Source organism: Streptomyces sp. NPDC048337 (assembly GCF_043201175.1).
Classification (GTDB): domain Bacteria; phylum Actinomycetota; class Actinomycetes; order Streptomycetales; family Streptomycetaceae; genus Streptomyces.
Genome location: NZ_JBICYR010000022.1, coordinates 114971 through 156356 on the forward strand (window position 1 = coordinate 114971; position 41386 = coordinate 156356).

At 69.7% G+C, this 41386-nt stretch carries 27 protein-coding genes, 2 pseudogenes and 1 riboswitch (1 of these 30 only partly in view); of the genes and pseudogenes, 23 read left to right on the plus strand and 6 right to left on the minus strand.

Translation table 11 applies throughout. The features are described 5' to 3' along the window. From ACGFYU_RS29695 to ACGFYU_RS29705, 3 genes are all read left to right on the plus strand, one after another. Positions 1-457, plus strand: the 3' end of a protein-coding gene (locus tag ACGFYU_RS29695; RefSeq protein ID WP_393830381.1) for a citrate synthase/methylcitrate synthase. Its footprint begins 704 nt before the window's first position; the window shows 457 of its 1161 coding nt (coding positions 705-1161); its start codon lies off the left edge, out of view; its stop codon occupies positions 455-457. Positions 458-481: 24 nt separating this feature from the next. Then, positions 482-1561 carry a CobW family GTP-binding protein gene (locus ACGFYU_RS29700; protein WP_393830382.1) on the plus strand — a complete coding sequence of 360 codons (1080 nt, stop codon included), beginning with the start codon at positions 482-484 and terminating at the stop codon, positions 1559-1561. 120 nt (positions 1562-1681) lie between these two features. Next, a complete protein-coding gene (locus tag ACGFYU_RS29705; RefSeq protein ID WP_393830383.1) occupies positions 1682-2041 on the plus strand; it encodes a hypothetical protein in 360 nt (119 codons plus the stop codon). A 70-nt stretch (positions 2042-2111) separates the two neighbouring features. Here the strand turns inward: ACGFYU_RS29705 and ACGFYU_RS29710 are convergent, their stop codons facing one another. Both ACGFYU_RS29710 and ACGFYU_RS29715 read right to left on the minus strand, forming a co-directional pair. Beyond that, the gene (locus ACGFYU_RS29710) at positions 2112-4109 is read right to left on the minus strand and encodes a restriction endonuclease (protein WP_393830384.1); all 1998 of its coding nucleotides are present in this window, start codon (positions 4107-4109) and stop codon (positions 2112-2114) included. 91 nt (positions 4110-4200) lie between these two features. After that, positions 4201-6657, minus strand: a complete 2457-nt coding sequence (locus ACGFYU_RS29715; RefSeq protein ID WP_393830385.1) for a DNA topoisomerase (ATP-hydrolyzing) subunit A — start codon at positions 6655-6657, stop codon at positions 4201-4203. A gap of 215 nt (positions 6658-6872) precedes the next feature. Here ACGFYU_RS29715 and ACGFYU_RS29720 point away from each other — a divergent pair, with 215 nt between their 5' ends. The 4 genes from ACGFYU_RS29720 (at position 6873) to ACGFYU_RS29735 (ending at position 11701) form a co-directional block, all read left to right on the plus strand. Beyond that, positions 6873-8225, plus strand: a complete 1353-nt coding sequence (locus ACGFYU_RS29720) for a M16 family metallopeptidase (RefSeq protein WP_393830386.1) — start codon at positions 6873-6875, stop codon at positions 8223-8225. A gap of 20 nt (positions 8226-8245) precedes the next feature. Then, entirely contained in the window at positions 8246-9613 is a 1368-nt protein-coding gene (locus tag ACGFYU_RS29725) for a M16 family metallopeptidase (protein ID WP_393830410.1), read from the plus strand. Between the two features lie 229 nt (positions 9614-9842). After that, positions 9843-10002, plus strand: a riboswitch (cyclic di-AMP (ydaO/yuaA leader). A gap of 12 nt (positions 10003-10014) precedes the next feature. After that, positions 10015-10818 (plus strand): M23 family metallopeptidase, encoded by an 804-nt coding sequence (locus ACGFYU_RS29730; protein WP_393830387.1) that lies wholly within the window; start codon positions 10015-10017, stop codon positions 10816-10818. A 205-nt stretch (positions 10819-11023) separates the two neighbouring features. Beyond that, positions 11024-11701 (plus strand): GntR family transcriptional regulator, encoded by a 678-nt coding sequence (locus ACGFYU_RS29735; protein ID WP_393830388.1) that lies wholly within the window; start codon positions 11024-11026, stop codon positions 11699-11701. Between the two features lie 241 nt (positions 11702-11942). Here ACGFYU_RS29735 and ACGFYU_RS29740 read toward each other — a convergent pair whose 3' ends face one another. Then, the gene (locus ACGFYU_RS29740) at positions 11943-12224 is read right to left on the minus strand and encodes an HPr family phosphocarrier protein (RefSeq protein WP_382636137.1); all 282 of its coding nucleotides are present in this window, start codon (positions 12222-12224) and stop codon (positions 11943-11945) included. Between the two features lie 184 nt (positions 12225-12408). On the opposite strand from ACGFYU_RS29740, the gene ACGFYU_RS29745 reads away from it, so the two are divergent. The 5 genes from ACGFYU_RS29745 (at position 12409) to ACGFYU_RS29765 (ending at position 18488) form a co-directional block, all read left to right on the plus strand. Then, positions 12409-15153 carry a GNAT family N-acetyltransferase gene (locus ACGFYU_RS29745; protein ID WP_393830389.1) on the plus strand — a complete coding sequence of 915 codons (2745 nt, stop codon included), beginning with the start codon at positions 12409-12411 and terminating at the stop codon, positions 15151-15153. Between the two features lie 51 nt (positions 15154-15204). Further along, positions 15205-15804 carry a DUF5998 family protein gene (locus ACGFYU_RS29750; protein ID WP_393830390.1) on the plus strand — a complete coding sequence of 200 codons (600 nt, stop codon included), beginning with the start codon at positions 15205-15207 and terminating at the stop codon, positions 15802-15804. After that, positions 15804-17009, plus strand: coding sequence for an alkaline phosphatase family protein (locus ACGFYU_RS29755; protein ID WP_393830391.1), 1206 nt, complete (start codon positions 15804-15806; stop codon positions 17007-17009). The genes ACGFYU_RS29750 and ACGFYU_RS29755 overlap by 1 nt, the downstream gene beginning before the upstream one ends. Before the next feature lie 56 nt (positions 17010-17065). Then, on the plus strand, positions 17066-17713 hold the full coding sequence (locus tag ACGFYU_RS29760; protein WP_393830392.1) for a thymidine kinase: 648 nt from the start codon (positions 17066-17068) through the stop codon (positions 17711-17713). Positions 17714-17993: 280 nt separating this feature from the next. Then, a complete protein-coding gene (locus tag ACGFYU_RS29765) occupies positions 17994-18488 on the plus strand; it encodes a hypothetical protein (protein WP_393830393.1) in 495 nt (164 codons plus the stop codon). Positions 18489-18674: 186 nt separating this feature from the next. Here the strand turns inward: ACGFYU_RS29765 and ACGFYU_RS29770 are convergent. Both ACGFYU_RS29770 and ACGFYU_RS29775 read right to left on the minus strand, forming a co-directional pair. Continuing rightward, positions 18675-18809 (minus strand): annotated as a pseudogene (locus tag ACGFYU_RS29770) (hypothetical protein); the annotation flags it as partial. Positions 18810-18836: 27 nt separating this feature from the next. Then, on the minus strand, positions 18837-19241 hold the full coding sequence (locus ACGFYU_RS29775; RefSeq protein WP_393830394.1) for a hypothetical protein: 405 nt from the start codon (positions 19239-19241) through the stop codon (positions 18837-18839). Positions 19242-19948: 707 nt separating this feature from the next. Between ACGFYU_RS29775 and ACGFYU_RS29780 the strand changes: the two genes are divergently transcribed. The 9 genes from ACGFYU_RS29780 to ACGFYU_RS29820 all read left to right on the plus strand — a co-directional run bounded on the left by ACGFYU_RS29780 (position 19949) and on the right by ACGFYU_RS29820 (position 37816). Beyond that, a complete protein-coding gene (locus ACGFYU_RS29780) occupies positions 19949-21979 on the plus strand; it encodes a hypothetical protein (RefSeq protein ID WP_393830395.1) in 2031 nt (676 codons plus the stop codon). Then, positions 21979-22944 (plus strand): hypothetical protein, encoded by a 966-nt coding sequence (locus ACGFYU_RS29785; protein ID WP_393830396.1) that lies wholly within the window; start codon positions 21979-21981, stop codon positions 22942-22944. Before ACGFYU_RS29780 ends, ACGFYU_RS29785 begins: the two co-directional genes overlap by 1 nt. 77 nt (positions 22945-23021) lie before the next feature. Beyond that, positions 23022-28403: a DEAD/DEAH box helicase gene (locus tag ACGFYU_RS29790; RefSeq protein ID WP_393830397.1), complete on the plus strand. Its 5382-nt coding sequence runs from the start codon at positions 23022-23024 to the stop codon at positions 28401-28403. Positions 28404-28609: 206 nt separating this feature from the next. Next, entirely contained in the window at positions 28610-30184 is a 1575-nt protein-coding gene (locus ACGFYU_RS29795) for a hypothetical protein (protein WP_393830398.1), read from the plus strand. Then, complete coding sequence (locus ACGFYU_RS29800; RefSeq protein WP_393830399.1) at positions 30181-31452, plus strand: hypothetical protein; 1272 nt, start codon at positions 30181-30183, stop codon at positions 31450-31452. Before ACGFYU_RS29795 ends, ACGFYU_RS29800 begins: the two co-directional genes overlap by 4 nt. Next, positions 31449-33137 carry an Hsp70 family protein gene (locus tag ACGFYU_RS29805; RefSeq protein WP_393830400.1) on the plus strand — a complete coding sequence of 563 codons (1689 nt, stop codon included), beginning with the start codon at positions 31449-31451 and terminating at the stop codon, positions 33135-33137. The genes ACGFYU_RS29800 and ACGFYU_RS29805 overlap by 4 nt, the downstream gene beginning before the upstream one ends. Before the next feature lie 268 nt (positions 33138-33405). Beyond that, positions 33406-33747 (plus strand): hypothetical protein, encoded by a 342-nt coding sequence (locus tag ACGFYU_RS29810; RefSeq protein WP_393830401.1) that lies wholly within the window; start codon positions 33406-33408, stop codon positions 33745-33747. A 429-nt stretch (positions 33748-34176) separates the two neighbouring features. After that, positions 34177-34938: a hypothetical protein gene (locus tag ACGFYU_RS29815; protein WP_393830402.1), complete on the plus strand. Its 762-nt coding sequence runs from the start codon at positions 34177-34179 to the stop codon at positions 34936-34938. Between the two features lie 118 nt (positions 34939-35056). Continuing rightward, positions 35057-37816, plus strand: a complete 2760-nt coding sequence (locus ACGFYU_RS29820) for a phosphotransferase (RefSeq protein ID WP_393830403.1) — start codon at positions 35057-35059, stop codon at positions 37814-37816. On the opposite strand, the pseudogene ACGFYU_RS29825 reads toward ACGFYU_RS29820, so the two are convergent. After that, positions 37813-38027, minus strand: a pseudogene (locus ACGFYU_RS29825) (flavin reductase family protein); the annotation flags it as partial. The gene ACGFYU_RS29820 and the pseudogene ACGFYU_RS29825 sit on opposite strands and share 4 nt — an antisense overlap. A gap of 160 nt (positions 38028-38187) precedes the next feature. Between ACGFYU_RS29825 and ACGFYU_RS29830 the strand changes: the two are divergent. Together ACGFYU_RS29830 and ACGFYU_RS29835 are read left to right on the plus strand one after the other, a co-directional pair. Continuing rightward, complete coding sequence (locus ACGFYU_RS29830) at positions 38188-38787, plus strand: thymidine kinase (RefSeq protein ID WP_393830404.1); 600 nt, start codon at positions 38188-38190, stop codon at positions 38785-38787. Between the two features lie 276 nt (positions 38788-39063). Continuing rightward, positions 39064-41082, plus strand: coding sequence for a DUF6928 family protein (locus ACGFYU_RS29835; RefSeq protein WP_393830405.1), 2019 nt, complete (start codon positions 39064-39066; stop codon positions 41080-41082). Positions 41083-41386 lie beyond the last annotated feature (304 nt).

Genomic DNA, 41386 nt, shown 5'->3' on the forward strand with positions numbered 1-41386 from the left:
CCCGAGCCGGGCCCTGGACACGCTGGACGCCATCGGCACCGCGGACCGGATCGGGCCGTGGATCCGCGAGCGGGTCCTCGCGGGCGACCGGATCATGGGCTTCGGCCACCCCGTCTACCGCACCGAGGACCCCCGCTCCCGCATGCTGCGCGACATCGCCCGAAGCTTCGGCGGCCCCCTCGTGGATTTCGCCGTCGAGGTCGAGCACCAGGTCGAGGAGATCCTCGCCGAGCTCAAGCCGGGCCGTGAACTGCACACGAACGTGGAGTTCTACGCGGGCGTGGTCATGGAGCTGTGCGGGCTCCCGCGCGAGATGTTCACCCCGACCTTCTGCGCGGCCCGCGTCGTCGGCTGGAGCGCGAACATCCTCGAACAGGCCGCCGATTCGAAGATCATCCGTCCGGCCGCCCGCTACACCGGTCCGACCCCACCCCAGCCGGTGCCTCCGCTCGGCTGACCGGGCCTGGCTACGATCGACCGGGTGAACAGCAGGCAGCCCATCCCCGTCGTCGTCCTCGCCGGATTCCTCGGATCCGGCAAGACCACCGTGCTGAACCACCTCCTCGGCAACCGCGGAGGCACCCGGATCGGAGTCGTCGTCAACGACTTCGGCTCGATCGAGGTCGACGCCATGTCGGTGGCGGGCCAGGTCGGGGACTCCATGGTCTCCCTCGGCGGCGGCTGCCTGTGCTGTGCCGTCGACGGCAGCGAGCTCGACGCGTACCTGGAGAAGCTCTCCGCGCCCGTCCACCGGATCGACGTGATCGTCATCGAGGCGAGCGGGCTGGCCGAGCCCCAGGAGATGATCCGGATGCTGATGGCCAGCGAGAACCCCGACATCCGCTACGGGGGCATGGTCGAGGTCGTGGACGCTGCCGAGTTCGACGCGACCCGGGCCAAGCACCCCGAGACCGACCGCCACCTGGCCGTCGCCGACCTGGTGGTGCTCAACAAGACCGACCGGGTCGACACCGCCGAACGGGCCCGCATCGAGGGGGAGCTCGCCGTGCTCTGCGCTCCGGGCACCCCCGTGGTCGGCGCCGACCACGGACGGATCGACCCGGAGCTGCTCTTCGACCGCCGCCCCTGGACCGAGACCCGCGGCCAGCTGTCCTTCGAAGACCTGGTCGCGGAGGCCGAGGACCACGGGCACGGCCCCTGTGCCCACGCGCACGCGGCGTACGAGAGCACGGAGTTCGTCTCCGAGCAGGCGCTCTCCCCGCGCCGGTTCATCGACTTCCTCGACCGCCGGCCCGCCGGGCTCTACCGCGTCAAGGGCTTCGTCTACTTCGGCGTCCCCGGCTACCGGGAGCGGTACGAGGTCCACGCGGTCGGCCGCTTCCTCCGCTTCGCCCCGCAGCCCTGGGGGCGGGGCGAAGCGCGCCTGTCCCGGCTCGTCCTGATCGGCTCCGGCACCGACGGCCCCGGACTTCTGCGCGAGCTGGCGGAATGCCGCGAGGACGCCCCGCAGGACGCGCGTCCCGAGAGCATGTGGGGCATCCTCCGCTACGTCGCCCAGCCCGAGCCGCCCGCAGCCTCACCGGAGGCGGCGGAGGCCTGACCGCTCCCTTCGGGCGGGTCGGCGTGTTTCCCGAAAGCTGGACGGATTGTCACATACAGTGCGCAATCGTGCAATCCGGATAAATCGCGAAACATGCCAATAAGGCAGGAAGGGAATGCTATGCGCACGCTGCGCAAGGCTGCTCTCGTAGCCGCCATGATCGGGAGCCTCGGCATGGCCGGTGCGGGAGTCGCCTCCGCCGCCGGCTCCGACACGGACGGCCCCGCCAGGGAGTGCACTCAGGTAGCCGGTGCCGGCAACACGTCCATCGACACCGTCATCCCGGTGAACGTCGCAGTCGCCGTCTTCGGCACCGTGACGCAGACGAACGTGACGCAGTCGAACTCGGCGCAGTCGAACACGATCCAGGAGATCTGCGTCAACGGGGACAACAGCTCCCCCGTGAATGCCGCCAGCCTCGAGGTGGGGCAGTCGAACGCCTCGGCGACCGCCCTGGACGCGGCCATGGACAAGTTCTGACCAATGGGACCGGGACGGCTCCGGGATCCGAGGCATCGGATCCCGGAGCCGCCTCGCGTCACGACGGGTATCAGGCCACCTCGACCCCGTACTCCCGCAGCAGGTCCTCCAGGCCGCCCCGGTAGCCCTTGCCGCCGACGACGAAGTCCCAGTCGCCGTTCGCCCGGCGCCGGAAGGCGCCGAGCACCAGCGCGGTCTCGCCCGCCCGGCCGTCGGAGACCTCCAGCTGCCCGGCCTCAGTGCCCGCCGCGTCCAGGAGCCGGATCCGGGCGTCCGTGAAACCGGCCAGGTCGGCGTGCGGATCGACCTCCGGGTCGACGGCGGCCACCAGGACGAGCCGGTCGGCCTCCCGCGGCAGCGCGTCGAAGGCCACCTCCAGCGCGGCCTTGTCGGGCGCCGCGTGCGCGCTGGTCCGTACCGAACCGTCAGGGGTGCGCGGGTTGTTGAAGAAGACGAAGTGCTCCTCGCTCAGCACCCGGTTCCCGCTGCAGACGAGCGCGCACACGTCCAGCGCGACCCGGCCCGACCAGGACATGCCGAGCACGTTGTGGTCCGCCGACGGGGCGGGCTCGGGCGTTCGCTGAGCCGGGATGTCCGTGGCGGTGCCGCCGAGCCGGCCCCGCAGTCCGTACTGGTGCAGGAGCTCCACGAGCTTGTCCCCGGGAACCAACTCCAGCGGCTTGCCGTTGGCAAAGGTGTAGGAGCCCGGCCCGAAGGACGCGGTGGTGACCAGCACCCCCTTGTTCGCCCCCTTGTCCTGGACCGTGCCGTACAGATCCCGTACCGCCGTGGGCGGCACGGTGTTCCGGTAGCGCTTGACCTGCACCACGATCCGCCCGCCCCGGATCGGGGCCGGGTCCAGCGCCTCGACGTCCACCCCGCCGTCACCCGACCGCCGGGTGGTCACCGCCTCCATGCCCATCGCCCGGAAGAGCTCCGCCACCAGGTTCTCGAAGGCGATCGGGTCCATCTCGAAGAGGTCGGGCTCCTCCCCGTCGCCGGCCGTGTGCCCGCCGTGGCCGACGACCCCTCCGCCGACCTCGTCCGGCCTGCGTCCGGGGCGTACGACGGTCAGCTGGTCGGGCCGGGCCGACAGCTGCCCGCCCAAGCCCTCCACCAGGCAGTCCACCGCGCTGACCTGCTCCAGGCGCAGCCCCGCGAAAGTGGTGCGCGTCGCCGGCAGCGTGGCGAGTACGAACTGCGCCTCCTGCCCCGTCACCGGATCGTGGCAGTCCACGAACCCGTTGACCACGACCGAGTCCAGAACGTCGAACTCGTCCGCCGCGTACAGCTCGCGCACCACCAGCAGCATGCATTGCGCCAGCAGGTCCCGGTACAGGGCGCGCCGCTCCGCGACTCGGCGGGGCTTCTCGTTGAGCTGGTCCGTACTCGGCAGGTACTGCACCGACCTGGCCTCCGGCACCACCGCGTACCCGGGCAGCTCCCAGTCCAGCACCAACTGGCGCGCGGCCGGGTCGTACGCCGCGGCCACCTGCCTCGGGAGCGCCTCGGGCCAGGCCGCCGAGGAACCCACGGCGGCCGAGAAGTACTCCACCACCGCCGCCGGGTCGCCCGCGCGCAGCGCCCCGGCCAGCCGGTCGAGCCGACTGTTGTGTGCCCGTACCCCGGCCAGTTGCTCGGCCGCCCACCGGTCGTACTGCTGCCGGTACACCGCCAGTTGCTGTTGCCGCTGCGCCTCCGCGGCGTTGGCCGCCTGCCAGGCCTGGGTGTACCGGGCGTGCGCCTCCCGCTCCGCCTGTGCCCGGTTGCCCGAGCCGAGGGTCCAGCCGCTGCTCTGCCCCTGGAACTCGTCGATGCGCGGCATCGGCACGGGCTGTGCCAGAGGCCCCGGCGGATTAAACGGTTCCACCTGCTCGGGCCGGACCATGGCGTCCATCCTGAACGCCGGTGTCCGGCAGCCCGAGACCAACAGGTCGCGCAGAGCGGCGACCTCGGCATCGAGTTGCTCGGTCCGCCGTCGAGCCTCGGCCTCGCGGTACTGCCGGTGGCCCCGCGCCACGTCCCGTTCGTAGCTCCCGATCGGTCCGCTGCTCGATCGACGACTCATCAGCTGTGTTCTCCCCCCACCGCGTATACGGGGAAAACACTAGTCGGCACACGGGGTGTCCGGTCCCGGACCGGACACCCCCTACGCCGTCCTACAGTGCGGCCCCCGCCAGCGCCGCGACGGCCGCGGGCAGCGCGGCACCCGAGCCGTCCCGGCGCGGGTCCGCGGCCGGCAGCTCCGCCGGAGCGCCGTTCGCCGCCGCCGCGCGGACGGGGGAGCCGCCCGCCCAGGCGAGCACCAGGAGGTCCTCGCCCTTCAGGAACCGCTGGCAGCGCACGCCACCGGTGGCCCGGCCCTTGCGCGGGTACTGGTCGAAGGGGGTCAGCTTCCCGGACAGCACCGAGTCGTCCAGCGTCCCGTGCGAGCCCGCCACCGTGAACACCATCGCGTCCCGGGCCGGGTCCACGGCCGAGAAGTGGATCACCTTGGCGTTCCCGGCGAGCTTGATGCCCGCCATACCGCCCGCCGGGCGGCCCTGCGGGCGCACCTGGCCCGCCGGGTAGCGCAGCAGCTGGGCGTCGTCGGTGATGAAGACCAGGTCCTCCTCGCCCGTGCGCAGCTCGACCGCGCCGACGATCCGGTCGCCCTCCTTGAGGGTGATGACCTCCAGCTCGTCCTTGTTGGCCGGGTAGTCCGGCACGACGCGCTTGACGACGCCCTGCTCGGTGCCCAGCGCCAGACCCTGCGAGGACTCGTCCAGCGAGGTCAGGCAGACCACCCTCTCGTCCGCCTCCAGCCCGGAGAGGAACTCCGAGACCGGGGCGCCGCCCGCCAGGTTCGGCGCGGCGTGGGTGTCCGGCAGCTGCGGCAGGTCGATCACCGACAGCCGCAGGAGCCGGCCGTACGAGGTGACCACGCCGACGTCGGCGCGGGCGGTCGCCGCGACCTGCGAGACGATCAGGTCGTGCTTGGCGCGGGCGCCGCCCTCCTCCTCGGGGAGCGGCTCGCCGGTCGCCGTACGCGCCAGCAGGCCCGTGGAGGACAGCAGCACCCGGCAGGGGTCGTCCGCGACCTCCAGCGGAACCGCCGCCACCGCGGTGCCCGCCGACTCCAGCAGGACCGTACGGCGCTCGGTGCCGAACTTCTTCGCGACCGCCGCCAGTTCCGTGGAGACCAGCTTGCGCAGCTCGGTGTCGGACTCCAGGATCCCGGTCAGCTCGTCGATCTCGCCGGTCAGCCGGTCGCGCTCGGACTCCAGCTCGATCCGGTCGAACTTGGTGAGGCGGCGCAGCGGGGTGTCCAGGATGTACTGGGTCTGGATCTCGCTCAGCGAGAACCGCTCCATCAGCCGGGCCTTGGCCTGCGCGGAGTTCTCGCTGTCCCGGATGAGCCGGATGACCTCGTCGATGTCGATGAGCGCCACCAGCAGGCCCTCGACCAGGTGCAGGCGGTCGCGGCGCTTGCCGCGGCGGAACTCGCTGCGCCGCCGGACGACCTCGAAGCGGTGGTCGAGGTAGACCTCCAGCAGCTCCTTGAGGCCGAGGGTCAGGGGCTGCCCGTCGACCAGCGCCACGTTGTTGATGCCGAAGGACTCCTCCATCGGCGTCAGCTTGTAGAGCTGCTCCAGCACGGCCTCCGGGTGGAAGCCGTTCTTGATCTCGATGACCAGGCGCAGACCGTGCGAGCGGTCGGTGAGGTCCTTGACGTCGGCGATGCCCTGGAGCTTCTTCGAGCCGACCAGGTCCTTGATCTTCGCGATGACCTTCTCGGGGCCGACCGTGAAGGGCAGTTCGGTGACGACCAGGCCCTTGCGGCGCGCCGTCACGTTCTCCACGGACACCGTCGCGCGGATCTTGAAGGTGCCGCGGCCGTTCTCGTAGGCGTCCTTGATCCCCGAGAGGCCGACGATCCGGCCGCCCGTGGGCAGGTCGGGACCCGGCACGAAGCGCATCAGCGCCTCCAGGTCCGCGTGCGGGTAGCGGATCAGGTGGCGGGCGGCCGCGATGACCTCGCCGAGGTTGTGCGGGGGCATGTTCGTGGCCATGCCGACCGCGATCCCGGAAGCGCCGTTGACCAGCAGGTTCGGGTAGGCGGCGGGCAGCGCGACGGGCTCGCGCTCCTGGCCGTCGTAGTTGGCGGTGAAGTCGACGGTGTCCTCGTCGATCGACTCCGTCATCAGTGACGTGGCGTCGGCCATCCTGCATTCGGTGTAGCGCATCGCGGCCGGCGGGTCGTCGTTGCCGAGCGAACCGAAGTTGCCGTGGCCGTCGACCAGCGGCAGCCGCATCGAGAAGGGCTGGGCCATGCGCACGAGGGCGTCGTAGATCGACGCGTCACCGTGCGGGTGGAGCTTGCCCATGACCTCGCCGACGACGCGCGCGCACTTCACGTAGCCGCGGTCGGGGCGCAGACCCATCTCGTTCATCTGGTAGACGATGCGCCGGTGCACCGGCTTCATGCCGTCGCGGGCGTCGGGCAGGGCGCGGGAGTAGATCACCGAGTACGCGTACTCGAGGAAGGAGCCCTGCATTTCGTCGACGACGTCGATGTCGAGGATGTTCTCCTCGAAATCCTCCGGCGGCGGGGTCTTCGTGCTGCGGCGGGCCATCGCTGCGCGGCTCCTTAACCAAGAATGAGTGTGCTGGGGGGTCTGACGCGGACCATTGTGGCCCGAGGCACCGACAACGCCGACTCCGACCCCGGGGGTCCCCCCAGACGGAGCTGGGGGAGTGACCCGGGAACTTATCCGGCAACCGACGCGCTTGCATACAGTGGCAGGTCTGACAGGAATCTCTGCATCGCGATCGAAGGGACCACATGCCCATGGGTCACACGGCCACCGCCCAGGCCGGCTCCGGCGGCCTGACAGCGACCGAGCACCGGCTGGCCAACGGCCTGCGCGTGGTGCTCTCCGAGGACCACCTGACCCCGGTCGCCGCGGTCTGCCTCTGGTACGACGTCGGCTCGCGCCACGAAGTCAAGGGCCGTACCGGCCTTGCTCACCTTTTCGAGCACCTGATGTTCCAGGGCTCGGCGAGCGTGCCGGGCAACGGGCACTTCGAACTGGTCCAGGGCGCCGGCGGCTCCCTCAACGGCACGACCAGCTTCGAGCGCACCAATTACTTCGAGACGATGCCGACCCACCAGCTGGAGCTCGCGCTCTGGCTGGAGGCGGACCGCATGGGCTCACTCCTGGCCGCCCTGGACGACGAGTCCATGGAGAACCAGCGCGACGTCGTCAAGAACGAGCGCCGCCAGCGGTACGACAACGTCCCGTACGGCACGGCGTTCGAGAAGCTGACCGCGCTGGCGTACCCCGAGGGGCACCCGTACCACCACACCCCGATCGGCTCCATGGCCGACCTGGACGCGGCCTCGCTGGAGGACGCCCGCGCCTTCTTCCGTACGTACTACGCGCCGAACAACGCGGTGCTGTCCGTGGTCGGCGACATCGACCCGGAGAAGACCCTCGCCTGGGTCGAGAAGTACTTCGGCACCATCCCCGCGCACGACGGCAAGCAGCCGCCCCGCGACGGCACGCTCCCAGAGATCATCGGGCAGGAGCTGCGCGAGGAGATCGTCGAGGAGGTCCCGGCGCGTGCCCTGATGGCCGCCTACCGGCTCCCCCACGACGGGACCCGCGAGTGCGACGCGGCGGACGTGGCGCTGACCGTTCTCGGCGGCGGCGAGTCCTCCCGGCTCCACAACCGCCTGGTCCGCCGCGACCAGACGGCCGTCGCGGCGGGCTTCGGGATGCTGCGCCTGGCGGGCGCGCCCTCCCTGGGCTGGCTGGACGTGAAGACCTCCGGCGGGGTCGAGGTGCCCGACATCGAGGCGGCCGTGGACGAGGAGCTCGCGCGGTTCGCCGCCGAGGGCCCCACCGCCGAGGAGATGGAGCGCGCCCAGGCGCAGCTGGAGCGGGAGTGGCTGGACCGGCTGAGCACGGTCGCGGGCCGTGCCGACGAACTGTGCCGCTTCGCGGTCCTGTTCGGCGACCCGCAGCTGGCGCTCACCGCCGTACAGCGCGTCCTGGACATCACCGCCGAGGAGGTGCAGGCCGTGGCCGCGGCCCGGCTGCGCCCGGACAACCGTGCGGTGCTCGTCTACGAGCCGATCGCGGCCGACGAGACCGACCAGACCGACACGGCCGACGAGAACGAGGGGGCGGAGCAGTGAGCGACACCGCAGCCGTCACGATGACCTTCCACCCGCGGCCGCAGGCGGGCGAGCCGCAGCCGTGGGCCTTCCCGGCCCCGGACCGCGGGGTCCTGTCCAACGGACTCACCCTGCTGCGCTGCCACCGCCCCGGCCAGCAGGTCATCGCCGTCGAGATCAACCTCGCCGCCCCGCTCGACGCGGAGCCCGAGGGCCTGGACGGCGTCGCGACCATCATGGCCCGCGCGCTGTCCGAAGGCACCGACAAGCACTCCGCCGAGGAGTTCGCGGCCGAGTTGGAGCGCTGCGGGGCCACCCTCGACGCGCACGCCGACCACCCGGGCCTCCGGGTCTCCCTGGAGGTCCCCGCCTCCCGTCTGCACAAGGCGCTGGGCCTGCTCGCCGAGGCGCTGCGCGCCCCCGCCTTCGCCGACTCCGAGGTCGACCGGCTGGTGCGCAACCGGCTCGACGAGATCCCGCACGAGCTGGCCAACCCGCAGCGCCGCGCCGCCAAGCAGCTCTCCAAGGAGCTCTTCCCGGCCTCCCTGCGGATGTCCCGTCCGCGCCAGGGCACCGAGGAGACGGTCGCCCGGATCGACTCCGCCGCCGTGCGCGCCTTCTACGAGGCCCACGTGCGCCCCGCCACCGCCACCGCGGTGGTGGTCGGCGACCTGACCGGGATCGACCTGGACGCCGTACTGGCCGACACCCTGGGCACCTGGACGGGCAACTCCGCCGAGGCCCTGCCGGTGCCGCCGGTGACCGCCGACGACACCGGCCGCGTGGTCATCGTGGACCGCCCCGGCGCGGTCCAGACCCAGCTGCTGATCGGCCGGATCGGGCCCGACCGGCACGACCGGGTCTGGGCGGCCCAGGTGCTCGGCACCTACTGCCTGGGCGGCACCCTCACCTCCCGCCTGGACAAGGTGCTGCGCGAGGAGAAGGGCTACACCTACGGCGTACGCGCCTTCGGCCAGGTGCTGCGCTCGACCGCCGACGGCAAGGGCGCCTCGATGCTCGCCATCAGCGGCTCGGTGGACACCCCGAACACCGGCCCGGCGCTGGAGGACCTCTGGAAGGTGCTGCGCACCCTCGCGGAGGGCGGCCTGACCGATGCCGAACGGGACGTGGCGGTGCAGAACTTGGTGGGCGTGGCCCCGCTGAAGTTCGAGACGGCGGCCTCGGTCGCCGGCACCCTGGCCGACCAGGTCGAGCAGGAGCTGCCGGACGACTACCAGGCGCGGCTGTACGCGCAGCTCGCCGCGACCGGGACGGTGGAGGCCACTTCGGCCGTCGTGGCCGCCTTCCCGGCGGGCCGGCTGGTCACGATCCTCGTGGGCGACGCCTCGCAGATCGAGGCACCGGTGCGGGAGCTCGGGATCGGTGACGTGAGCGTCGTCACCAACTGACGCTGCGACGGGCGTCCAACTGGCGTCCGGCCGAAGGCCAATTGGCGTTCGGCGTGAGGGGCTCCGGCGGCCTGACCGCCGGGGCCCCTTTTGTCCGTTTCGTGGTGTGGTTGCTCGTATGCGGTGTGGCGTACGCAACAAAAGGGCGTGTCTGTTTGGCGATTGACTGATGATCCGCCTAGCGTCGGCCGTGCTGTCCGTCAGTTGTACCCGCCGCACCCGCGGCACCGGGCAGCGATCGCCGAGTCCCCGTCAGGCGCGAGCCTGGGGAGCCGGGGACCCACATCAGTCCCTGGGGTGAATCGGACCGCCTCGCAAGAGGAGGTCCGTAGGAGACCTTCCTGCTCCGAACCCGTCAGCTAACCCGGTAGGCGAGAAGGAAGGAAAGGACCAGCCCCTTCATGGCGTTTGGCAGTCGTCCCGCCGGCTCCGGTAAGCACCGTGGTTCCAGCCGTCTGAGCCGCAAGACCGCCGGTTACGCCGGCATCGCCGCCCTCGCCACCACGGGCGTCGTCGGCTCTCTGGCCGCTCCGGCCTTCGCCGCGGACAGCGGCGACAACCACTCCAACCAGGACAACGGCCTCGGTGCCGTCGTCGTCGCCGAGGACCTGCCCGGCGACATCCAGGACCAGGCCGCGTCCCAGCAGCGCGCCGCCGAGCACGCCGCCGCCCAGGCGCAGGCCGAGGCCGACGCCAAGCAGCGGGCTGCCGAGGCCAAGCGCCTCGCCGAGGCCAAGGCGAAGGCCGAGCGCGAGGCCGCCGAGCGCGCCGCCCGCGAAGAGGAGCGCAAGCGCCTCAACACCTTCGTCGCCCCGGTCGACGGCTCGTACGTCAGCACGCAGTACCACGCGGGCGGCGGCATGTGGTCCTCCGGCAGCCACACCGGCATCGACTTCCACGCCTCGTCCGGCACCTCCGTCCACGCGGTGGGCGCCGGTACCGTCGTCGAGGCCGGCTGGGGTGGCGCGTACGGCAACAACGTCGTGATCAAGCACAACGACGGCACCTACACGCAGTACGGGCACATGTCCTCGCTCAGCGTCTCCGTCGGCCAGCAGGTGACCCCGGGCCAGCAGATCGGCCTCTCGGGCTCCACCGGCAACTCCAGCGGCCCGCACCTGCACTTCGAGGCCCGCACCGGCTCCCAGTACGGCTCGGACATCGACCCGGTCGCGTACCTGCGCTCGCACGGCGTCAGCCTCTGACCCGAAGGCGCCCGCGCTCCCGCGCCACCGCTCCACCGCTTGTCCGAAGGCCCCGGCTCACCGAGCCGGGGCCTTCGCGTTGTCCGCGTGCAAATGTTTCGCATTTTCGACCGCTCTCGGAAATTATCGTGTGTTGCAATAGAGTCGCAGCACGCGCACGCGTGTCCAATGACTGTGCGAGTCGGAAATAGGCGGAGGTTCGGTCTTGCGTATTCCTGCGCACGCGGTATGCACGGCAATCCGCGACGACATCGTCTCCGGGGTCTTCGAACCGGGCGGCAGACTCACGGAAGAGGTGCTGGCCCGCCGCTACGGAGTCTCGCGCGTGCCCGTCCGCGAGGCGCTGCGGACCCTGGAGTCCGAGGGGTTCGTGACCACGCGGCGCCACGCGGGCGCCTGTGTGGCCGAGCCGACCGAGCAGGAGGCCGCCGACCTGCTGGAGCTGCGGATGCTGCTGGAGCCCCTCGCCGCCGCCCGGGCCGCCCGGCGGCGCACCGAGGCCCACCTCAAGGTGCTGCGCGGACTGGTCAGGCTGGGCCAGGAGCGGGCCAGGCGGGGCCAGGGCGAGGATCTGCGCTCCCTGGGGGCCTGGTTCCACGAGACGCTCGCGCAGGCCTCCGGCAGCCCCGGACTGATCGCGCTGCTCACGCAGATGCGGCACAAGGTCGCGTGGATGTACGTGGTGGAGGCGCCCGTCCGGCCCGTGGAGTCCTGGGCGGAGCACGGCGCGATCGTGGACGCGGTGGCGCGCGGGGACGCGGAGCGGGCCCGGGCGCTGACCGCGATCCATGCCGACCGGGCGGTGGGGGCACACCGGCCGCGGCTCCGGCCGACGGTGAGAACTTCGCAACCTGCCGTAAACATGTCGAGCGGTCGGCATTAACAGGGGCCGTATACAAAGGACCGGTATCGGAGCGAATTGGCCGCCTGGTCGTGCCGTATTCCTGCGGAGCGCGGCCCGATTTCGCGGAGTCGATTTCACGCGGCCGGATTTCGCGGAGCGGTATTCCCGTGCTGCCCTTTTTCGGGCGGGCCGGATATTCCGTCGCGGCACCTCACCCTGAACAAAAACGGCGAAGCCGTGGTTCCCGGAGCTCCGGGAACCACGGCTTCGCCGCGAAGGGTCAGACGGTCTCGGGGAGCTCCTCGAGGCCCTCCTCGACCAGCTTCGCGAGGCGGTCCAGCGCGGCCTCCGCGCCGTCGGCCTCGGACGCGAGGACGATCTCCTCGCCACCCTGGGCGCCCAGGCCCAGAACCGCCAGCATGGAAGCGGCGTTGACGGGGTCGCCGCCGGCCTTCGCGATGGTCACCGGGACGCCGGAAGCGGTCGTCGCACGGACGAAGATCGAGGCGGGACGAGCGTGCAGGCCCTCGGCCCAGCCGACGTTGACGCGGCGCTCTGCCATGGTGATGCCCTTCAGGTTCTTACGGTTGTCTAGACCAGTCTCTCACGACGCCCGGAATGCTCCGACCGACCTTCGGCCCGAATCTTCCGCCGTTCGACCTTCCCCAGCTTGCCCTGATTTGCCCAAGCTTGCCTCATCCGCCGCGCAGGAGCTATTCAGCCAGCCTTGGCCTTAAGATCGCCGCATGACCACCGAGTCGGACCTCTCGTACCCGGCCCACTGGGAGGCGGACGTCGTCCTGCGCGACGGCGGCACCGCCCGGATCAGGCCGATCACCACCGCGGACGCGGGCCGGCTGGTCAGCTTCTACGAGCAGGTCTCCGACGAGTCGAAGTACTACCGCTTCTTCGCCCCCTACCCCCGGCTCTCCGACCGAGACGTGCACCGCTTCACGCACCACGACTACGTGGACCGGGTCGGCCTCGCGGCGACCATCGGCGGGGAGTTCATCGGCACCGTCCGCTACGACCGCATCGGCGCCGACGGCCGGCCCGCCACCGGGCCCTCCGACGAGGCCGAGGTCGCCTTCCTCGTCCAGGACGCCCACCAGGGCCGAGGGGTGGCCTCCGCGCTCCTCGAACACATCGGGGCGGTGGCCCGGGAGCGCGGCATCCGCCGGTTCGCCGCCGAGGTGCTGCCCGCCAACACCAAGATGATCAAAGTGTTCACGGACGCCGGCTACCAGCAGAAGCGCAGCTTCGAGGACGGCTCCGTCCACCTCACCCTCGACCTCGAACCCACCGCCGAGTCCCTCGCCGTCCAGCGCGCCCGCGAACAGCGCGCGGAGGCCCGCTCGGTGCAGCGGCTGCTGGCCCCCGGCTCGGTCGCGGTGATCGGCGTCAGCCGCTCCCTCGCGGGCGTGGGCGCGGCCGCCCTGCGCAACCTGCGCGACAGCGGCTTCCACGGCCACCTCTACGCCGTCAACGAGGCCACCACCCGCGATCTGCTCGACGGCGTACGGGCCTACCCCACGATCGGTGCCATCGGCGCCCCCGTCGACCTCGCCGTGATCGCCGTCCCGGCCGACCGCGTCCCCGAGGCCGTCGCCGCCTGCGGGGAGCACGGGGTGCAGGGGCTCGTCGTACTCTCCGCCGGATACGGGGAGAGCGGGCCGGAGGGGCTCGCCCGCCAGCGCGAACTGGTGCGCCAGGTGCGCTCGTACGGAATGCGGCTGATCGGGCCGAACGCCTACGGGGTGATCAACACCGCGCCCGAGGTGGAACTCAATGCCTCGCTGACGCCCGCGCCGATGCCGGTGCGCGGCCGGACCGGCCTGTTCACCCAGTCCGGAGCGATCGGGATCGACCTGCTCTCCGCCCTCGTGCGGCGCGGGGAGGGGCTGTCCTCCTTCGTCTCGGCGGGGAACCGGGCCGACGTCTCCGGAAACGACATCCTCCAGTACTGGTACGACGACGAGGCGACGGACGTCGCCCTCATGTACCTGGAAACCCTGGGCAACCCGCGGAAGTTCACCCGCCTCGCCCGCCGGACGGCGGCCGTCAAGCCGGTGGTCGTCGCCAAGGGCGGGCGCCACACCCCGGCCGGGCACGTCGTCCGCGACACCCGGCTGCCGGACGCCACCGTCTCGGCCCTGCTGCGCCAGGCCGGCGTCATCCGCGTCGACACGGTGACGGAGCTGGTGGACGTCGGCCTGCTGCTGGCCTCGCAGCCGCTGCCCGCCGGACCCCGCATCGCGATCCTCGGGAACTCCGAGTCCCTCGGCGTCCTCACCTACGACGCCTGCCTGACCCAGGGCCTGCGGCCGCTGCCGCCGATCGACCTGACCACGGCCGCCTCGCCGGCGGACTTCCGCGAGGCGCTGGCCGCGGCGCTGGCCTCCGACGACAGCGACGCGGTCGTCGTCACCGCGATCCCGTGGGTGAACGAGCAGGCACCGGCGGACGACCTGGCCGATGCCCTTCGCTCCGCGGTGGCCGAGCGTCCGGGGAAGCCGGTGGCGGTGGTCCACGTGGAACTCGGCGAACTGGTCGAGGCGCTGGCCGGGGTCTCAGCCCCGTCGGCGCCCGAGGCGCCGGCCCCCGCGGAGCCGGGCCCCGGCAGCAGGATCCCGAGCTACCCGGCCGGCGAGCGGGCCGTGCGGGCCATCGCCGAGGCCGTGCGCTACGGGCAGTGGCGGCGGGACAACGCCGAGGCCGGCCAGGTTCCCGAGTTCGAGGACATCGACGAGGCCGGCGCCGCCGCGCAACTGGCCGGGCTGCTCGCCGACGTCGACGCCGAGGCCGTGCTGAGCCTGACCGACTGGGACGCCCGCGAGCTGCTCGGGCGGTACGGCATCCGCGTCCAGGCCACCCTGCCCGCGCCGAGCCCCGACGCCGCGGTCAGGGCCGCCGGGGTGCTGGGGTACCCGGTGGCACTCAAGACGACCGCCCCCCACCTGCGCCACCGAGCGGACCTGGGCGGCGTACGGCTCGACCTGCGCGACGAGGCCGAGCTGAGGCTCTCGTACGAGGAGCTCACCGAGGCGCTCGGGAAGCCGGCGGAGCTCCAGCCGGTGGTCCAGCCCATGGTGCCGCGGGGGGTCGACACGGTCGTCCGCTCCGTGATCGACCCGGCCGCGGGTGCCGTCCTCTCCTTCGGGCTCGCGGGCGTCGCCTCCGAGCTGCTCGGGGACACCGCCCACCGGCTCGTCCCGGCCACCGACCGGGACGCCGCCGGACTGATCCGGTCCATCCGGACCACACCCCTCCTCTTCGGCTGGCGCGGCAGCGACCCCGTGGACACCCCCGCCCTGGAGGAGCTGCTCCTGCGCCTCTCCCGGCTCGTGGACGACCACCCCGAGGTGATCGGCGTCTCGCTGGAACCGGTGGTGGTCGCCACCGAGGGCCTCTCCGTGCTGAGTGCCACCGTCCGGGTCGCGCATCCGCCCGCCCGCGGCGATCTCGGCCCGCGGACCCTCCCCAGTTACTGAGGGGGTCCGGGCGCGGCCGGGACGCCCCGTACGGGCCTTAGGATGGACCTCATGGCGAAATCCGGTACGACGACCCAGGGGCTGCGCACGGCGATCGAGCGCAGCGGCTACTACCCGGCCCTCGTGGCCGAGGCCGTGGAGGCCGCGGTGGGCGGCGAGCCGATTTCGTCGTACCTGGTCCACCAGGAGACGACCTTCGACTCCAACGAGGTGCGCCGCCACGTCACCGTGCTGGTCCTGACCGGAAACCGCTTCATCGTCAGCCACACCGACGAGCAGGCCGCCGACGCCGGGTCCCCGTCCCCGTACGCGACCACCTCCACCGAGTCGGTCAAGCTCTCCAGCATCTCCTCCGTGGTGCTCAGCCGCGTCGTGGCGAACCCGGAGTCCTACACCCCCGGCACCCTGCCCCGCGAGGTCGTCCTGACCATCGGCTGGGGCGCGGTGTCCCGGATCGACCTGGAGCCCGCCGCCTGCGGCGACCCGAACTGCGACTCCGACCACGGCTACACCGGCAACTCCACCGCCGACGACCTCAGCCTGCGGGTCAGCGAGGCGGGCGACGGCCCGGAGGCGGTGCGCCAGACCCTGGTCTTCGCGCAGGCACTCAGCGAGGCGACGGCAGCCACCTCCTCCAACCCCGCCCGCTGATGGCCTACCCCGCCGCGCAGAACTGGGCGGACGAGCCGGAGCTGCTGGACCTCGCCGCTGCGCCGGTCCCCGAGTACGGCACCGGCTCGCTCGCCGACCTGCTGCCCACCCTCGTCGCGGGCCAGGGCGTACCGGGCTTCAGCGCCGCCATCGCGGAGCTGACCCCGGCCGACCGGAACTGCGTCTTCCTCGTCGACGGCATGGGCTGGGAGCAGATCAAGGCCCACCCGGACGAGGCCCCGTACCTCACCTCCCTCCTCGGCAGTTCGCGCGGCGGCACCGGCCGCCCGATCACCGCGGGCTTCCCGGCGACCACCGCCACCTCGCTGGCCTCCGTCGGCACCGGCCTGCCGCCCGCCCGGCACGGCCTGCCCGGCTACGCCGTGCGGAACCCGGCCACCGGCGAGCTGATGAACCAGCTCCGCTGGCAGCCGTGGACCCCGCCGAAGCCCTGGCAGCCGTACCCGACCGTCTTCGAGCTGGCCGACAAGGCCGGGGTGGCGACCGCCCAGGTGTCCTCGCCCGCCTTCCAGACCACCCCGCTCACCAAGATCGCGCTGAGCGGCGGCACCTTCCTCGGCCGGATGACGGGCGAGGAGCGGATGGACCTCGCCGCCGACCGCCTCGCGGCCGGCGACCGCTCGCTCGTGTACACGTACTACAGCGAGCTCGACGGGGCGGGCCACCGCCACGGCGTGGACTCCGACGCCTGGCGCGGCCAGCTCATGTACGTGGACCGGCTGGTCCAGCGGCTCGCCGAGCAGCTCCCGCCGCGTACAGCGCTGTACGTGACCGCGGACCACGGCATGGTCGACGTGCCGTTCGACGAGGACTCCCGGATCGACTACGACGAGGACTGGGAGCTGGGCGCGGGCGTGGCCCTGCTGGCCGGCGAAGGCCGGGCCCGGCACGTGTACGCCGTCCCGGGCGCCGAGGTCGACGTCCTGACCGTGTGGCGTGAGGTGCTCGGCGACCGGTTCTGGATCGCGAGCCGCGAAGAGGCCCTGGAACTGGGCTGGTTCGGCCCGCCGGGGGAGTGCGACGAGCGCGTCCTGGGGCGGATCGGCGACGTGGTCGCGGCCGCCCAGGCCGATGTCGCCATCACCGCTTCGCTGGGCGAGCCCAACGAGTCCGCCCTCGTCGGCATGCACGGCTCGATGACCGCGGCCGAACAGCTCGTCCCGCTGCTCGAAATCCGCACCTGACCGATTCCTGCCTTCCCCCTCTCCTGCCCCACGACCCGAAAGGTCCTGTACTTCCCATGCCCGAGCTGGTGTTCTTCTCCGGAACGATGGACTGCGGAAAGAGCACTCTCGCAATCCAGCTGGGTCATAATCGGTCGGCGCGTGGGCTCCAGGGTGTGGTCTTCACTCGCGATGACCGGGCTGGTGAGGGCAAGCTGTCCTCGCGGCTGGGCTTGGTGACCGAGGCGGTCGAGGTCACCGACGGCATGGATCTGTATGCCCATCTGGTCGCGGAGCTGTCTGGGGGAGGCAGGGCGGACTACGTGATCGTGGACGAGGCGCAGTTCCTGGCGCCCGAGCAGGTCGACCAGCTTGCCCGGATCGTCGACGACCTCGGCATGGATGTCTTGGCCTTCGGTATCACCACGGACTTCCGCACGAAGCTGTTTCCGGGTTCGCAGCGGCTGATCGAGCTGGCGGACCGGGTCGAGACCCTCCAGGTCGAGGCGATGTGCTGGTGTGGAGCGCGCGCCACGCACAACGCCCGTACGGTGGGCGGGGAGATGGTGGTCGAGGGCGCCCAGGTGGTGGTCGGCGACGTGAACCGCCCGGCGGAGGAGATCGGCTACGAGGTCCTGTGCCGCCACCACCGCCGCCGCATGACCTCGGCCACGGCCCACGCGGGTGCTCTCTCCCCGGACGTCCTGCCAGTCACTCCTGTCTGAGCGCCTTGTTGTGGCTCGAGCCATACTCTGCCACTTCGCGAGGAGTGGCCCTGGCAGACGGCCAAGCGCTGTGACGGCAACTGGCGCAAGCATCGGCTGTGTCCCGCTGACCTGCGCGAATGAGTACGGCTTCGTGGCATGAACGAGTTGCATCATGGCAAGAGCGCGCTCCAGACGGCTCATGGTCCGGTGCGGGCCCCCCTTCGTGCAACCTGCTACTGAACTTGAATGAGTGATGTCGGGCTGGCGAGGTCTGCTACTGATCCGCCAAGGTCTGCGCGTGACGGAGTACAAACAAGATCTGGTGGCATTGTTGCGCGAGCTCGATGATCCCGAGTGGCTGGAGCGGCCCCGGGGCTACGACCGTGGTGAGATTGGAGCGATGTTCAACGTCCTCGTGGCGCGACTTGAGGACGACTTTGCCGCGCCATGTGTCAGCGAGCGGGACACGCAGGACTCCAGTGAGTACGGGCGGGTCACGGTGCCGGCTGATGCGACTGTGTGCGGAACCCAGATCGTTGTCTGCGTGAGCAACTTCGGCTCCCTGGCGCTGGTCTGTGCCGGCAACCCCGGCGCCTTTCTGGGCACCGGGGCAGCACAAGCTGAGGGCGAGTTGGACGCTGCGGATTTGGGCAAGGTCATGGGGACGTTGGCCAACCTCGGGTACGCGATCGTTCCCGAGGAGCTGTTGGAGTGCGACTACGCCGGGCCGAGCCAGCTGCCCTGGCATGTTCAGCGTCCCACCTGGTGGCACCGCTTCTTCGGTAGCTTCTGACGATCGTGCGGTCAGGGACAAGCCGCTGCCTGCGAGACAGCTGTCGATCGTGTCCGGCCGGTACTGGAGCTGCTTGAGCCGGCGTTTGACTGCTCGAGTTACCTCGCCGAGGTCGGCTGCGGCGAGGTTGCCGATGTCACGCTTGACCAGCGACCAGATACCCTCCTGCGGGTTCAGGTCCGGCGCGTAGGTGGGCAGCTGGAACACGGTGAGCCAGGAGGCGTTCGCGTCGATGAACTCCCGCAGCGGCTTGGTGAGGTGGAGGCGGACGTTTCCCAGACCAGCACGATCGGGCTCCGCCCTTCTGGACACCCTGCACACAGCGGGGTCGTGCTGCTGGCCGCCGTTCTAGCTGGTGCGGCAGCTGCCGGACCGGCCGTCCAGCCCCCAGGTGATTGCGGAGGCCGGGCTGCACGGCGTTGCCTCGGTCGGCTCCGCCCGGGGTCTGGCCGATCCGGCCCAGCACATGAGCGACACCCTCCAAGCCCTCGCCAGTCTGCTCTCACACCAGCAGGCCACGCCTGAAGAGGGAGGCGTTATGGCTCGCAAAATCCAGGTGGCGACCCTCGTCGCCGCGAGCACCGCGATCACGGCGATGCGCACGATATAGCCGATCAGCACCGCGAGGACGAGCACGATCATCACGATCGCCAGCAGGGCCAGGTACAGCGTGAGCCCGGCCACGCCGAACAACGCGAACGGGATGACCCGCTCCACCAGCCCCTTCCCGGCATCCGACATGTCGGTGCCCATCACGGCATGGGACATCGCGTTCGCCAGAGCGATCGCCTTGCCATCCCGTCAAGAGCCCCTGTCATAGCCCCGGCGCCGGCATTCCACGCGCTCGCTCCGCCCCGCCCCGGACGCCAGCCTGTCACGGCTGTTCCATCCGATGCCTGATGAGTCGCTGACCAGCGGTTTTCTGGCGAACAGGGCTCGGAGAACTTCCTGAAGAAACTTTCCGACTCTGGCCTCTGGGGCCCCTCTCCTCGGCGCACGAGTCATCAGCCATCCTCGTGACGGACCGACCGCTGACCTGCGCTGTCTGTCTGCACCGTCAACCAGGATGGTCTCGGCGACGGCTGGACTCGGGCTTTAGATCACCCTCCGTGGCCCAGGCACGTATAGTAAGTGACCCAGAACCCGAGTTCAGCCGTCGCTGAGAAGCGGAGAGCGTCACCGGCTACAGGGGATTGACGTTTACCCGATGGCTCTCGCAGGACATTGTGCGCGGCAGACTCACCCTCACGGCCTGTGCGCTGGACATGCGTTCCTTGGCTGGAGCTCATGTTCGAAGGAAGGCCGCTTCCTTCTTGGGGCAGGGCGGCGGCATCCTCTCCTGTGCACTGTCCGTCAGATGACATGGTTGTACGGCGAGGCCGCTGCGGGACGTATAAAGAGGATGCCCGCTCGCGTCGGCCGCGGCAGCGGGGGTTCTGCGTGGAGAGTGGGGTCTCGGGGTGGGTCTGTCGGCTTATGCCGAATGGCAGGAGGTGCTGGAGGACGCGTTCTTCAGCCCGGAGTGGGACGGTCACCCGGTCGTTTTGTACGTTGACGACCGCGAGGTGGAGACGCTGCAGCGAAGGTACGGGATCAGCGTCCCTCTGGCCGAAGCGGTGCGGCAGCTTGTCCAACCGGGGGCGCAGAAGCCGTTCCAGGCGGTGGAGGACTACGAGCTGTCGCGCACGGACGGCAACACCGCTCCGGCGGTCCTGCCGCTGCTGGCCTGCTCGGTGGTCGCTGCGACACGGATGGCCAATGACGGCGTGCGAAGGGCCAACAACTACCACGACCATTTCTCCGAGCTGCTGGCCGGCAGGGCAGGAGTGCTGAACTCGCAGCTGTACCTTCCGGTCGCCAGGATGTGGCAGCGCCTAGCCGCCTGGCAGACGCAGTGGGGCGGCTCCCGCGGTGTGTGCACCATCCCCTCGGTGGAATACCTGCCCAAGAATCAGACTCGGATCGGGTACGCGCTGTCGCAGGCTGTGCTGCGGGGATCGGACCGGCAGCACCTGCCGAAATTCTTCAGCATCATGCGCGCACGGAGCGAGGCCGCCTGGCCACTTCCAGGCCCGGTGCTGGCGCGGGGCATCAGCCTCTGGGACTACGAGTCGAAATTCTCTCCGTCCTTCCAAGGCGCTTTGCACGACCCCGACCTCCGGCACCTCATCGAGGGGCTTCTGGGAGCGCTTGCGGCCGCGTGGGACGGCTCCGACCACTACATCCCGCACGGAACCTCGCGTGGAGAGCTGCTCGTGCGTTTCGAGAACAGGCGGCTCGGGTGGCTGGTCCGCGTGCCGCAGCCCGGCAACGAGGAGTACCCGCTCGACAACAAAGCCGTCCTACGCAGGATCGGAACCACGGAGTACTACACAGTAGAAGGGCTCGCACTGCCGACGGACCGCGCTCTTCGGAACGGAATCCAGCTCGTTGGAGACGGCATCGCTGTCGGCCGCCCCGCCTCTCCGCTGGTCATCCTCCGGCAGAACGCCGCCCTCGACTGCCGCACCAGCGTGGACCGGTTCCTCCCGGGCGAGGATCACGTGATCCTCGCGGCCCCCGAAGCCGCCCGCGACGTCGAGCGGATCTTGGAGCGCGCGGCGTCGCAGGGCCGCAGCAAGGAGGGAGGCCGGCTGTCGTGGATGCCGGAGGGATGGACCCTCCATACCCGGGTCGTGTTCGACGATGCTCTCACGTTGCGCTCGGCGATCCTCGACACAAAAGGCGCCGTCCGCGGGACGCTGCCACTGCCGCGTTTCAAGGCGCGCCTGGAGGGCGGCCTCCGACTCGCGCCGGACCTCAGCAAGCACCTGTACCTGGCCGGAGGCGATCCCGATCTCGTCTTGCCTGACGGTCATTCAGGCCGAGTCCTGGTCGATGGCCTGGAAAGGAAGCCGGAGCCGGGGCAGGGGGGCGCAGCGCTGTCGCTCTGGAGATACAGCCTTACCCCCGGTGACCACACTGTTCAGGCGGGGGGCAGCAGCCTGGAGTTCGCCACCGCTGAGTCCGCGCCGTCCCTGCGTGAACCTGCCGTTACCCTCGGCTTTCCTCTTGGTGACGGGAAGGCCGGGGCCTACGCCGCTACGGGCGGAGGCAGCGGGCTGCTCAGGGGAGCCGCGGTGGACACCGATCCGGCGGAGGCAGAATGGCCGATCCTGCTCTGCCGCCGTGGCGCTGATGAGTCGCTCTTCCTCTCAGCAGATGGCAGAGGGTGGCGGGTGGCCATCCCGGACACCCCCGACTGGTGGGAGCGGCTTTCGGACACCCCGTCGGGATACTGCTTCGAAGTGCGGATCCCGGCATGCGGCGGATGGGTCTTCCAGCACCGCCGCGGAATCTGGTACCTGGAGGCGGAGTTGCCGGCACGGCCCTGCCTGAAGCCGGAGGCGGACCATCGGCGCTGGGCGCAGACAGTGGTGGCGGTGGCCGAGGCCGCGAGCGGTGACGAGTGGGAAGCGTGTGTGCGCCTGGCGCGAGAGGTCATGCAGTGATGGAGATCGGGAACCTGCTCCTCAGATGGGCGAGCGAGACCGGCGGGGGAAAGGTTGTCGGCTTCAAGGCGGCCGCCGCGTGGACCGTGCGGAGCCGGGGCGCCCGCGTGCGCGACGGTGCGGAAGGGCGCTGGCTGCGGGATGTTTCGGCGCTCGGCTACATCGATGTCGACTGGCGCCGCGGCCTGTGGTCGGTGGCTCCTCCGGTGCTGACGACCCTGCCGTACTCGGACGGCCTCGCCGTCCTCACTGGCAGACGCACCATGGACATCAGCAAGGCTGTCCAGGACCTCTACAAGGCCGGTGAGCGGGTCCACTGGCTTCGCAACGAGAACGCCGAAGGGGACATCCCCGTTCCGGACAGCCTGCTCCTGGGATACGAACACCCCGACATACTGAAGGAGAGCGCGGAGAGGATCGGCTCCACCTTCGTCCCTTGTGCAGCCCTTCGCCTCTTCGCACTGCTGCCGGACCTGGCGCCCGGCCCGCCTGCCGCGCCGCCTGCCCTCGGCAACGCCCACACCGTGGAACGCTACAACCACGAGACCGGGCAGTACGAGCCCGCACAGTCGTATCGGGAGGAGGGGCTCTACCGTTGGCGCAGCACCGACTGGGCCCGGCTGGTCCAGGTCCGCAGGGGCGAGGAGTGGCACAGCACCGAGCACGAGAATGGCGTCTACCTGGAGCACGCGAGGCTCGGCAGCAAGGTGATGAGGTGGCGTTCGGAGCCCGGCAAGGGGCGTGAAGGGACAGGTCGGCTCTCCGTCGACTGGGGAGCCCCGCTCCCGCCGCTTCACGCAAGGGCCGCGGTTCTCTGCACGGGAATCCAGCCGCGGATCCACGAGCTGGCCCGGATCGTGCGCTACGACAACATCCCCAGGCACGCGGCCGAGAAGCTGGCCGCATCGCTCCGCCAGGAGCTCGAGATCGAGACGCCCGCAGCACCCCGGAAGGCCGCACCATGACCACCTCCTCTGAGCAGGGAGGCCGCCCCTCAGCCTCTGACATCCCCGGCTCTTTCAAGGCGCTGAGGGACACCCTCATGCGCTACTACGACACGCCGTTCGCCGTCGACGACGTCTCGGTCATGGAGGAGCGGCGGCGGCTGCTCGACACTGACGGCGGGGCGTGGCGGGAGCCGCTGGTCGAGCTTCGGCCCCAGTACGAGCTGAGCGGGATGTCCCTGCCGGAGTCCTTCCGGAAGGCCGGGGCGAACCCGCAGGCCGCCGAGTTCGCCAGGTTCGCGCTGCCGGACGGGGTCGACGAGCTTTACCGGCACCAGCACGACGCCCTCGTCGCCGCGTGCGGCGACGGCCGGGACTTCGTGGTCACCGCGGGTACCGGCTCGGGCAAGACCGAGGCGTTCATGTTGCCGCTCATCGCCGACCTTGTCGCAGAGTCGGCGGAATGGACCGGGCGGGGCAGCAGCCAGCCCCGCTGGTGGCTGGGCCGCGAGGGCTACGTTCCGAGCCGGGGCACCGAGCCCGGGCACCCGGCAGCGATGCGCGCTCTGGTCCTTTACCCGACCAACGCCCTCGCCGACGACCAGATGGTGCGGCTGCGCAGGGCGCTCGACAGTGACCCCGCCCGCGAGTGGCTGGACCGCCACCGCGGCGGGCACCGCTTTTACTTCGGCCGCTACACGGGCGCGACCCCGGTAGCCGGCCCCGTGGACTCCGCGCCCGCCACCGACCGGATGCGCACCTACATGAAGGGCCTCGAAGAGCGCGAGGAGCGCAGCGGCGGCAAGTTCCACGACTTCATCCCGCGCGTCGGCGGCGCGGAGATGCACGCCCGCTGGGACATGCAGCACGCGTCCCCGGACATCCTCGTCACCAATTACTCCATGCTCAACATCATGCTGATGAGGGCGCAGGAGGCCCCCATATTCCGGGCCACCCGGCAGTGGCTTGAGACCAGTCCCGGAGCCCGCTTCACCCTCGTAGTAGACGAGCTGCACATGTACCGGGGCACGGCCGGAACTGAAGTCGCCTACCTCCTGCGCAAGCTGCGCCACCGGCTCGGACTGGACACCTCACCGGAGAAGTTCCGTGTCCTGGCCGCCTCAGCCTCGCTCGAGGCCGGCCGCGACGACGACTTCCTCGAGTCCTTCTTCGCCCTGCCCGAAGGCCGCCACAGAGTTATTCCCGGCACCCTCCTCCTGCCCGCCCCGAGGCCGGTCGGCCTCTCCAGCTACGCGAGCGCCCTTGCCGAGTCCGCTGGTCAGGAGCTGACGCAGGCGGAGGCGGACCGTCTTCTGGACGCGACCGGCGCCGCGGACGCGCTCGCGCTGGCCCTCGCACCCGAGGGGAAGCCCCGGGCCCTGCCGCTCTCCGAAGCCGCAACCACGCTTTTCCCCGGCACCGCATCGCCCGCCGAACAGGCAGCGGCGCTGCAGGGCGCGCTCCGGGCGCTCGCCGCCGCGGATGGCAGGGGACGCCCCAAGCTCCGCGCCCACATGTTCTTCCGCAACATCGACGGCATATGGGCCTGCTCGGATCCGGCCTGCCCCGATGTTCCCGGCGAACGCAGCCCGCGGCGCCGGGTGGGCCGCCTCTTCCGCACCCCTACCCCCCGATGCAGTTGCGGCGCCCGCGTACTGGAACTCCTGTACTGCCAGAGCTGCGGCGATCCCATGCTCGGCGGCTACACCGTGCCGTCCCTGATGGGACGGCAGGCATTCATGGGCTCCCTGCACACCGACTTTCCGGACTTCGACCGCCTGCCGGACGAGACGACCGGATCCCCCGACGCGGGCAACTACATCGTTTACTGGCCGCGCACCGAGGCCCTAGGGCTGGACGAATCCTCCTGGGGCGGTGGGGAGTCCAACAACGGCCGCCGCGCCACGTTCGAGTTCCGACAGAGCCGCTATCAGCCAGCCACAGGACGCCTGGCCAACAACAAGGCCGACCCCACCGGCTGGTCCTTCCACGTCGTCCCCGACCAGCCGAAGGAGGGCAAGTCGATCGACCTCAGAAGCCTGCCGCCCTTCCCCACCAGCTGCCCCGCTTGCGGGGATGACTGGGAGCAGAAGCAGGTCCGCGACCCCCGCACTGGGGCGATGAAGCCCGTGGGCATCGACCACCCCGCACGCCTGCGCAGCACGCCGGTGCGTCGTATGCGCACCGGTTTCGAGAAGCTCAACCAGGTCCTCACCACCGAAGCCCTCGGGCACCTCCCCGACGGCGAGCGCAAGCTCATCGCCTTTTCCGACAGCCGCGACGACGCGGCCGACCTCGCCAGCGGCCTTTCCCTCCGCCACTACCAGGACCTCCTGCGCCTCATGGCGGCCGACGCCGTCCAGCAGCAGGGCGACCCACTGGCGGATCTCCGGCTGTTCAAGGACCTCTACGGAGACAGCCCGAGCGGCCCGGTCGACCGGGATGAGGCTGCCGCCGCCGCCCGGCGCCTGCAGAGCAGGTACCCGCACGAGGTCCCCGCCCTTAAGGACATCCTGCGCGGCGACCCGCTCGCCGACCCTGCCCGGCAGCCGGAGCTGGAATCCGTACTCGGCCGGCTCCCGTCCTTCGCAGACCTCCGGTACGACCTCCGCGGACGCCTGCTCGACCAGGGCATCAACCCCGGAGGCCCCGCCGCGTCCCTGCAGGAGCACAAGGGCATCCGGTGGACCTCCCTTTTCGACTGGAAGGGCGACCGCGGACGCAAGGCCGGTCTGACCGGTGAACAGGAGGACTTCCTCCAGCGGATTGAGGACAACCTCGGCCGGGAATTCGTCCAGGGCCTCTTTACCGGCGCGGGCATGGACTTCGAGTCGCTCGGTCTCGGCTGGCTCAGCCTCTCCGACGACCGCTCACCGATCGACCTGCCGCCGGACTCCGACGTTGCCCTGGCCAGGTCCAGCCTGCGGGTGCTCGGCATGATGCGCCGCTTCAAGGAACTGCGCGGCGGCTCTGAGAAGCCTCCCGCTCCGCTCGCCTGGTTCTGGAAGGCGGTCGCCCAGAAGGAGGGCACGGAGTACGGGAGCGTGATGGACCGCGTCCTCAGCGTATGGGGAACCACCGTCGTCCAGTACACCATCGACCCCGGCAAGGTCTCCCTGCGGGCAGGCGGTGGCCGCACCTGGACCTGCCCCGCCTGCCGCCGCCCCCACCTCCACCCGGGCGCGGGAATCTGTACGAAGTGCCGCACGCCGCTCCCCGCCGACCCGCAGAAGTACGCGGGCGCACTTAATGACGACTACTACGCCTGGAAGGCGGGTACTGGCACCGGGAACTTCCCGCTGCGCGCAGCCGAACTCACCGGGCAGACCGACCGGATTGAGGCACAGTCTCGCCAGGCCCGGTTCCAGGACGTCTTCCTCGGCGAAGATGACGTGGAGGCCGCCGATGGCATCGAAGTCCTCTCCGTGACGACCACGATGGAGGCCGGCGTCGACGTTGGCTCCCTCAGCACCGTAATGCTGGCGAACATGCCGCCCACCCGGTTTAATTACCAGCAGCGTGTCGGCCGGGCTGGCCGTCGCGGCAGTCCCACTGCGACCGCCCTCACGGTATGCCGCGGCCGGAGCCACGACGAGCACTACTTCGCGAGGCCGGGCGAGATCACCAACGCCCCCACTCCGCCGCCGTACCTGGCTCTCGGCATGCAGTCCGTCTTCAAGCGAGTCCTGCTCGGCGAGGTGCTCCGACAGGCGTTCGCCTCCATCACCGAGACTGGGGGGAGCGCGAAGGCGCTGCTGACGCAGAACATCCACGGCGAGTTCGGCACGGCTGAGGACTGGCTGGTCCACCGCGAAGCCGTACGGCGCTGGGTGGCGGCGAACCGCGAAAGCGTGGCGGCAGCGGGCCGCGCACTGCAGGCACGCACCCCCGCCTCAGTCGCCTCCCTCGACCCCTTGGCCCACGTCGACGAGCTCATCGACCGTATCGACGAAGTCGCCGCGGGCACCAGCGGCCACCCCGACCTGAGCCAGCGGCTTGCCGAGTCCGGCTTGCTGCCGATGTTCGGGTTCCCCACCAGGGTGCGCTATCTCTACACCAAGCTCCCGGAGCGGAATTTCCCCTGGCCGCCCGACGGCGCCATCGACCGCAACCTCACGGTCTCCCTCACCAAGTTCGCTCCTGGCGCCGAGACACCGCGCGATGGACGCCTGCACCAGTCCATGGGCGTCGTTTCCTTCCGGCCAGGGCGCTCCAAGCCGCTCCCGGCGGAGGAACCCTTCGGCCCTGAGAACTGGGTCGCCATGTGCCGCCTCTGCGCGCACATCCAGCCCGTCGAAAAGGAAGGCGACGCTACAGCGTGCCCGGCGTGCGGCGCGAGCGGCCGCAGCTACGCGGCGTTCCCGGTCCGCGAGCCGGCCGGATTCCGGGCTGGCGAGCCCCGCGACTACGACGGCTCCCGCGAATGGGGCCAGGGCGGCGCGAGCACCCGCACCGCCGCCGACCTGGAGAGTGAGGCACCGCGGGTCACGCGGAATGTGGATGACTGGCTCGTCGTCCATGCCGGCAGTGGCCAGCGGTACACCGTCAACAGCAACAACGGCCGACTCTTCCGGTTCAAGAAGGCCAACGGCCCCTGGCGCGGCTACCACGTGGTCGACAACCCGAAGGCCCAGGCAGATATCGAAACCGCGCTCGGTGGCACCGAGCACACCGACATGCTCTTCCTCGGTGCTCGCGCCGCCGTCGATCCTGAGCGCGGCCTCAGGTTCGACGTCGCCGAGTACACCCAGCAACACGGCTTCACTGACCCGGTGCACGGCCGTCGTGCCGCTTGGTACTCGCTGTCCGCGCTTCTCCGCCGCGCGGCCGCCCCCTACCTGGACGTGCAGTCCGAAGAACTCCTCGCCGGCATCCACGGATCGGCGTCCGCCGCGTCCCCGGTCTTCGCGTATCTCGCGGACAGCCTCGAGAACGGCGCTGGCTTCAGCACCCACCTGGGCGACCCGGAGCACATCGAGAAGTTCCTCGACGTGGTCCAGGCCTACAGCAGCAACCTCGGTCTCAGCCATGAGCAGGAATGCCTGGGATCCTGCTACCGATGCCTGCGCGACTACTCGAACATGCGGCTGCACCCGCTGCTCGACTGGCGGCTCGCCCGTGATCTCGTCGGCGTCCTCCGCGGATGCTCCCTCCACGTGGACACTGCTGCCCACGGCCTGCTCCTCACCCGCTGGGCCGAAGACCGCACCGACATTGAAGCGGCAGTCCGCACGACACCTGCCGGACTAATAGCGGTGGTGGAGAGCGACTTCTCAGAAGAGCCCGTCGCCGTAGCGGTCAAGCACCCGCTGGAGTCCGCCGAATCCGAATCCATGGCACCGCGCCTGCGCGTTCTCTCCAAAGCCGCCGTTGACCTCGGGCTCGCGGAGCGGACCGCATTCGTCGACGCGTACTGTCTCGACAGGACCCCGGCGGCAGTGACCTCCGCCATCGCCGAGTACGCGGAGGACGAGCTGTGACGGTGAACCCGCTCTTCTCCCACACCCCGTCGCCTGCATCTGCTCCTGGCAGCACGGCACCCTCCCGCTCCGAGATCATCGAGCGGGAACGGCAGCGGCGGCTCGCCCTGATTACTGCCCGGGCAGCGGGCGAAGAGCCCGGCGCGGCCCCCGTAGCTCCGGCCGCGAAGGAGCAGCGGGCCCTCGTCGGTCCGGAGTCCGCCGCAGTGCGGCTCCCCGACGGCTTCCTGTCCGAGGAGGACTGGAAGGCGGCCGTCGACGCGGTCCGGGACGTGGCGGAGACGGTGCGCGCCGCGGGTTTCTCCGCATCCGCGCTGGAAGGACGCGCGACTTACGCTGCCAGGGACTCGCTTGCCGCGGCGGCGGTGTCCGCTGTGCTGCCGCTGCGACCGGTCGCTGCGGTTACCGCGCTCGCAGGGGCTCTCGGCTCCTTTCCGGAGCTGCTGCCGCACCTGCAGGCGGCCCGCGCGAGGGCGCTTGCGGACGACCTGCCCGGCCGCGTCCACGACGGCTACACCAGCGGACCAGCAGGCGGCGGGGAAGCGGACCCCGATGTGGCCTGGAGGCAGTACACCAACTACAAGCGGGCCACCCAGCGGATCCGGATCACGGACGAAGCCCAGCAGGAGCTGCTCCAGAACCTGCCGCTCCCCGTCGTCGACGACCTCATCGAGCGGAACTTGCTCCGCAGTCACGCCCTGCCTGCAGCCGGCGGCCACAGCCTCTACCTTCAGGCTCGCCTCACCCCGGGGCTGGTCCCCAGCCAGCGGCTGGCCGAGCTCGGCTGGGAGGAGGAGGCCACTCGCCGTGAGTTCGCCACACGTCTCGCCGGAGGCGATGTCTCGGTGATCGACAGTGTGACCATTCTCTCCCCTGAACAGCAGTCCCTGGCGGCGCAGTTGGCCGAGGTGCGGGAGAGAGGCCGTATACCCGACTCCCTCATGGGGCGGAAGTGGCTGTGGCCGGCTTTGGAGAAGCTTGCCCCGCACGCGCCGGTGAATCTGCGCGCGCAGCAGCAGTTCGCCAGCTGGTTCATGGTCCGGCGGATCCTGCGGATGGTAAGGAACGGGCACCTCGCACGACTCCACGGCGACCGCGAGCGCTCCGATGCGGCCTTCCGGCGTGCGTGGGACGAGGCCCGGCCGCTGCAGGGCATCAGGACGGGTGCCAGCTGGGAGGCCAGGAACATCTGCGCCTACCTTCTCCTCCTCAGTACCTCACCCGCTCCGCCTTACGACGACGCCCTGGAAGAGATGAGGCCGGTGTCTTCCCGCGAGGGGATGAGCGAGGACCAGCTCACCCGGCAGGCGCGTACGAACCTTGAGCACAACAGGGAGGTCCTCCGAAAGCTCCGGCAGCACCGGGACAGTGAGCACGTACTGAACCCGTACTTGGCCCTCGGTGTGCGGGACCTTGCGCGAGAGGACGAATGGAAGGAGGTCTGGCGGACACTTCGCCGACGCCTGGACGATGAGGGGGAGGCCGCTGTGAACCAAGCCAAGGACGCGATCCAGGACGAAGAGCGCGGCCACGCGGCCACAGGCTCCTTCCGGCTGCCGCTCTCCCCCGCGAAGTGGGAGGCCCCAGCCGTCGGCAGTGCACCCTTCCAGGCAGGGGCACAGCCCATGCCGCGCCGAACGAGCCCGGCTACCGCTGAGGAGCGCGAGTACGCGAGGAGCTGGGCGGCGGAGGGCATACTCCGAGTCGCCTGCGACAATCTCGGGCTGCCTTGGTCGACAGGCCGCGGCCCGGTCCCCATTTCTGAAAGCAGCAGTGAGTGAGCAAGTCCAGCAAGAAGGCGTCTTCGGTGGGCAATGGCAAGCCGGGGCAATTCCCGGTGAGGGACAAGGACAAGGGGAAGCCCGGGAACCACAAGAAGACGAGGCGGTCGGCGGCTGCACAGCAGACGCCGCCGCCGTCGGGGACCCGGGGCGGCACCCGCAATGAGGGGCCGTACAAGCGTCCTGTGGAAATCTGGATCGGACTGGGCCATCCAGAGACCACACCGGGGACTTTCGACGCTGCTGCGCTGCTCGCATCGCTTCTTTCGGCTGTGGAGCCGAAGACCGAGGCTGGACTGTCTGCCCTGTCCGAGACGATCCGCGCGGCGGAGGGCGAGAACGGTAGCGAGACGGCACGTGCTCTGAGAGCGGTCGGGAAGCAGATCGCTGACTCTCTGCGCGCGGGGGTGATCGAGGGGATGCGCGCGCGCGACCGGCACCTCGCACAGCTAGCAGTCATCGACCGGGCCGCAGCACATGCCACCTCCCTCCGGCAGCTCCAGGAGAGAATCGAGGCCGAACTGGGGCTTGCGGGACTTCTGCGGGTCACCGAGCCCGGTGACCTCTCGGTGTTCAATCTCGTGCAGCCGGGTAGCGCGGCGGCCACAGCGCTGCCGACAAGCGGCGACGACTACGAGGTAGTTAGCCCGGCATATACCGACACCGAGACCAGGCGCACTGTTGAGCGCGGATGGGTCAGGCTTGCGCAGGCGGCCGGGACGGACCAGACGCCGCGTGGGAAGGACCACGGGAGGACTTCGCGCCCCCATCAGCAGCGGAAGCAGGTTCCGGGGGATGAGCCGGGCGGAACGCCGCAGGACAACGGCCAGCCCAAGGCAACGACGGGCGAACCTGCTGCGCACCGGGCTCCGGCTGAACGCCGTGAGGAAGCGGAGCCCAGAGGAACTGTCGCAAGCCATGCCGAACGGGTCGTTGACCGGCAGGGGAATGGCAGCACCGGCCGGCAGAGGCCGGATACGAGCCCGTCGGACAGGCTGCCACTGCGCAGGCGGCATACCCGCGCGGCTGCCGAGGGGTCTCAGACGGCTATGCCAGAAGACCGCACGGCGGCTTCTGCTCGTCATACCAGTCCGCAGGAAGAGGCTCTGGGCTCCGCTCCAGACAGCCGTAGCGGAGCTCCTCGCTCAACTCGCGCCCGTCCATCGACGGGGACAGCCGCTCCAGCGCTGCACACCTTTAGGACAAAGCTCCTGGGCTCTGCACCCGCCAGCAAGAGCGACGACTCTGAGAACCAGGGAGACCAGTGACATTCGGAATCGATTTCGGGACCAGCAACTCCGTCGTCGCGCGCTCGGACGGGTCCTCAAGCGAGATCGTGCCGGTCGACGGCGGGAACGTCCCCGCACAGTGGCGCCTGCCCGAGTTCGAGGACCTCTTCCCCTCAGTTCTCGGCGTGAGGGAGCTGCAGCGCACCCTCAGCTTCGGCTGGACAGCGAAGACCGCGTCGGACTCACCCGTCGACGCGGTCAAGCGCATGCTGGGCACCCGGTCTGCCGGCACTGGCCAGGCGGATACCGACACACCGCTGCTTGAAGAGCAACACGTCTGGATCGGCAACAAACCGTTCCGCAGTACCGCGGCGGCGGCCGCCCTGTTCGCGCAGATGAAAACCGCTGCCCAGCGCGACTTCCTTGACCTCAGCGAAGCCGTGATCACTGTCCCCGCCAACGCGACCGGGGGAGCGCGCTACCGTACCCGTGCGGCAGCACGGCTGGCCGGGATCACCGTGAAGGCCCTGCTCAACGAGCCAACAGCAGCAGCCATCTCGTACGCCAATGACATTGATATCGCAGGCAGGCTGCTGATATTCGACTGGGGCGGCGGCACGATCGACGTCACGCTGCTGGACTACGACGGGAAGTACTTCGAGGAGCTCTCATCCCGCGGGGTTGCCGCGCTGGGCGGACTCGAGTTCGACGAGGCGCTTGCGCGGATCGTTCTCAAGAAGCTCGGACAGACGCCGGAGAAGCTGTCGAGGGAAGAGCGCAACTGGTGGCGCAGGGAAGTTGAGCTGACGAAGATCTCGCTCTCACGCCGGGACATGCCGGAGGTCCCGGTCGATATCCCGGCCCTCGGCAGGTCAGTAACTGTCTCGCGCGAGGAGTACACGACGGCGGTTGCCCCGCTGATCGAACGCGCCATGGAGCCGCTCGCCCAGTGCCTCCAGGACACCGGCATCAGCCCTGCCAACGTCGACGCCGTGCTCATGATCGGCGGCACTTCCCAGATTCCCGAAGCCCGCGATGCCGTCGCCAGCGTCTTCGGCGCCGACCGGATCCTGCCGCCCGAGCTCTGCAACCCGATGACCGCCGTAGCCCGCGGCGCGGCGGTCTACTCCGCCGCCCTCGACGACCCTGACCACAAGGACCGCTTCAGCCTCGTCACCAATTACGACCTCGGCACCGCCTTCGCCGCCGGCCCGCGCAAGGGATTCCAGCCGGTCATCCGCAGGAACCGCACGCTTGCCGCCAAGGGCGAGCGTCGCTTCACCCCCTCCCGTCCCTACGCCTCCTCCGTGATCGTCGAGATCATCGAAGGCGAGCAGGGCTACCCGGCCGACAGCGACCGTGCCTTCCCTCTGGCCCGATTGGAAGTGAGGCTTCCAAGGCCCGAGCAGGACCCCGAGCGCAATGCCGTCCTCGTTCGCTTCCTCTACGACCACAGCGGAATCCTCACGGTCAAGGTCATCCACGAGGCAACCCAGCGCCCTCTCTTCAGTGGCGAGATCGACTCCTTCGGAAAGGACGGAACTCCGCTCCAGGACGGCTTGCACGGCGAGCTCCTTCGCTTGCTCTCGCACACCGAAGTCCCTCTGATCGCCACCGGTGAGCAGCCTGCGGAGCGGGACGAGGATGAAGAAGAGGAGGAGCCGGATCCCCCGGCATCCGACCCTGGGCTCACTGTGAACGGTGTTCCTCAGATGAGGGTCTGACCTGGGCCCTGCCGACGGCCTTGCTGTAGTGCCACCCCGAGGGGCCCGTCAGGAACGGCTCTCGGGTAACCCCTCGAACCGGCAACCGGGGACGACGCGACACCACCTCCGACGTCCCCATGAGGCCATGACCATCCGGGGTGGGGCATTACGCCGTGGACCTGCAGCGATGCCGTCTGCGGTAGAGAGGGTGCTGGCACGATGTGGGCGATTAGTCTCCATAGGAGAGTGTCAGTACGAATGCCCTGCCTGAAGCGGCACGCCCGCCATGACCACGAAGTCGACGCCCGCTGCTCCCCGCACGCTTCCGGTCAACATCTGGCTCCCCGAACAGAGCGACTCCACAACGGTCGTCACCGCTCCAGCGGTCGTTCCCCCCTGGACTATCGACAGGATCCGGCAGGAGTTCACGTACCGGCCGGGACGTCTCCCCGCTTCGCTTCAGCGTATCCAGATCGGGGACACGAGTCCGGGGATGGACGCCCGCACCCCCGCCACGAGGTACACGGCGGGGGAATCGAGGGTCGAGAACGATCGGCCGGACATCCTCCTTGCCGAACTCCACCCCGACACCCTGCCCTCGCACGGTGATGACCTCGTCTGGCTTTAACGCCTTGTTCCGGTTCAGGCACGAATTCCGTGAGCCGTCGTCAGCCAGGGGGTTGGCCGCACGGCCGGGCCCACCAGGCGGGATACTTGGCCGGTGGACATATCGAGGGCTTCCTGGGTCAACACGACACACGACTGGTCTGGCGCCGTTGATGCGGACCATCTGACGCACATCCGACAGAGTCCCGCTGAGTTCGCTCCGGATGGACCTTGGCACCTCGTACTTGAGGTACTCGCCTATGCAGTCGAGACGAAGACAGGGCAGTGGTGGATGACTACGAGCGAAGTCCGGCCGCGCGAGCCTGGTGATCCGCCGCCGCAACCTTGAGGTGATAGTGACCTGAACGCGTGATCGACGGTCAACTTGGGTGTCTGGGGCGGTACATTGATGACGCCGGGTGACGCGTGCTCGACGGGGAGGGCTGTCCTGGTGGTGGAGAAGATCGTCGGTGGCGTCGTTGTCGCTCTGCTGACCGCGATAGGCCGGATCCTGTGGCAGAACAGGCGGCACCTCACTCTGCTCCGCGTCCTGCTCACACCGGCGAGCCGCGTGCGTGTCTCCGTCGCCGTACTGCTGCGAGTGCACGACGAGGACCACTACGTCCTCTTCTCCTCGGTCACCCGCCCTGGGGCCTTCGGGCCGCCCGGGGGCGTGGTGAAGTACCACGAAGCGGCAAAGCCCCCGCTCGAGCGGTTCGGCTTCGAACCTGAGGGCCGCACCCGCAGCGAGATGCGGCACGACCTGCGCGGCTTTATCCCGGCCCTGCGGGTCCTGAGCTTCGCCCGCTGGCTCCATCGCGGCCAGGACCGTGAGGCGGCGACCGAGTGTCTGCGCCGCGAACTCGTCGAAGAACTGGGCGAGGTGGGTCACGAGGAGCTCGTCCCGCTGGCCGGTGAAGCTGGCTTCCGGCCCGTGAGCAGGCACATCGACGGGCCGCTAAAGGTGCCGGGGGAGACCTACCGGCAAATCCGCTTCTTCGAGGTGTACGACCTCGTGACCGACAAGCCTGAGACGGCCGAACTCCGCGCGGCCGTGCTAAGCCTGGCGGCCGACACCGAGGAATCTCTGGTCATCGGCGTGACCCGGCGCGACATCACCCGAGGACGGTCGCAGGCACACGTGATCCTGCCCCAGTCGGCCTTCCTCGCGGGCGACCGCCGGGTCCGGGAAGATGTCACCTCGGTGAACTGAGCCGTCGTGGTGGCCTGCGCCGTGGTCCGCAGGCCACCCGACCATGAGTCACCTGCCGATGCTGCTCTGTTCACCCCTGGCCGTAAGGGGTTGTCGCGATCTTCGGAAAGGACAGACGATGGCTGCTTCGCCGGTGTCGCCGGAGGAGTTCAACGAGGCGTACCGCTACGTCACCAAGGCCTTGCAGGACATCGCCGGGGAGGACGGCCGACTGACGGGTGACCTGGCGAGGGCGCGCGGCATCCTGGCTACGGCTGAGGAGGAACTCGCGAGCGGGAACTTCGCGGGGCCCACCTTCAAAATCGCCAATGCGGCGAAGCTGGCCGCAGAGAGGCACTACGTGGGGGCAGACCCCCGACGGGCCCGCAACCTGTTCGAACTGGCCATCCGTTTATACGAATCACGGCCGGAGAGATACCAGCCGTCGATCGACGACTGCCGTCTGAGGCTCGCGCAGCTCGGTCCTGTCGACCCGGATCAGGAGGACGACCCGGCGGTTGCCGACGCCGAGGCCGAGCCCGAACCGCAGAGCTCCGCAGGGCCGACCCGCTCCGTTCACCAAGCCGCCGAGGACCTGCTCGACAGCTGGCGGTCCGACCAGCCGCGGGAGGAGTCCTTCACGAAGCTGTTCGGCGGTTTCGTGAAACGGCTGTTAGAAGGAGTCCCCGAGCGCGCCCCCGATGCCGCCGAGCTCCTGACACCCCTCATCAGAGCTGACCTTCTCATGTTGGACAGACGCCTCGAAGACGTCCAGGTCCCGGTGGACGAGTACCGGGACCTGGTCGCCGGCGCGGCGACCGTCCGGGGGGTGGCGCGCTCAGCGATGGCCAACTACGACGATGGCGGCACCGCGCCCGAGGCGCAGCGGATCCGGATGCGGTTCCTGGAGGGTGCCCTGCTGAACTTCTGCCTGCGCAAACACCGCAGATCCAACAATTTCCAGGTCGTGGCCGACATTGTCGGCTACCTCCACACCTTCCAGGCCGAGTGCCGGCACAACAACGATCAACGTGAGCTACTGCTCGCCGCCGCGGAGGCTACCGCGCTGGTCGCCGTCAGCGATCTGCAGACCGTCGACCTGGAGCTTCAGCTGCCCGAAGTGTGCGGCTGGTTGCGGCATGCCGTGGGAATCCAGCTCCTCGTCGGCGGCCCCAAACCCGTGGATCCCGAGTCCAGCCATCAGGACGAACGGGTGAGGGGATTGGACGCAGTGGAAGAGTGGGCGACCCATCTGCTCGACCAGTGGTCCGACAGGCCGGAGCACCACCACAGCACCGCCTTCATGCTTCTGAGCCTCTCCGGCTGGAACGAGGACCAGCTGGAGAGGCTGCTCACAGGGCTGTACCGCAGGTCGAAGAAGAGCGAGGATCCGTCCGCGCGTGACCGGGACGTCCGCCGGTTCTGGCGTCAGACCGCGGTCGACCTGCTGGACAGGGCCCGAGACGTGAGCGTTGTGAAGAACGCCTGGGAGGCGGTTACGTCGTCGGACGCAGCTGGCTCGATGTCCCTGACGGAGCGGGAGCACACGCTCCAGCTGCCCAACCGGCTGCTTCAAGGCGTGGCCGCCGAACTGGCACCCCGGCACGGCGGCCTCATGGTGCAGGGCGCCCTGTTCGCCGGCCGACCGGTACCGACGTTCCTGGCGCGCAACGTCTTCGGACCGGTCGGTGTGCTGAAGATGGACGAGGAGAGCAAGGTCCAGCGGGAGAAGCGCAACTTCGACGAGTTCGGCGAACAGCTCCAGCCGTTCTACCGGTCGAGCAAGTGCACGGTCTCGTCCACCTCGATCGTCAACCGCAACAACGGCAGCCGCTACCAGGCGATCCTCACCTCCTACGTCTTCCGTGAGGACGACGAGCCGAGCACGTTCCGAGACTGGCTCACGCGGCAGGAGCCCGTGAGCGACGAGACGCTCCGCGAGGTGGTCAAGAAGCTTTTCGTCAAGGCGCTCGGTCCCTGGCTGAGCAACGCCAGCCGGGCCGTGGGCGACCTGCGGGGCGAGTATCCGGCCCTGCGGCCGACTGGCTTCGAGCGGGCCGGGTACCGCCCCGGCAAGGACGCCGCTTCGGAGCTCAAGAAGTTTACCTCGAAGGAAGTCGGCACCGTCTTCAGTGTCCCGGACGGCCTGACCTGGCAGCCCCGGACTCTGGGGGAGCTGCTGGGGGCCCATGTCGACGTCGGCGGTCTGAAGGAGACGGACGAGAAGCGGACCAGCCCGCTCTGGCTGGTGGCGCAGATCGCTGAGGTCGCGACGCCCGCCCCAGAATCCGCCCGGCTCGTCGACTGGCTGCTGTACGACCGTGAGCACGGGCTGACGACCCGATACCTCACCTGCGTCTCGCACGGCGATCTGCACTGCGAGAACGTCCTCGCCAGCGGTCCGGACGCCGCGGACCCCCACCTCTACGTGATCGACTTCGAGACCACGCACCGCGGCCACATCGCCAAGGACTTCGCCCGCCTCGAAGCGGCACTGTGGTCGCGGACGTTCCTGTGGGGGCAGGAAGAGGTGACCGTGATCCGCAAGTGGTTCGCGGAATCGCTGCACACGGACAGACTCTGGAGTCCGGTCCTGCCGGAGAACTTGGACGACGACCGGATCCGCCGGATCCTGACCTGTGTCATCAAGCTGCGGAGCATCCTCAAGGGCTGCGAGCAGTCGAACTGGGCCTTCAACGATCTCGAATACCAGTGGGCCCTGCTCGCCTCTCTGCTCCCCTTCGCCCGCTACCGCGATCACGAGGACTTGGTGAACCGACGGCTGCCGTTCTTCCTGGCCGCCGATGCCGCCGACGCCCTGGTCGCCAGGGCCAATAAGGCGACGGAAGTCCCCGCGACCAAGAAGGCGACGGAGCGTGCGGCCAGCGAGGCACGCTAGCCGCTGAAGCGCCCGAACCGACCCCGGTGAAACAGCAGCGGATCATTCTCTTCCGGCGTGCCCAGGCCCTCGACTCGGCCCACCACGATCAGGTGGTCCCCGCCCGTGTGGACGGTGGCGATCGTGCTGTCGATCCAGGCCGGGGCGCCGGTGAGGCGGGATGAGCCCGTCGCCGGAGCCCGTCGTAGGGCACCCCCGCAGACTTGTCCGCCCGCTCTTCGCGAAGCCGACCCGGCTGCGACGACTAACTTCGCTGAGACGAGACACCACCAAACAGTCTCCTGCAGCCCGTCTCACCATCTACCGGGCCCTCGTCCTATCTCAACGAAGATAATCCGCCCACGTCAGCGACTCAGCGTCGGCAAACTTCGTTGAGACAGGACATGGGGCATAATCGGTCGGCGCGTGGGCTCCAGGGTGTGGTCTTCACTCGCGATGACCGGGCTGGTGAGGGCAAGCTGTCCTCGCGGCTGGGCTTGGTGACCGAGGCGGTCGAGGTCACCGACGGCATGGATCTGTATGCCCATCTGGTCGCGGAGCTGTCCGGGGGAGGCAGGGCGGACTATGTGATCGTGGACGAGGCGCAGTTCCTGGCGCCCGAGCAGGTCGACCAGCTTGCCCGGATCGTCGACGACCTCGGCATGGATGTCTTGGCCTTCGGTATCACCACGGACTTCCGCACGAAGCTGTTTCCGGGTTCGCAGCGGCTGATCGAGCTGGCGGACCGGGTCGAGACCCTCCAGGTCGAGGCGATGTGCTGGTGCGGCGCCCGGGCCACGCACAACGCCCGTACGGTGGACGGGGAGATGGTGGTCGAGGGCGCCCAGGTCGTGGTCGGCGACGTGAACCGCCCTGCGGAGGAGATCGGCTACGAGGTCCTGTGCCGCCGCCATCACCGTTGCCGCATGACCTCGGCCACGGCCCACGCGGGCGCCCTCTCCCCGGACGTCCTCCCGGTCAACCATGCCTGATCGTTCTCCTCTATGCCCGAGCCCATCCTGTGGTCTTTCCGCGAAGGGCACCTCTGGCACGGCTCGAAACCTGCGACCAAGTGCTTAGAAGGCACCTGGTGTGTGCAGAGGTGAGCTGCCCCTGACCTGCAGGAACGGCTGCGGCTCCCAGCCAGCCGCCGAACCGTTCCACCGTTCTCGGGAAACCCACGTCGGCCCTGCGGCCTCCACCTGCGCTGATGTCAGTGGCTGCGGTTAGCGTCCATCCCGCATGGATTCGAGGGTGGGAGGGTGCTCGTGGGAGCCAAGACAGGCTTGCTGGTATACGCGGACGGGGACATCCCGTCGGCTCTGCGCCAGGTGACCGCAGCCGGAATCGCGGAGACGACCGAACTCGTCGGGCGGCTGTACCCGGACTGGGGCCTGGAGAGCACGGAGGGCGAAAGTCTGGGTGAGGGCACCTACCCCGCCGACGGACTCACGTACGCCGCGAGCTTCCCGGGCGCGGACATCGTCTGCGACCGGCGCCTGATGATCGACCGTCCGTCGCAGCTTCCCGACCACCTGGTCGCAGCGGGCGCCGGCCGCAGGATGGTCCTACACGCGATGCACAGCGTGGTGGACTGGCTCACCTTCGCGGTCTGGGAAGACGGCAGGCTTATCCGCTCGCTGAGTCTGTCGCCTGACAGCGGTGTCATCGAGGACATCGGAGAGCCGTTTCCCTTCGAGGCTCCGTACTGGGCCGGTGACCACCCGGTGGCGCTCGACCCGGACTGGGGCGACGAGGCACCGTATCCGTTGCCCTTCCACCCGCTCGATCTTGGGGAAGCAGCGCTTCGCGCCTTCTTCGGCTTCATCCTGGAAGGCCGGCGGGCGCCCGACGACATCGACGCGGACGACCTCCGTCTCCACGGCTTCCGCCTCACGGCCCCGGGCGGTTCGGCCCCCGCGCAACGTAAGGCCGACCTGGAGAAGGTGGCTCAGCGCATGCGCGGAACGACGTATCACCTTGCTCCGAAACGGCACCTTGAAGCCTGCTGCGGTACCGCTCGCGGGCGAACCGGAGCTATGAAGGATGATCGGGCGATGACTCTCGGATTGCCGCCCGCATGGGGTGTTCAGTACTCGGCGTATCTGCCCACCGAGGCAGCCGCCGGTGCGGTAGTGGCCGAGCTGGCTGCACTGCGACACCGCCTGATCGCGGTTCGGGCCCACGACCACTTCCGGTCTGAGCCATCCAGCTTCTGGTACGGGAAACCGTCGATGGATCCTGAGCTGGAGGGCTGGTGGCAGGTGTTCTCCCTGGCCGTCTACTCCGGCCACGACCGTCTCGCCCTGGACCCCTTCCTCAGGGGTGAAAGGATCCTTGTCGCTGGCATAGCCCGGTCGCACGGCGGTTTCGCGCAAGGTGGCGCGGAGGGACACGCGGTCACTCTGGAGCAGCACTTCCCCCGTGTCGGCTTGCTTCATGAAAGGGCCGCCGCCGAGGTGCCGCTGCCCGACCCGTTGCCGGTGGAGCCCGTACCGCCTGCCGCAGGTCCGCAGTGGTCGTGCTCTGGAGTCGGCCTGCCCGTCGAGGCGGTCCAGGCAGTGGTGGCGGTTGCCGAGCGGATGTATGCGGGTGCCGCCGACATCCCGGATGTCGCTGAATGGCTGCTCGACGAGGATTTCGCCTTTGGGGAGCCCTACGATTCCACGGGCGAGTTTCTGGGGGACCTGGCGGATGCCGTGGCTCACCAGGGCACCTGCACCGACGCCACGGTCGAGGCAGTTCCGTTCTTGGCCGCCCTGATCCGCGACGCCGGGGTCCCAGCAGGAACACGGGTCGTCCTGCTGGGCGATCTGCTGCGTCTCGCCGTCACCGGCCGTGCGACGGCTGCCTCCCTGGCGGACCGAATCGCTGCCCTCGGAAACGTCTGGGAAGAGCCTGCCGCCGACTACATGACACGCCGAGCCATCGCCCACGAAATGCCGGCTCTGTTGGCGAACTGGGAGGTGGAGAGCGACGCCCTGCGGTTCGTCCTAGCCGCCTTGACCGCCGCAGTGACTTCCGACGGCGACGCTCTCGTTACAAGGCAGCGACTGGCAACGCTTCCTGCCCCGGTCGGCACGTCCCGCGCCGACATCATGGCGCTCGTGGAAGCACTTCTCCGTAGTGACCAACCTGGCTTGCGGACCGCGCTGGACCGTCTGGCCGCCTGGCTTCCAGACATCGCGGAACGGTCCCAGAGCCCCTATGCGGCCTCGCGAGACCTCGCGTTGTCCGTTCTGCCGGACCTCGTGATCGCGGACGTGGGTCCGGCGGCCTACCGCTGACCGGCCTTGATCGGACCCGTAGCTAGATGCAGAACCGATCAATACGGGAGGCCAACTATCAAGCGCCAGGGCGCCAGTCTGGGAGATCACGTACCCGCATCGGCCCTGACCGGCCAACTCACTGACCTGCGGGTGTCCAGGCCCCTCCCCGCCGCGCCCAGCCGCCAACCGGGCACGTGAGGGGTACGTGACGGTCGCCCCGATGCTGCCGCTGAGGTTGAAAGGGTGGGGTGACAGGGCTACGGGGGCTCCAGCCCGAGTTCGGTCTCGGCGATGAATCCGTCGAGCACTTCGGGTCGGCGTT

Bases quoted from the DNA above. Each gene is read 5' to 3' on its own strand.
- ACGFYU_RS29705 (WP_393830383.1), top strand. From the start codon at position 1,682: ATGCGCACGCTGCGCAAGGCTGCTCTCGTAGCCGCCATGATCGGGAGC.
- ACGFYU_RS29715 (WP_393830385.1), bottom strand. From the start codon at position 6,657: ATGGCCCGCCGCAGCACGAAGACCCCGCCGCCGGAGGATTTCGAGGAG.
- ACGFYU_RS29720 (WP_393830386.1), top strand. From the start codon at position 6,873: ATGGGTCACACGGCCACCGCCCAGGCCGGCTCCGGCGGCCTGACAGCG.
- ACGFYU_RS29775 (WP_393830394.1), bottom strand. From the start codon at position 19,241: ATGGGCACCGACATGTCGGATGCCGGGAAGGGGCTGGTGGAGCGGGTC.
- ACGFYU_RS29790 (WP_393830397.1), top strand. From the start codon at position 23,022: ATGCGCTACTACGACACGCCGTTCGCCGTCGACGACGTCTCGGTCATG.
- ACGFYU_RS29820 (WP_393830403.1), top strand. From the start codon at position 35,057: ATGGCTGCTTCGCCGGTGTCGCCGGAGGAGTTCAACGAGGCGTACCGC.
- ACGFYU_RS29755 (WP_393830391.1), top strand. From the start codon at position 15,804: ATGGCCTACCCCGCCGCGCAGAACTGGGCGGACGAGCCGGAGCTGCTG.
- ACGFYU_RS29730 (WP_393830387.1), top strand. From the start codon at position 10,015: ATGGCGTTTGGCAGTCGTCCCGCCGGCTCCGGTAAGCACCGTGGTTCC.
- ACGFYU_RS29710 (WP_393830384.1), bottom strand. From the start codon at position 4,109: ATGAGTCGTCGATCGAGCAGCGGACCGATCGGGAGCTACGAACGGGAC.
- ACGFYU_RS29740 (WP_382636137.1), bottom strand. From the start codon at position 12,224: ATGGCAGAGCGCCGCGTCAACGTCGGCTGGGCCGAGGGCCTGCACGCT.
- ACGFYU_RS29785 (WP_393830396.1), top strand. From the start codon at position 21,979: ATGGAGATCGGGAACCTGCTCCTCAGATGGGCGAGCGAGACCGGCGGG.
- ACGFYU_RS29745 (WP_393830389.1), top strand. From the start codon at position 12,409: ATGACCACCGAGTCGGACCTCTCGTACCCGGCCCACTGGGAGGCGGAC.
- ACGFYU_RS29725 (WP_393830410.1), top strand. From the start codon at position 8,246: ATGACCTTCCACCCGCGGCCGCAGGCGGGCGAGCCGCAGCCGTGGGCC.
- ACGFYU_RS29810 (WP_393830401.1), top strand. From the start codon at position 33,406: ATGACCACGAAGTCGACGCCCGCTGCTCCCCGCACGCTTCCGGTCAAC.
- ACGFYU_RS29760 (WP_393830392.1), top strand. From the start codon at position 17,066: ATGCCCGAGCTGGTGTTCTTCTCCGGAACGATGGACTGCGGAAAGAGC.
- ACGFYU_RS29750 (WP_393830390.1), top strand. From the start codon at position 15,205: ATGGCGAAATCCGGTACGACGACCCAGGGGCTGCGCACGGCGATCGAG.